Source organism: Streptomyces sp. NPDC002793, from assembly GCF_040295485.1.
GTDB lineage: Bacteria > Actinomycetota > Actinomycetes > Streptomycetales > Streptomycetaceae > Streptomyces.
The window spans coordinates 1-57,671 of sequence record NZ_JBEOVL010000027.1; the positions used below are offsets into that span (position 1 = coordinate 1).

Here is a 57,671-nt window from a genome sequence, read left to right on the forward strand (position 1 = left end):
ACGTGCACACCGTCGGCAAACCCGGCCCCGCAAAGCGACGAACAAAGAAGTCAACGACCCCACGCCCACGCCGCACAGGTTAAAGATCAAGCTAGGGCGTGTTTCGGAAGTCCCGCCTGCCTGGCGGCGTCTGGCACGCACGCTCGCCGCGTTGTCGGGATCACTCCGATACATCCAGTATCGGGGCGACCCTCCGCCTTGCGATCGCACGCACCAGACGCCGCCAGGCCCGCCCTTCGGGCGGACGGCGCTACTTTCGCAACACCCCCTGGCGCACCGCTGTTCCACCGCACCGCGCGACGGTGGGCCGACGACGGGGTGGGCCGGGCGGTCGCCCGGCCCACCCGTCTCCTGGTGTGCGTGTCACCCCTCGCTCTGCGGCTCCCGCGCCGGAAGCTCGGGCCCGAGGTCCTCGGTCATCGCCTGAGCCATCCGCAGGTGCGTGGCCGCCTCCGTGTGCCGGCCCTGGCGTTCGAGGGTGCGTCCGAGCATCAGCCGCGCGTAGTCCTCGACCGGGTCGCGCTCCAGGACCTCGCGCAGCTCCGTCTCGGCCTTGGCCAGCCGGGCCGAGTGGTAGTAGGCGCGCGCCAGCAGCAGTCGCGGTGCCACCTGCTCCGGCACCTCCTGCACCAGCCCGCCGAGGATCCGCGCCGCGGTCAGGTACTCCTTCGCCTCGAAGAAGAGCTGTGCCCGGTCCCAGCGGTCCGCGGGTGTACCGAACTCGTAGTAGGTGTCGTTCACTTCTCCTCCTCGGCCGGAATGCTTCAGGCGCGTCAACACGCCCATGTTGTTGAATATTCCACTAAATCTTCGGCGTGGGGACCGGCGCCCATGACAGGGAGAGGAATAGGTTGTGCGCCATGAGCAATCTCGATCGCCAGGCCGCTCTCTCCGTCTGCGGAGGACGCGGTTTCGTTGTCGCCGAACCCGTACGTGAGCTCCTCACTCCGCGCCGGGTTCAGCTCGGCGAATCCACCGAGGTGCGCAGACTGCTGCCCAACCTGGGGCGTCGTATGGTCGGCGCCTGGGCGTTCGTGGACCACTACGGGCCCGACGACATCGCCGACGAACCGGGGATGCAGGTGCCTCCTCACCCTCATATGGGCCTGCAGACGGTCAGTTGGCTGCACGACGGTGAGGTCCTGCACCGCGACAGCCTGGGCAGCCTCCAGCAGATCAAGCCCCGCGAGCTCGGCCTGATGACATCCGGCAGAGCCATCAGTCACTCCGAGGAGAGCCCGCGGCCACACGCCCGGCTCCTGCACGGCGCCCAGCTCTGGGTGGCCCTGCCCGATGCCGACCGGCATGTCGAGCCGCACTTCCAGCACCATACCGACCTGCCCACCGTCACGGCCCCGGGCCTGACCTGCACCGTGATTCTGGGGGAGCTCGACGGGGTCACGTCGCCCGGAAAGGCCTACACGCCGATCGTCGGAGCTGACCTCACCCTGACCGCCGGCGCCGAGGCCCGCCTGCCGCTGGAGGCCGACTTCGAGTACGCGGTGCTCGCGATGTCCGGCGAGGCCGAGGTCGACGGGGTCCCCGTCATGCCCGGGTCGATGCTCTACCTGGGCTGCGGCCGCACCGAACTGCCGCTGCGCGCGGCCTCCGACGCCGGACTGATGCTCCTGGGCGGCGAGCCGTTCGCGGAGGAGATCGTGATGTGGTGGAACTTCGTGGCCAGAACCCAGGACGAGATCACGCAGGCCCGCGAGGACTGGATGAAGGGCGATCGGTTCGGCGCCGTACGTGGCTACGACGGTGCGCCGCTCCCTGCTCCCGCGTTGCCCCCAGTACCTCTGAAGGCTCGGGGGAGACAGCGCTGACCTGGACGTTTGCCGGCACGGGACGGCGCCGGGGCGGGTGCCCCGGCGCCGATCCGGCACCGTGCCGCCAGGGTGCCCTCCGTCACTCCTGGTCGCGCAGCCGGGCGGCCAGGGAGGTCAGCGGCTCGGCCAGCTCCGTGTGCCCGAGTGCGCCCAGCCGGGCGACCGCCGCGTCGAGGCGGACCAGGGCGGGGGCGGTGCGCTTCAGATAGACGCCTTCCACCGCGCCGGCGAAACGGACGCACTCGGCCCACTCTCCGGCCTGGTCCACGTCCGGTCCCGGCTCGCCGACCAGGGCGAGAGCCTTCTCCAGGGCGGCGAGAGCGTCCTCGTGGGCGCCGGCGTAGGCGTTGACCCGCCCGTGTTCGTAGGCCAGCGCGCCGTCCAGGGAGCGGCCGTGCGCCTCGTGGCCGGCGGCACGCGCCTCGTCGGCGATCCCGCTCGCCTCGGCGAGGCGGGCGAGGGCACCGGTCAGGCCGTCGGGGCCCTGCTGCTGGGCCTGGAGGCGGGCGAGCTCCCGAAGGCAGCGGCTGAGCTGCTCGTAGCGCGGGGCACGGGCGTGGGCTGCGAGCGCTCGGCCCATGGCCTCACCCGCCCGCTCGAACTCTCCCGATTCGCCGAGGAGTACGGCCGTCTCCGCGGCGATCATGGCGTGGCTTCCGGGGTCGTCGTCCCAGCCGGCCGATTCGGCGGCGAGTGCGACGAACTCCGCCACGGCCGCCTTGAGGTCCTCCCCGGCGTGCAGGGCGCGGGCGCGGGTCAGGCGCAACTGCGCCAGGAGCCGGTCGTCCAGTTCGCCGGACGTGGCGTCCGGTTCGGCCAGGAGGGAGTCCAGCAGGGCGATGCAGTCCTCGACGCGGCCCAGGTCGAGGCTGAGCTGGGCCGCGTTGCTGTAGGTGCAGAACGCGTCGATGCGGCTGCCGTGGCGCAGGTCGAGCTCAGCGGAGCGTGTCAGGTGCCGCAGTGCCTCGTCGGGGCGGCCCAGGTACATGGTCGCCTGGGCCAGGTCGGAGTGGAGGCGGGCGGCGTCGACCGCGTCGGCCGGCCACGCGGCGGCGAGCCGCAGCCCTTCGGTGAGGTCCGCGTGCGCCGCCTGGGCGTCCTGCAGGCCGAGCTGCAGCCGGCCCCGCAGGCCGAGGGCGCGGGGCAGGTGCCACTCGGGGCCGTGTGCCTCCAGCCGCTCGCGGAGCGCGTCGATCTCGGTGATCGCGGCCGGCAGGTCCCCGGAGACGGCGTGGGCGCTGGCCCGCAGCAGGTGGGCGCCGGAGATCTGGCTCAGGACGTCGTGGCGGGTGGCGAAGGCGTGCAGCAGCTCCACCTCGGCGAAGGCCGGTGCGATGTGCTCCTCGCTGCCGGTCGTCTGCAGGCGCAGGCCGAGTGCGGACGCCCGGAGCCGCAGCAGGCGGCCCTCCTGGTAGGGGGCGAGGCCGGACGCCTTCTCGTGCAGCTGCACCACGGACGTGTGCGCCGCGGTCAGCGCGGCGGCCTTGGCCTCGGCCGTGTCCTCGCCTTCGGTGGGTATCCGGGCGGCGGCGAGCAGGGCGCAGGCATGGGCGACCACCGCGTGGCCGGGCGTCTCGGCGTCCTCGTAGAGGCCGGCGGCCTCCTCGTAGAGTGCGGCCGCGTCGGCGTACTCCTCCTTCTCGCCGGACCGGCCCGCCTCCTCGGCCAGCAGGTCCGCGCGTAGCCGGACCGGCGGACCGGCGGTGGGATCGTCGGGGTGGGAGTAGTCGCGGGCGGTGACCAGGGTGCGCAGCCGCGCCCAGCAGGCCCCCGCGTCCGGGTGCCCCTGTTCGTCCAGTGCCCTGGCCCGGGAGATGAGTTCGGACAACGACTCAGGGACGACGCCGGCCTCACGGCCGGCGGCCGGGGCCGCCGGGGCCATGTCGTCGAGGCTGCGGGGGCGCAGGGTCAGCTCCAGCGCCTCCAGGAGCGGGGCCCGCTCGAGTCGGGTCCTGCGGCGGCCGGCGTGGGCCGTGGTGCCGTTGCGGGTGTCGAAGCGGGCGGCGAGGTCGTCGGCGCGGCCCCGCACCTCGGCACGCAGGCCGGCCACCGTCCAGGCGCGGCCCGCGTACCCGGCGGCGGGCAGCTCGCCGTGGCCGAGGGACTCGACGCGGGCGAGGAGGACCTCGACCCCGGTGAGGAAGTCGAGCAGGTCCAGCGGCGAGTCCACCTCGTCGAGCAGGTTCCGGTTCTCGGCGAGCAGTTCCAGACCGCGGGCCTCGTTGCCGGTCAGCGCGCAGAACTCCAGGTGGCGGCCGACCTCCCCGGACATCGAGGGGTTGCGGCGGCAGCTCCGGTAGCCGGAGAGGTGCAGTACGCGTGCCCGGTCGGCGTGCCCGGTGCGCAGCAAGGGCAGCAGGGCGTAGGAGAGGGAGCGGTCCGGTTCCTCCTGGCAGGACTCCTTGCCGTCGAGTACGGGTTCCCAGGCTCGCAGCGCCCGTTCGTCGTCGCCCGCCCTGAGGTGGTGGAGGGCGCGCTCGCAGATCTCGCAGGCCTCGCAGTCGCTGAGCCGGGTCCGGGTGCGGGCCGCCCACAGCTCGTAGGCGAGGCCGGTGCCCTCTCCGATGTGGGCGGCGAGCTGGTACGCCTGCCCGTAGTAGGGCTGGAGGCCGAGCCCGGCCGTGGTGTATCGCTCGCGCATCTCCGTGAGCCACTGGTGCAGGGCGGTCAGAGGCATCTCGGGCAGTGCGCGCAAGGCGTTGGCCACCCACTTGAACCGCCAGAACAGCAGGTGGCGCAGGCGCTCGTCGAAGACGTCGGGCTGCTCGTCGAAGAGGGTGAGCAGGCGGGCGAAGACGACGGGCGACTTGCGGGGTTCGGAGCCGTAGGTGTACGACTCCTGGAGTTCGAAGAGCGCGTGGACGAGTGGGACGGGCTCCTCGAACTGTTCGGCCGCGGCGACGAGTTCCTCGGCGGTGACGGTGCGGGTGCGGCCGTAGGGGCGCCGGTCGTTCTCCTGCAGCGCCCGGTACAGCTCGTCGGTGCTCTGGGGGTGGGGTGCGGTGGTCATCGTCAGCTGTCCTTGCGGAGGGCGTGGGCGAGAAGGTCGAGGAACGAGCGGTTGATGAGGCTCGATTCGGCGGGCCTGAGCGGGCGCCGGGACAGCAGGGCGGCCTGCCCGTAGAGGGCTTCGGCACTGGTGCGTGCCAGTTCGGGCTCGTCGATGGCGACGGCGGTCCGGACCAGCGGGTTGAGCTGGTTGAGGATCAGCTGGGCGCGGGGGGCCTCCTGGCGCAGGGCACCGAGGATGTCACCCCACAGGCCGCCTTCCTGCTCCCGGGCGAGCTGTGAGCGGGTGCGCTCGTGCCGGGCCTCACGGCTGTCCACGAGGAGCGCGGGCGCGGAGGCCGGCTGGAAGGCGCGCAGCGCGACGTCGCAGTCGAAGACGGCGAGGGCGTCGCGGGCCCGGGCGAGGTAGGCGCCGGCGGCCAGTTCGACCTCGCGGTCGACGGGGTCGAGGTGGGCGGTGAGAGTCGCCGGGTCGAGGTCGTCGACCACGGCCTCGGGCCGGATCTCGGGCAGTCGGTGGACCAGTTCGCGGTCGTAGGTGTAGCCGCCGTTGACGACGCCGAGGCCGGCGGCCGAGGCGATCGCCGCGACCTGCCGGAACTCCTCCACGCTCGACGTGACGAGCACCGTGCGGTGGCTGCGGGCGAATGAGTCGAGGGTGGTGTGCCCGTCGGTGGTCTCGAACGGCAGCCAGGGCAGCAGCATCCGAAGGATCTCGTCGTCGTGCACCGCGAGCGACTTCACGGCCAGGTGGTGGGCCTGGAGGAAGCGGCTGAGCAGGTCCGGGTCGCTGGCGGCGGCTCGGGCGATCCACGCGCGGAGCCGGTCGGCGAGGGCGTCGCGGACGGCGGCGAGGGTGTCGTCCTCGTACAAGGACTCGCGGGACGCCGTCGGGCGCAGGCTCTCGGCGTCCACGACGCAACGGACGAAGAACGCCCACTCGGGCAGGATCTCTTCGGCCTGCTCCGAGAGCAGCATGCCCTTGATGTGTACGCGGTGTCCGTGTCGGCGTCCGGCGGGCACCGTCTCGGGCAGCACGCACGCGATGCCCTTCAGGCCGACCGCCGGGAGGTCGAGGTCGATGGTGTCCAGCGGCTCGAACCCGAAGACCTCCTGGCCGTACGCGGCCAGTGCGCGGGAGCGGGTGCCCGGCGTGGGGTACGAACGAACCCAGGGCGCCGGCTCGGGGTTGACGGACACACCCGCGCCGAAGGCTCCGTCGGTGAAGGTCACGGGGTGGCGCAGCAGGGATCCGTAGTGCTGGGCGAGCGCGTGGACCCGCGCCGGCTCGGTCCACTCGCCCGCGTCGGCACGCGGTGTCAGCGTGACGGTGGTGCCGGGGCCGGGGTGCGCGGAGGCGGGCAGGGTGCGGACGGTGTAGCTGCCGTCGCCCCGGCCCCGCCACTCCACGGCGGGCGCGCCCGGGGTGCGGGCGGAGCGGCTCACGACGTGGATCTCGTCCGCGACCAGGAAGCAGGAGAGCAGGCCGATCCCGAACTGGCCGATGAAGTCGCCGCGCTGGTCGGTGACGCTTCCCCAGCCCGGGACGGGTTCGGCCGACGGGGCTGCCGTGGCCCGCTTGCTGCTGCGGCCGATCGTGGCGAGGAAGGTGTGCACGTCGGCTTCGGTGAGGCCGACGCCGTCGTCCTCGACGCGTACGAGGGAGCCGTCGGCGTACAGGCGGATGCCGAAGGCGTCGGCGGGGGAGTCCGGTTCGAGGCCGTGTCGGGCGGTCAGCGCGTCCACGGCGTTCTGCAGGAGTTCACGGAGGTAGACGCGGGGGCTGGAGTAGAGGTGGTGGGAGAGGAGATCGACGAGACCGCGCAGGTCCACCTGGAAGGTGCGGTCGGCGCCGGCCGGGTTCGAGGCGGTGTCGGGCAGAGTCATGGGGCAGTCCGGGGTGGGAGGGGCGACGGGTGGGCAGAGCCGGGACCGGCGCGCGCTCAGGCGCGACGGTGGTGACGGGCGAACTGCTCCTCGGGTTCCGCGAAGTAGGTCCAGGGCCAGGTGGTGTAGGCGCCGTCGAGCACCTGGAAGACACGGCGGACCGTGTGCCGCTCACCGGCCAGGGACAGGGCCATGGCGAAGGTGTTGAAGTCGCTCTGCCAGCCCAGGCGCCGGACGTAGGCGGGATGCAGAACGCTGTGGTCGGCCGCGTCACGCAACTCTTCCCGGATCTCGGGAGTTTCGAGGCAGCTCTGGTCGTCGGACTCGACCCATTCCTCGATGTGAGCCATGGCGATCACGCAACCGAGCCCGTGTCCCTGCGGGGCTCGGGCGAACGCGTCACGGGCGAACGCCAGGGCCTGGCCGGGCTCGCCGCCCCAGCGGGGCTGTGACTGCGAGATCCAGGCGGTGTGGGTCTCCAGGTCCAGCGGGTCACGGCGCAGCGCGGCGTCGAGTCGGGTCTCGTTGATGCTGCGGTCCAGTGACATCCCCATGCCCGAGGTGAGGAGTTGGCGCCACGGTGTGACCCATTCGGGGCGCAACTCGGCGGCTTCGAGCAACTGGTCCTCGGCGATGTGGAGCCGCTCGTGGAACACGCGCCACTGCTCCTGGGTGACGTTCACGGCCCGCGCGGCGGTTCGGGCCTCCCAGCCCCAGCGGATGTGGCGCGCGCCGGAGATGAGCAGGGCCGTCGCCCGGTGCTCCTCGTCCTCCTCGACGGCCCGGCCGATCCAGTCCTGCACACCGTCCAGATCGGCGAGTTCACCGAGGACGCGGTGCTCGCGACCGAGATCGAAGGGGGCCAGCGCCGCCTTCACGTCTTCCCACTCGCCCGCGTCGGCCGCCTCCACGAGCGTGAGCACCCGCCTGTCGCCGAGGGCGCGCAGGTTGTACATCCCGTTCCTCTGCCTGCGCGGGACGGGAAGGGCGTGCGGATCCTCCGCCGGTCTGTCCTCGCCCCTGCCGAACAGCTTGCCGAACATGTCGCGCCCTCCCCTGGTCCCGCGTGATCTTCGCGTGCAGCATAAGCGGACCCACCGACATGAATTCCACAGGGTATTCACTGAAACTCCATGACTTCGGTTCGGTGGCGCCGCCGATGCCGCTGGGGTCGGCCAGGAAGGTGCAGCAGTTCGCGGTGTCGAGCCGGACACCGCCGCCGGCGACGAGAGCATCGAGGATCGCGACGGCCTGGTCGGTGTCGACGCGGGTGCCGAAGTCCGTGGTGCCCAGGACGACTTGGGGGTCGGTGTTCGTCATGCCCTCCATACCCGGACCTGGAGCGCGCGCCAGGTCAGGTGCGGACGGCGAGCAGTTCGCGACCCGGATCCCGGGTCATGGCCGCCCGTGTTCCGGCGGCCCGGCGCCCCGCATGCTTCGGGTACGGGACGGGCGGCGGGTGCGCGCTCCGGTGACCCGCACCGTCAGGACCGGGCGGTGGACCCGTCCGGGTCCAGGCGGGCGCCCAGGGTGGCGGCGAACTCCTCGGCTCGGGCCAGCTGGACCCGTAGCTTCTCCACCTGCTCGACCGCAGCCCGCTCGTAGAGGCGCACCCGCGCCACCAGCGCCTCTCGCTCGCCGGTATCGGGCACGCCGCCGGCGTCGAGACGGTCGGTGGCGTCCAGCAGGTCGCCCATCTGTTCCAGGGTGAAGCCGAGGGGCTTCATGCGGCGGATGACCATGAGCCGGGAGACGTCGGTCTCGGTGTAGAGGCGGAATCCGCCCTGGGAGCGGGCCGATGGGATGACCAGGCCCGATTCCTCGTAGTGACGGATGGTGCGCAAGGACAGTTCGGTCCGTGCTGCGACTTCGCCGATCTGCATGTGTTTGTGGTCCACGCCCTTGGCCCCGGTCCTTCTCGTCGTGTCGGTCCGCGTTCCGTGCGACGCACCGAAGTCAACTCTAACGTTAGGGTAGAGTTGTCGTGGCGAGGGTGGCCCGGCTGTCCCGTCACCTGCCTTCCGGGGCCGATGGTGTTCCCGGGCAAGATCCGAGCCCTGCGGGAGAGAGCGGTGCGTGTGCCCGTGACGTCGACCGCCACCGTCTGCCCGCCGTGACCCTCCGCGACCGGACCTGAGCCGCCGGGCCATGAGCCCGCGCCTGGCCCCCGCACTGATCTTCCTTCCCGACTTCCCGGCCCGCCCCGCAGGCCGTCCGCGGGGTGCCGGCCCGGTCCCTGCGCGCTTCCGCACGCCCTTGCCTGTCGGCGGGCCGTGCCCGAGTACGACAGGTTCCCGCTTCCTTGTCTTCTTCCGTTGTGACCCCCGCTGCGCGGCTGCGTGGACTGCGTCCGGACTGGCTGGGCGACCCCAAGATCTGGCGCACCGAGATCCTGGCAGGCCTGGTCGTCGGTCTCGCCCTGATCCCCGAGGCGATCTCGTTCTCGATCATCGCCGGGGTGGACCCGGCCATCGGACTGTTCGCGTCGTTCACCATGGCCGTCGTCATCTCGGTCGTCGGCGGACGGCGGGCGATGATCTCCGCCGCCACCGGCGCCGTCGCCCTCGTCATCGCCCCCCTGAACCGCGAGCACGGCCTGGGATACATGATCTCCGCCGTCATCCTGGCCGGGATCATCCAGATCGCCCTCGGCGCGCTCGGGGTGGCGAAGCTGATGCGGTTCATCCCGCGCTCGGTGATGGTCGGCTTCGTCAACGCACTGGCGATCCTGGTCTTCATGGCCCAGGTGCCCGAGGTGCGCGACGTGCCGTGGGCGGTGTACCCGCTGCTCATCGGCGGGCTCGCGCTGATGGTGTTCTTCCCGAAGGTCACCCGGGCGATCCCGGCGCCGCTGGTCTCCATCGTCATCCTCACCGTCATCACGGTCGCGGCCGGTATCGCCGTGCCGACGGTGGGTGACAAGGGCGAGCTGCCCTCCTCCCTTCCGGTGCCCGGTCTGCCGGACGTGCCGTTCACCATGGACACCTTGACGACGATCGCCCCGTACGCCTTCGCGATGGCACTGGTCGGTCTCATGGAGTCGCTGATGACCGCGAAGCTGGTCGACGACATCACCGACACCCACTCCTCCAAGACCCGCGAATCCGTCGGCCAGGGCATCGCCAACATCGTCACCGGCTTCTTCGGCGGCATGGGCGGCTGCGCCATGATCGGCCAGACGATGATCAACGTGAAGGTGTCCGGTGCCCGCACCCGGCTCTCCACGTTCCTCGCCGGTGCCTTCCTGATGGTGCTGTGCATCGTCTTCGGACCCGTCGTCTCCGACATCCCGATGGCCGCCCTGGTGGCCGTGATGGTGATGGTCTCGTTCGCGACGTTCGACTGGCACTCCATCGCACCGAAGACCCTCGGGCGGATGCCCGCCGGTGAGATCGCGGTCATGCTCATCACCGTGGTCGTGGTGGTGGCCACCGAGAACCTCGCCGTCGGCGTCGTCGTCGGATCCGTCACCGCGATGGTCGTCTTCGCCAGGCGCGTCGCCCACCTCGCCCGTGTCACGTCCGTCACCGACCCCGACGGAACGGTCGTGGTGTACTCCGTGACCGGCGAGCTGTTCTTCGCCTCCTCCAACGACCTCGTGGGCCGGTTCGACTACGCCGACGACCCGGACAAGGTCGTCATCGACCTCTCAGCCGCCCACATCTGGGACGCCTCCTCGGTGGCCGCACTCGACGCCATCGAGACCAAGTACGCCCAGCGCGGCAAGTCCGTCGAGATCACCGGGCTGAACGAGCCGAGCGCCGGCCTCCACGCCAAGCTCACCGGCGAACTCACCGGTCACTGAACCGCCGGACCGCCGTGCGTCCCGGATCCGCGACCGCGACGCCCTCGTCCCCGCGCGTGACGGGCACCGAGACCGGGCCGTCGGCCGTGATGCCCGCAGTGGGCACAACCGTCGCCCCGGATCGCCTCCGCGCCACGCGGAGAGGACGGACCCGGATCAGCTCCCCGGCGTGAGGGCCGTGGGCCGGTTCCGGGTCCGTCGCCCCATAGGGTGACTCCATGTCTGTCACGCTGAGTTCCACCAAGACCCGCGCCGCCCTGCGCGCATCGGCGCGCGTATCGGGCGAGTTGATCCTGGTCCTTGTCATGACCGCGTTGGCAATGTGGGTGCTGGGGCGCATGTGGTCGGTCGTCTGGCCGCTCATAGTGGGCTTGTTGCTCACCACTCTGACGTGGCCCGTGACGCGGTTCCTGCGCCGCCGCGGATTGCCTCCGGCACTCGCGGCCTCGCTGGTGACCGTGCTGTTCCTCCTGGTCGCGGGTGGAGTCGTGGCACTGATCGCGGTTCCGGTGGCCTCCCAGTCCGGGGAGTTGGCCGACGGCGTGGTCGAAGGGATCCAGCGGGTGCGTGAGTGGGCCTCCGGACCCCCGCTCAACATCGGTGACGATCAGATCAGCAGTGCGTTCGACACCGCGACCGCCCGCATCCAGGACAGTCTCGGCAGCATGGTGACGACGGTCGTCACCGGGGTGGGCACGGTGGTCAACGGCGTGGTCACCGCCGTCCTGGCGGTCTTCCTGATGTTCTTCATGCTCAAGGACGGCCCCAAGTTCCTGCCGTGGCTCGCACGTCAGCTGCCCGGCCGGTTCGCCAACGACGTTCCTGCCGTGGCGTCGCGCGCTTGGGACACCCTGGGCGGGTTCGTGCGCTCCCAGGCCTACGTCGGCCTCCTCGACGCCGTCCTCATCGGCATCGGCCTGTGGATCGTGGGCGTACCCCTGGTGCTCCCGCTGGCGGTGCTGACCTTCGTGGCGGCGTTCGTGCCGATCGTCGGAGCGCTGTTCGCCGGCTTCGTCGCCGTGCTCATCGCCCTCGTGTCGAACGGGCCGACCGACGCGCTGATCGTGCTGGCGATCATCATCGGGGTGCAGCAGCTCGAGGGCAACGTGTTCCAGCCCATGATCCAGAGCCGCGGACTCGGACTGCACGCCGCGGTGATCCTGCTGGCGGTGACGTTGGGCGGCAGCCTGGCGGGCATCGTGGGCAGCCTCCTCGCCGTGCCCGTCGCCGCGCTGATCGCGGTGGTCTGGAACTACCTGCGGGAACAGCTCAGCGAGGTGCGGCAGGAGCCGGAGACGGACGGCTCGGCTCGATAACGCAGCCCCGAGCCGTTCCGGTGACCGGAAAGGGCCGGCGCCGGCCGACGGTCCCGGGAAGTCCGGGAGCCTCGGAGCCGGGCGCCGGCCCAGGTGATCAGAAGCGGCCGCCGGGGAGCACCGTGAACGTGGCGGGACCGGCCGGCAGGTCCACCGTGTACTGGCGCAGGTAGGTGTCCAGGTACGGGGAGCGGGCGCCTCCGGTCGCGATGTCGTCGGCAGGGTCGTCGAGGTCCAGCCGGAGCCGAGCCTTCTCGACCTCGACGGTCTCGCCGGAAGGCGTGTCCCGCCACGATCCGGTCCGGATGGTCCCGATCTCCACCGCCAGGACGTGCCCGGCCGCCAGGGTCCAGTCCGTGGCCTTGAGGTCGACCGTCAGTCCGCCCGTGCTGAGCAGCGACACCTGCTCGTCGAACATGACGGCGGTGCCGTCCGGGGCGACGTCGTACAGCTTGAGCATGACGTTGCCCCTGCCCTCGGCGGTCAGGGAGATCCGGGGAGTCCCCGTGATCCGCACGGTCTTCCTGAGCGGTTCGGACCACACGAAGAAGCTCGACGTGACCGCGCCGGACTCCTGCAGCAGGGCCTGCCCTTCGGCCAGTCCCTCCGGTGCCGCCCGGTCGGTCGCCGGGGCGTTCTCCATGTCCCACTCGCCCGAGGGCTCCTCGCGGTCGCGCGGGTCCGGCAGGCCGGACGTGGGCAGGGCGGCAAGGGTGGAGAGGCCGCCGTCGTCCACGTACGATCCGCTGCCGAGAGGGAGCGTGACGGAACGTTCCACCACCGGCCACGTCTTCTGGGCCCGCCAGGCGCCGGTGGAGTCCTCGACGGAGTAGGCCGGGTAGCGGACCGCGGGCCGGACGCCCTTGAGGTACTGGTCGTAGAAGGAGAGGGTCTCGTCGTACCAGCCCTCACGCCCCATGGACAGGCGTCCGTCGCTGGTGCGGTCCCCGCCCCGGACGTGTTCCCACTGACCGACCCAGCCACGCTCGGGGCCCCTGTGGTTGTCCAGGTACTCCTGCATCTCCTCGGGCTTCGTGTTGTTCTCGATGAAGCCCTGCGTCACGAAGAGCGGGGTGTCGGTGCCCCTGGCGGCCTTCGCCATGTCGCGGGAGGTCCAGAACTCGTCGTCCTGGTCCGCGATCCGGTAACCGGCCGCATTCCGCGTCAGGCACTCCGGATGGGTCTCCTCGTAACGGGAGTTGGCCAGATAGCGCGGGTCGTCGTCCGGCAACTGGTCGAGTGTGGCGATGGAGTTGTAGGCCTGGGCGGTGCCGGTGACGTTCGGACGCGGTACCCCGTTGGAGTAGATGTACTGGTACATGTCCCAGACGGGCTCCTGGGCGACGACGGCCTTGAGCGCGCGTTGGTCCAGGTTGTTGCCGATGAGACCCGTCAGCGCGTCGTAGGACTTGCCGTACAGGCCCACCGAGCCCGTGGACCAGGGCTGCTCCGAGGCCCAGTCGATCGCGGCCTCCACATCCGCCTGCTCGCCGGGGCCGCCCCAGTCGAGGCAGCCGGTGGAGCCGCCGAAGCCGCGCAGATCCACCATGACGAAGGCGTAGCCCTCGTCGAACAGGTCGGTGCCCTCGACGAAGTCCTGGAAACGGTCGGACGGACCGGTATGCGTCCAGCCCTCCGCGCCCGACTGGCCGGAGTGCCCGAAGTACGGGCCGACCGACAGGATGACGGGCACCTTCGCCCTCTTCGGCAGCCCCTCGGGCAGCAGCACGTCCGCGTGCAGTTCGGTGCCGGACCGGTCCGACGACGGGAAGTAGTGCTGTGTCCAGAGGGAACCCTCCGGGACGCGGTCGTTCTGCTCGTGGGTGACGGGGGTGGTCGCGGTGGCGACCGCTCCGGTGCGGCCCTGCGTGGCAGCGGGCCCGGAGGCGGCAGCGGGCCCGGCGGACATGCCGGTCGCGGCGAGGGCGGTGACGAGGGCCGAGGCGGCCCATCTGGCTGTGCGACGTGCTCTCACATGCTTCTCCCGGCTGGGTGGATACGGGGTTTCGCAGTGGTGCAGGCCGAGCAGCGGCCCTCGGTCCGCCCCGAGGGGCGTGAGAGTGGTCGCGCACATCCGCGGAGCTGGATCACTGTCGCGGACGCGCACCGGAGCCGACGGCGGAGGAGTCTATGATCACTCCGCGCAGGCTTCAACACGCAGGTGTGTCCCGCGTGTTACCGATACGAGCGACGGGGACGACGCACGCGCGGGCTCCGGCCGTCCGACCGGAGCCCGCCCGCCGCGTCTCAGCGCCGGGTGCGGACCAGCAGGTACACGAAGTACGGCGCACCGATGACGGCCGTCATCAGACCGGCGCCGAGCTGGGCCGGGGCGATCACCGTGCGTCCCACCAGGTCCGCGAGGCAGACCAGGACGGCCCCGAGCAGCAGCGCGACCGGGACCACCCGTGCATGACGTCTGCCGACCAGTGCGCGGGCCGCGTGCGGGGCGACCAGTCCGACGAACGCGATCGTGCCCGCGGCGGCGACCGCCGTGGCACTGAGCAGGACGGCCACCACGAGGAAGCCGAGGCGTGCCCGGGGGAGCCCGAGGCCGAGGAGGCGCGGGGTGTCCTCGTCGAGCGCGACGAGGTCCAGTTCCCGTCGGCTGACCACCGCCACGACGATGCCGACGCCGAGCGCCAGGGCCACCGGCAGCGAATCGGGCACGGTGCGCCCGTACGTCGACCCTGACAGCCAGGTGAGGGCCTTCGTCGAGTCGAAGGGATCGCTGAGCACGATGACCAGGCTGATCAGCGCCGCGGCGGCGGAGGACACGCCCATTCCGAGCAGGACCAGCCGGTTCTGCCGGAAACCGCCCCGGGCCGCCAGCCCGAAGACGATCGCCGCGGCGACGGCCGCCCCGCCGAACGCCGCGCCCGCCACCTCCCACGAGCCGGCGGACTGCGCGGTGGTGACCAGCAGGACGGCGCCGAGCCCGGCGCCTCCGGAGACTCCCAGCACGCCCGGTTCCGCGAGCGGGTTACGGGTCACGGCCTGCACCAGGGTGCCGGACAGGGCGAGCGCGGCACCCGCGAGGAGTGCTGCGGAAACCCGGGGCACCCGGGTGTCGAGGACGAACGTGACGACCCGCCCGGCCCTGCCCTGCGCCCAGTTCATGACGTCGCCGAGCAACAGCTTCGCGTCGCCGATGAGCACCGCGGTGAACAGCAGGCCCACGAGGACGAGTACGAGCGCCACCACGGTGACGAGGAACGCCGTCCGCCCGGGTATCCGCAGCCGGTCCGGGGCCTCCGCCGAGGCCGTGTCACGGGTACGGAGCGCCATGACGACGAGGAACACCCCGCCGACGACGGTGGTGACGACGCCGGTCGGCACCTCCACGGCGGTGTCGGCGGGCACGACCGCCCGCAGGAGCACGTCCGAGGCGAGCACGAGAGCCGCTCCCACGAGTCCTGCCACGGGCATGCTCACCCGTGAGCGGACGAGCCCACGGAACCGGCGTGCCAGCGGCCGGACGAGCGCGGGCGCGCAGAGGCCGACGAAACCGATCGGGCCGGCGACCGTGACGGCCGCCGCCGAGAGCAGGGTGGCGAGTACGACCGCGGTGACCCGGGTCCCACGGACCGGCACACCCAGTCCCCGGGCTGCGTCGTCACCCAGGGCCAGGGCGTCGACCCGCCGGGCGACGAGCAGCAGCCCGATGATGCCCAGGGCGATGACCGGCGCCATCTGTCGGACTCCGTCGAAGCCGTTCTGCCCGACGCTTCCCTGGTTCCACTGGTAGAGACCCTCGGTCTCCTGGGGGAACAGCAGGAGCAGCGCCTCGGTCACCGCGTTGAGGCCCAGCATGAGGGCGGTGCCGGCGAGCACCAGACGGACACTGCCCTTGCCGAGCCCGGACACCCTGAGCACGAGCGCCGCGGCGGCGAGTCCGCCGATGAAGGCGGCGCCGGACGAGGCCAGGAGCGGGAGGGTGGTGCCGGTGACGGCGAGCACGCCGAGAGCGAGGTAGGAGCCGGCGTTGACGGCCAGGGTGTCCGGTGAGGCGAGGACGTTCCGGCTGATCGCCTGGAGGGCGGAGCCGGCCATGCCGAGGGCCAGCCCGACGAGCACGGCGGCGGCCATCCTCGGCAACCGGGAGGCGATGACGACGGAGGCGTCCCCCGCCCCGGCGTTCCCGGTGAGCGCGTCCCAGACCTCCGACGCGCCGACGTCGGCCGTGCCCTGCGTGATGTCGACGGCGGCGAGGACCGCGACCAGCAGCACGAGCGCGGCCGTCACGGCGACCGCGCCCGTCGTGGCCGCGGCGGTGCGGTCACGGCCGACCGCGGTCTTGTCGATGACGGCCACGGTGCGCTACTTCGTCAGGGCGTCGACGAGGGAGTCGGCGTACGCCTCCATGGATCGCGGACCACCGAACATCCAGACGCCGTCGGGCAGCCGGTGCACGTTGCCGTCCTTCACGAAGGGCAGCGACTTCCACACGGCGTTCTTCGCGAGGTTCCCGGTGAACGGGTCGCCGTCGATGTCGTTCACGATGTACGGGAACTGGACGTCGCCGAGACCGGTGAGTCCTTCGACGTCGGTGGTGGCGAGGCCGTAGCTCTTGTCACCCTCCACGGTCCAGGCGTTCTTCAGGCCGAGCTGCTCGTTGACGGCGCCGAGGAGGGAACCGCCGGTGAAGGCGCGGACCGAGACCTGGTTCGACGCGACGTACCCGTCGGCGGTGGCGATCTCGGCGCCGCCGAGTCCGGCGTCCGCGAGGGCCTTCTTGCCGTCGGCGAGGGTCTTCTCGAACTCCTTCTTGACGGTGTCGGCCTTGTCCTCCTTGCCGGTGGCCTTCGCGATGAGGTCGAGGCCGTCCGTCATGGTGCCGATCTGGTCGGCCGCGTCGGCGGAGCTGATCTCCAGCACGGGGGCAACCTTGCGGAGCTGCTTCACCACCGCCGGGGCGAGGTCGCTCGTGGCGACGACGAGGTCGGGCGCCAGAGCCGCGACGGTGTCGATGCTCGGTTCGCCGCGGGTGCCGATGTCCTTGGGGCTGCCGGTGAGCGGAGCCGCGGTGTTCCACGTGGTGTAGCCCTTGATGTCCGCGACGCCCACGGGGTCCACGCCGAGTGCGACGAGGTCCTCGACCACGTTCCACTCGGTGGCGACGACCTTCGTGGCGGGGCCGTCGAGGGTCACCTTCGTGCCCTTGGCATCGGTGAGGGTGATCTTCCCGGCGGGCTTGCCGGCGGCCGCGGTGTCGTCGGTGGACGGCTCGGTGGTCCCACAGGCGGCCAGGGACAGGGCGGCGACGGCGACGGTGGCCGAAGCGAGGAAGTGGCGTCTCATGAGGAGGTGCTGAGCCTTTCGGATCTGGAGTGGTGGCGGCCCATCGCGCGGGTGCGCAGCCGGCCGGTCGAAGGGTCGGAGTCCACGTCGATACGGATCCCGTAGACGTCCGACAGAAGTTCCGGGGTGAAGACGGCCTCGGGTGTGCCGTCGGCGACGATGCGGCCCGCGTGCAACAGCGCGACGCGGTCGGCGACGGCCGCGGCCTGGTCGAGATCGTGGAGGACGACGCCCACGGCGATGCCCTGGTCGTCGGCGAGGTCGCGCATCAGGTCGAGGAGTTCGACCTGGTAGCGGAGGTCGAGATAGGTGGTGGGCTCGTCCAGGAGCAGGACGCCTGTCTCCTGTGCGAGACAGCTCGCGAGCCACACGCGCTGGAGCTGTCCGCCGGAGAGCTGTTCCACGCCCCGCCCGGCGAGTTCCGCCACGCCGGTGAGTCCGAGCGCCCGGTCCACCGCCGCGGTGCCGCGGGGATCCGGACGGCCCCAGCGGCCCCGGTGGGGGTAGCGGCCGAAGTCGACCACGTCCCGGACGGTGAGCCCGCCCGGCGTCGAACGGGACTGTGTCAGGAGGGCGACATGACGCGCGAAGTCGCGGGCGTTGAGCGCGAAGCCGTCCGTGGCGCCGTCCGCGCCCGTGTCGACCGTGAGCGAGCCGGTGCGCGCGGGCTGCAGCCGGGCGAGCGTGCGCAACAGGGTCGACTTCCCACTGCCGTTGGGACCGATGAGGGCGGTCACCTCGGCGGGCCGCAGGCTGATGGCCGCGTCGTGCACGACATCGACCCGGCCGTACGCCACGGTCACCCCGGTGGCGGACAGACCGTGGCCGGGCGGACCCGGCACGGTGGTGGACACAGGGGTGTCCACAGCAGGGGAAGTGCTCTCACCAGCTCTCATGGCTATTAGGTTAGCCTGCCCTTATGCCGTTTGTGGACGGGGGTGCTCCGTTATGGGAGCGCACTCCGGGGGGAGTGAGCGGCCCTCCGTGTCAGTTCGTCCGCCGGAGTCCCGCGATCAGGAGCCCGACCATTTCGCGCGCGTCGTAGCGGGGGTTGTTGCCGGCGCCGGCGCAGAGGCCGCCGACGCCCCGCATGAGTGCGTAGGCGTCCATACCCGGACGGATCTCATGCGAAGCGGCGGCGGCGTCGAGCAGTTGGGTGCACACGGGCACGAGCCGCTCGACGAAGTAGGAGTGCAGGGGGTCGAAACAGGGGTCGTCCGACTGCAGTACGGAGGCGAGTCCCTGCTTCGTGACCACGAAATCCACGAAGTGGCCGATCCACCGCCCCAGGGCGTCGTACGGACTCACGTCGGTGGCCAGGAGGGCCGGGCCGCTCCCGGCGAGTTCCTCGACCTGGTGCCGGTAGACGGCGACGATCAGATCGGCCCGTGTCGGGAAATGACGGTAGATCGTCGCCGTCCCCACTCCTGCCGCGGCCGCGATGTCGCGCATCGGTGCCTCGACGCCCGAGGTGACGAAGACCGAGGCGGCCGCGTCGAGCAGGACCCCCGCGTTGCGTCGCGCGTCCGCCCGTTTCGGCCTGGGTGCGCTGCTCGCGCCTCGCTCGCTGCCGCTCACTGTTCTGTCTCCTCCGCTGCGCGCCGGCTAAACGGGGCGCTGTCCCGTATGTTCGATCCGGGACGCTGTCCCGCTTGTCATCATGGCAGACCGGGGCGGCAGTCGGCCGCATCCGGTCCGCGCGCCGTACGGGGTCGGACCTCGCGCCCGGTGCGGCAGGCGCGAAGAACTCGAAGGAAGACCTTTCATGAGCGCATCAGACATGGCCTCCCCGGCCGCAGCCGTCGGGGCGTCCACCCCCGTCGTATCGGTGAAGCCGGTGGTGCTGGAAGCACCGGGCCGCGGCGAGGATCTGCACGTGCGCGTCTCGGCGCCGGCGACCGGCGGCGATCTGCCGATCATCCTCTTCGCGCACGGCTACGGGTCGTCCTACGACGGCTACGGACCCCTGGCCGACTTCTGGGCCTCGCACGGCTTCGTCGTGATCCAGCCGACCCATCTCGACTCCAGGACGGTGGGCCTCGCCCCGGATGATCCCCGTACCCCTCGGACCTGGCGATTCCGCGTCGAGGACATGAAGCTCGTCCTCGACCGACTGGATGTTCTGGAGGCCTCCGTTCCCGGTCTCGGCGGCCGGCTCGACCGCAGTCGCATCGCCGCCGCGGGCCACTCCTTCGGCGGCCAGACGGCGGGCAACCTGCTGGGCCTGCGCGTGCGCGATCCGCTGAGCGGAAAGGAGGAGGACCTGTCCGATCCGCGGATCAGGGCGGGCGTGCTGCTCGCCACCGCGGGGAAGGGCGGTGCTGATCTGACCCCGTTCGCGGCCGAGCACTTCCCCTTCATGAATCCGGACTTCGCGCACATGAGCACCCCGGCCCTCGTCGTCGTGGGGGACCAGGACGACTCGCCACTGTCCGTCAGGAGGCCGGAATGGCTTGCCGACCCGTACTTCCTGAGCCCTGGTGACAAGAGTCTGCTCACCGTGTTCGGGGCGGAACACTCGCTCGGCGGGATCCCCGGCTACGAGGTGAAGGAGACGACGGACGAGAATCCCGGACGCGTCTCCCTGATCCAGCGGGCCACGTGGGCCTACCTCCGCCATGCGCTCGACATCGAGCACACGAGCTGGGCCGCCGTCCGCGAGGCGCTTTCGGAGAGCGCCGCCCCCGCGGGCCGGATCGAGTCCAAGTCCTCCTGAGGGGAGGCGGATCCGCCGTACCGCGTGGCGGGGCGTCACGGCGGCACGCCGGAAGGCGCTGACGTCGTGACGCTGCCTATCGACACCTCGGGGAGGGGAGCTTAGGCTGACCTAAGCAACATCGGGTCACTCCATCGGCGTGCCCGCGTTCCGAGTCAGGGGCGCAGGGGCCAACTACCCATGATCCGACCGCAGATCAAAGGGATATCGTACGTCGACATGAGCGCGACTGCAGTGGAGCGTCCCGTGTCCAGGGGTGCGACCGAAGGCCGCCGCGGACGCGGTGCGGGCTTGTGCGTGCTGGTGGCGGTGCTCGTGATCGGGGCGGCCGTTTCCCTGGCCGTCGGCGCGCGTGCGTTGAGCCCCGCGGAGGTGTGGCACGGACTGTTCGCTGCGCCGGACGGCGACCAGCGCCTCACCGAGATCCGGCTCATCGTGCGGACGGTACGGGTGCCCCGGACCGTGCTCGCGGTGATCGCGGGCGTCGCCCTGGGGATCGGTGGGGCGTTGATCCAGGGCTACACACGGAACCCGGTCGCGGACACCGGGCTGCTGGGTGTGAACTCCGGTGCCTCGTTCGCCGTGGTGACCGTCATCGCACTGTTCGGCTTCGAGGACCCGCTCCAGTACGTCTGGTTCGCCTTCCTGGGGGCGGCGGTCTCCGGTGTCGTCGTGTTCGGGCTGTCGAGCATCGGAAGGGGGGCCGGCAATCCGCTGACCCTCGCCCTGGCGGGCCAGGGCGTCACGGTCTTCCTCGCGGCCATGACCACGGCGGTGGCGCTGTCCGACCTGAAGTCACTGAACGCGCTGCGGTTCTGGAACGCGGGGTCGGTCGCCGGGGTCGGCTTCGACGTCATCTGGCCGGTGAGCGCGTTCATCGCCGTCGGCGCGGTGCTGGCACTGACCACGCTGCCCTCCCTCAACCTGCTCAACCTGGGGGACGACGTGGCACGGGGGTTGGGTGTCAACATCGCGCTGAGCCGGACGGTCGGCATCGTCGCCATCACCCTGCTCGCGGGGGCGGCGACCGCGGCATGCGGCCCCATCGCGTTCCTCGGGCTGATGGTCGCCCACGTGGCCCGGTACCTGACCGGCCCGGACTACCGCTGGCTCGTGCCGTACGCGGGCCTCCTCGGCGCCGCCGTCCTTCTGCTCTGCGACATCGTGGGGCGTCTGGTGGTGCGGCCGGGAGAGTTGGACGCCGGTGTCGTCGTCGCTCTTCTCGGCGCCCCGTTCTTCGCGGTTCTCGTGTGGAGAGGAAAGTTCAGGAGCGCATGAACGGGACCACAGTGGTGAAGAGGCCGGTGGTGCCCGGTGTGCGCGTCGGCCGGGTGTCGTTCGTCTGGCGGCCCTGGATCGTCTCCGTGACGTCGCTCCTGGCGGCAGCCGTCTTCCTGGTGTTCTGTCTGTCCATCGGGGTCGGGGACTTCCCCATCGGTCTGTCCCGGGTGATCGCCACGCTGCTGGGCCGGGGCGAGCAGGTCGAGGAGTTCGTGATCATGGATCTGCGGATGCCGCGTGCGCTTGCCGGACTTCTGGTGGGGATCGCGCTGGGGGTGTCCGGGGCGATCACCCAGTCCATCGCCCGTAATCCGCTGGCCAGCCCGGACATCCTGGGGATCACCGGTGGCGCCAGTGCCGTCGCGGTGTTCCTGGTGACGGCGTCGGGCGGGACGGCCGCCGCGGTCGTCGGCACCGTGGGTCTCTCCGCCGCCGCGCTCGCGGGCGGCCTCGGGACCGGGCTGCTGGTGTACTTCCTCGCGTGGCGGCGCGGGATCGACGGCTTCCGGCTCATCCTCATCGGCATCTCGGTGACCGCCGTGACGGAAGCGGTCACCACCTTGCTCCTGACCTCGGCCGACATCAGGGACGTGGCCCGCTCACAGGCGTGGCTGGTCGGCTCGCTGGACAACAGGTCGTGGGACGAGGTCGGCGTGGTGTTCTGGTGCACGCTCGTCCTCATGGTGGTCGTGGCGGGCGCCGCGTTCCAGTTCAAGCCGCTGCATCTCGGCGACGAGGTGGCGGCGGGGCTCGGGGTCCGCTTCTCGAGGGTGCGGGCGGTCCTGCTGTTGTGTGCGGTCCTGCTGGCAGCGGCGGCGGTGAGCGCGGCGGGCCCGGTCCCGTTCGTGGCGCTGGTGGCCCCCCAGGTGGCGATGCGCCTGGCCCGGTGCCCGACGCCGCCCCTGGTGGCTTCCGGCCTGGTGGGCGCTCTGCTGCTGATCGGCGCGGACCTGACCGCCCGGTCGGCCCTCCCGATCACGCTTCCGGTCGGCGTGGTCACCGCCGCGATCGGCGGCCCGTTCCTGGTGTACCTGCTGGTGCGGGCGAACATCAGGAACAGTTGACGAACAAGACCGTACGGAACGGGACGACGGGGGAACCTGTGGGCGCTCAGCACATCGTGAAGACCGATGCCGCGGTCGAGGACGTCGCGCGGCTTGCGGCCAGGGGCATCACCGTGGGCTACGGCGGCCGGACCGTCATCGAGGGCCTCGACGTGTCGGTGCCATCGGGCCTGATCACCACGATCATCGGCCCCAACGGCTGTGGGAAGTCGACCCTGTTGCGCACGCTGTCGCGGTTGCTGAAACCGGCAGCGGGGGCGGTCGTGCTGGACGGGGAGGACATCGCCGGGCTCAGGACCAGGGACGTGGCGAAGAAGCTCGGTCTCCTGCCGCAGGCCCCGGTCGCTCCGGAAGGGCTGACGGTGGCCGACCTGGTGGCGAGGGGGCGGCATCCGCACCAGAGCTGGCTGCGGCAGTGGTCGTCGGACGACGCCACCGTCGTCGAGCGCGCGCTGACCATGACCGGGGTCTCCGAGCTGGCCGACCGCCCGGTCGACTCGCTCTCCGGCGGGCAGCGCCAACGGGTCTGGATATCGATGACGCTCGCTCAGGGGACCGACCTGCTGCTGCTGGACGAGCCCACCACGTACCTGGACCTGGCGCACGCGATCGACGTACTCGATCTGGTGGACGACCTGCACGAGTCGGGCCGCACCGTGGTCATGGTGCTGCACGACCTCAATCTGGCCACCCGTTACAGCGACCATCTCGTCGTCATGCGCGCCGGGTCGATCCTGGCGCAAGGGCATCCGCGCGACGTGATCACGGCGGAGCTGCTGCACGAGGCGTTCGGGCTGCGCGCCGAGGTGATCGACGACCCGGTGGGTGACCGGCCACTGATCGTGCCCATCGGGCGTACGCACGTGCGTCCCAACTGATGTTCAAATAAGGGAAACGGGGAGAGTTAGGCTAGGCTAACCTCACTGTGTACGGATAAGGTTTGGCTGCCCTGGGACAGGGCGTAACGGACAGCGCGAAAGCAGGGGATCCCGGATGCTCTTCCATAGATCGACGTCTCCGAAGCCATGGCGGCGGCTGGCGGCGACACTCTCCGCCGTCACCCTCGGCGTCGGCCTCCTCGCGGGCTGCGGCTCCGACACGGCGGACGACGCGGGCGACAAGGCTCCCGCCGCCGCCGGCGGCGCGTTCCCGGTGACGGTGGAGCACGCGTTCGGCTCGACGAAGGTGACCAAGGCTCCCGAACGGGTCGTCTCCGTCGGTTACACCGACGACCAGGCCATCCTCGCGCTCGGTGTCAAGCCGGTCGGCATGGTCGACCAGTACCCCAACCCGGCCGGTACGTCCCCCGACATCAACACCCAGTGGCCCTGGGTGAAGGACAAGTGGGGCGACGCCCGTCCCGAGGTCGTGATGAGCAACGGCGACTCGGGCCCCAACTACGAGAAGATCGCCTCCCTGCGGCCCGACCTGATCATCGCGGTCTACTCCGAGATCGACCAGGCCGCCTACGACAAACTCTCGAAGATCGCCCCCACCGTGGGCCGCACCAAGGGCGAGAAGGAACTCTTCAGCGCCCCCTGGCAGGACAACGCGGTCCACATCGCCAAGGCGCTCGGCAAGGAGGACGAGGGCTCCGCGCTGGTGAAGGGCATCGACGACAAGCTCGCCGCCGCCGCCGAGGCACACCCCGAGTTCGCGGACCAGACAGCCGTCGCGCTGTCCTGGTACGAGAACTCGGTCGCGCCGTTCACCACCACCGACGTACGCGGACGGCTGATCACGGGCATCGGTTTCAAGGGCGCGACGAAGATCGACGAAATCGCTGACGGGAAGTTCTACACCAAGCTCTCCCCCGAGCGCGTCGACCTGGTCGACGTCGACCGCGTCTTCGTCATCAACGACAAGGCCGACCAGGAAGCGCTGAAGAAGTTCGAGCTCTTCGCCAATCTGTCCGCGGCCAAGGAGGGCAAGGTCTCCTACCTGCTGGACAGCGAGGGCCCGGCGGTCGGCGCGGCCATGTCGCAGGGCACCCTGCTCTCCCTGCCGTACGCGATCGACCAGCTCGTGAAGTCGGTCGACCAGTGAGGCGTACCGCCGCGGTGCGCCACCGGCCCGACCTGGTGCCTGAGTGAGCGGTACCGGCACACGCGTCGCCCCGGCCGTCCTGCGCACGGCGGCCGGAGGCGAGTCCACCCGGTGGGTCGCCGCGCGCTGTCGAGAGGTGCCGTGGCTCACCGCCGCCACCGCTCTCACCACGGTGGCCGGGGCGGCGCTCCAGGTGCTCCCGGTGCTCCTGCTCGGCAGAGTGGTCGACGGCGTCGTCGAGGGTGACGGGCGCTCCGTCCTGGTCACGATCGGGGTCCTGATGGGGGCCGCCGCGCTGCTCGGCGCGGGGGTCACCGCGGTGTCGACCTATCTGATCGGGCGGCTGGGCGCGGACCTCCTCGCGCGGCTGCGGGAAGCCGCGGTCCGGGCGGTGCTCGGCATGCCGAGCGCACGGATCGAGCAGGTCGGCCGGGGAGACGTGCTGTCCCGGGTCGGCGACGACGTGGCCGTGCTGTCCAGGGGCATCCGCACGGCCGTCCCCACGGTGTTCTCGGCGGGCGTGCTCGTCGCCATCGCCACGGTCGGCATGTTCGGCCTGGACTGGCGGCTCGGCCTGGCGGGAGCGGGCGCACTCCCCGCCTACGGCCTCGCCCTCCGCTGGTACCTGCCCCGCTCCGCGCCGCTCTACCAGCGGCAACGGGCGGCGCAGGCCGATCGTGCGCAGGCCCTGATCAGCGGTCTGAACGGGATAGACACCGTCCGGGCCTACCGTCTGGAGGGCGCCTTCCGGGAGAAGGTCACCGTCAGGTCGTGGCGCGTCCGCGAACTCGGCATCGACGTCTTCCGGATCTTCGGCCGGTTCGTCGGCAGGGAGAACCGCGCCGAGTTCATCGGGCTGGTCCTGATCCTCGTGGTGGGGTACGTCCTGCTGGAGGCCGATGCCGCGAGCCTCGGCGAGGTGGCGGCGGCACCGCTCATGTTCCACCGGCTCTTCACCCCGCTGGGCGCCATCATGTTCACCTTCGACGAGGCGCAGAAATCGGGTGCGAGCCTCACCCGGCTCGTCGGGGTACTGGGGGAGACGGCGGAGGACCGGCTGGTGGGAGACCCCGCCGTGGCCCCCGCGGCCGACGTGCCGTACCCGGTGACGGTTGAGGGCCTGACCTTCAGCTATCCCGGGGCCGGGGAGCCGGTCCTGCGAGAAGTCAGCCTGACGATCCCGGCCGGAGGCTCGCTCGCACTCGTGGGCGCCACGGGCGCGGGCAAGTCGACCCTGGCGGCGCTGATCGCGGGCATCGGAATCCCGCAGGCCGGGGTCGTGCGTATCGGCCCGAACGACCTCGCCGCCCTGGACGAGGCGGGCGCGCGCGCTCTGGTGAGCATCCTGACCCAGGAGACGCACGTGTTCTCCGGGCGGCTCGCCGACGACCTGCGGTTGGCCGCGCCACAGGCGACCGACCCCGAGCTGATGGGCGCGCTGCGCACGGTCGGCGCCGACCACTGGGTCGACGCACTCCCCGAGGGGCTGAACACCGCGGTCGGCGAGGGCGGCGAGCGGCTGGACGGCACGAAGGTCGCCCAGCTCGCGCTGGCGCGGCTGGTGCTGAACCGGGCGCCGGTGGTGGTGCTGGACGAGTCGACCGCCGAGGCCGGCAGCGAGGGCGCCGCCGAACTGGAGCGGTCCGTACGGGCCGCCTGTGCGGGCCGGACCACGCTGTTCGTGGCACACCGGCTGACCCAGGCCATGGCGGCGGACCGGATCGCCGTCCTGGACGCGGGGCGCGTGGTGGAGCAGGGCACGCACGAGGAGCTGGTGGCTCTCGGCGGCGGGTACGCACGACTGTGGCGGGCCTGGCGCGAGGGCAGTGAGACATCCCTGAGTTGAGATCGGTCCAACTCTCGTACGGTGGAAGGACGATGAGTCTTCGATGGCGTTCCCGACTGCTGGTTCCGTGCTGCTCTCTCCCACGAGCCTGAGCGACCTGCGCAGGCGAACCGGAGAATACGGCGACCGGACCCTCGCCGAGGCGTGTGCGATCGGGCTGTCGTACTGGGCGACCGGTACCGGCCCCGACGGCATCGACCTCACCTCCGGCACCCTGTTCGCCGATGTCCTCCGGTGGGTCGACAACGGAGGCTCCGCGCCCGCCGGCTGGGCGGTCGGCGCCGACAACCGGAGCATCAGCACCCCCGAAGGCGTCCCGCAGGCCGACGCGCAGCTCGCGCTGGACGATCTGGCCGACTTCCCCGACCAGACCATCGGCACCATCGGCCCGGTCGGCGCGGCGGCGAGGCTCGAAACCCTGGCCGAGTGGAACGACACCGGGGCCGGACGAGTCCGCCCCACCGTCGTGGAGATGTTCCTCGAGCAGGCACGGAACAGGCCGGACGCCGTGGCGATCGTCGACGACGACCGGTCACTGACGTACCGTGAGGCCGCCGCGCACGCCGCCCAACTGGCTCACCACCTGATCGGACGAGGCCTCACCGCCGAGCAGGTCGTCGGGATCTCGCTGCGCCGCTCGGCCGACATGGTGATCGGGCTGCTCGGCGTGCTGCAGGCAGGGTGCGCCTTCGTGCCGCTCGATCCGCAGTGGCCCGCCGAGCGCCGAGCCGTCGTCGTCGAGGACGCGGGCATCGTGCTCCAGCTCAACGACTCGGGTGAGCACCCGGAGGGCGAACCGCCGGCCGTGGCCGTCGATCTCGGCGCCTGGCTGTACGGCACCTGCCCCACCGACGGGACCGGGGTCACCGTGCCCGGCACCGCCCTGGCGTACGTGATCTTCACGTCCGGGTCGACCGGCCGGCCCAAGGGCGCCATGATCCGGCACGAGGCGATCAGCGAGCGCCTGCTGTGGCAGTCCGAGGAGATCCTGGGCTTCGGCCACGACGACGTGTCGCTCTTCAAGGCGCCGTTGTCCTTCGACATCTCCATCAACGAGATCTTCCTGCCGCTGGTGCGCGGCGGCAGACTGGTGGTCCTGCGACCCGGCGGCGAACGCGACCCCCACCACCTGCTGAGCGTGCTGTCCGACCGGCGCGTCACCTTCACGTACCTCGTGTCGTCCATGCTGGACGTCCTGCTGGAGATGGCGGGCGACTCCGGGCGGCTCGACAGCCTCCGGCACGTGTGGTGCGGCGGGGAGGTCCTGACCCCCGAACTGTACGAGCGCTTCCGCACCCGGCTCGACATTCCCATGTACCACGGATACGGCCCGGCCGAGACGACGATCGGAGTCTCGCACGTCATCTACCGCGGTGCGGCGGAACGCCTGTCGACCTCCATAGGCAAGGCCAACCCCAACACCCAGCTGTACGTGCTCGACGACGAGCTGCGCCCGGTCCCGGTCGGCGTCGGCGGCGAACTGTATGTCGGCGGCTTCCTCCTGGGCCGTGGATACGTCAACGCGCCCGGCCTGACCGCGTCCCGGTTCGTCGCGAACCCCTTCGCCGCGGACGGGTCCCGGCTGTACCGGACCGGTGACCTCGCCCGGTTCGCCCCCGACGGGTCACTGGACTTCCTCGGCCGTGCCGACAACCAAATCAAGATCCGCGGCATGCGGCTGGAGATCGAGGACGTCGAACTCGGCCTGGCGGAACACCCCTCCGTACGGCACACCTGCGTCGTCGCTAAGAAGAACACGGCGGGCGGCACCTACCTCGTCGGGTACGTCGTCCCGGCCACGGGCAGCGAGGAACTCCGGGGCGACGAGGTCAGGGCGTGGGCCGCGGAGCACATGGTGGAGTACATGGTGCCCACCCACATCGTCGTGCTGCGGGAGTTCCCGCTCACCGCGAACGGCAAGATCGACCGTGGTGCGCTCCCCGAACCCCGCGTCGGCAGCGGCACGTCCGTCCCGCCCACGACCGAGAACGAGCGCGCGGTGTGCGCGGCGGTCGCGACCGTGCTGCGACTGGACGAGGTCGGTGTCGACCAGGACTTCTTCCGGCTCGGCGGCGACAGCATCCTGGCGATCTCCCTGCTGAGCGCGCTGCGCGGCGTGGGTCTCCACGTCACGGCACGGCAGATCTTCACCCACAGCGTCGTGGGGGCGCTGGCGGCAGTCGTGAGCCGGGAGGACGTCTCCGCCTCGGAACACGGCGACGCGGAGGCCGGGCCAGTCGTCGGACCGCCCATCGTGCAGTGGCTCGGCGAGACGACGGACGCGATCGACGGCTTCGTGCAGTCGGTCGTGCTGAACACCCCGGCGGACCTGACCGCCGACGCCCTCGACGCGGTCCTCACCGCCGTCGTCGGGCGGCACGCCATGCTGCGGGCCCGCCTCGTGCGCGGAGACCGCTGGAGCTTCGACATCCCGGAGGCGGACCACGCCGTCCCCGACCGGCGGACGAGCGACCTGCCGCTCGACGTCTGCGTCGCACGGGCCACCGAAGCGCTCGACCCGGACCGCGGCGTCATGCTGAGCGCCGTCTGGCGCCGCGAGGCACGCCAGCTCGTCCTGGTCGTCCACCACGTGGTCGTCGACGGCGTGTCCTGGCGGATCCTGATGGAGGACCTGGCCACCGCTTGGCGGCAGTACACGTCGGGCGCACCGGTCGATCTGCCCCCGGTGGGCACCTCGTTCCGGCGCTGGACACAGGTGCTGCAGGGCACGGCCTTCGCGTCGGACCGCGCGGCCTTCGAGCGTCCCCTGCCGGCGCCGGACGCACCGGTGGGCAGGCGGGCGCTGTCCGCGGCCGACACCGTCGCCCGTGAACGGACCCGGACCGTCGTGCTGGGGCCCGGGGACACCGCCGCGCTGCTGGGGGAGATACCCGCGGCGTTCCACGCGGGCGTCAACGACGTCCTGCTGACCGCGCTCGCCGTGGCCCTTTCCCGGTGGCGCCGTGATCTCGGGCAGGACCAGACGTTCGCGCACATCGAGCTCGAAGGGCACGGCCGCGAAGAGCGGTTCGTCGCGGAGACCGCCGGTTTCGAGCCGGACCTCTCGCGGACCGTGGGCTGGTTCACCACACTGTTCCCGGTCGTCGTGGACCCGGGCGCGACGACCGACCCCACCGCACCCGCCTACCTCACCGCCGCGCTCAAGGCCGTCAAGGACGACCTCGCCCGGGTGCCGGGCAACGGCCTCCCCTACGGGGTGCTGCGCCACCTCACCGACACCGGCCTGGACACGCCCGCCCCGCAGGTGCTGTTCAACTACCTGGGCCGCTTCGACTCCGACACCTCCGGGGACTGGCAGTTCGCGGGCGCCACGGGGCAGCTGGGTGAGAAGCGCGATCCGAGGATGCGTCTGCCACGCGCCCTGGAGTTCAACGCGATCGCCGAACCCGCCGCGAACGGTGCGTACGAGCTGGTCACCACCATCTCCTGGCCCGACGGGATGTTCACCGACGAGGACACCGCGGCCATCGGCACGTATCTGACGGAAGCCCTGACCGGGCTGGCGGCGCTCGACCACGGCGGCCATTCCACGAGCGACTTCCAGGTGCCGCTCACACAGGCGGACGTCGACGCCCTGGACGGACCGGCTCTGCGCGACATCCTGCCCCTGACCCCGTTGCAGGAAGGCCTCTACTTCCACTCGGTCTTCGACGACGACGCGACGGGCAGCTACGTCGAACAGCAGCTGCTGACGCTGGAGGGCGAGGTGGACGCCGCCCGGCTGGCAGCGGCGGCGACCCGGCTGCTCACGCTCCACCCGAACCTGGCCGCCCGGTTCGTCGCGCTCGCCGACGGCCGGGTCGTCTCCGTGCTGGAGAGCGGGGTGGAGGCGCCCTTCACCACACTGGACCGCCCCGGCATCACCGACGCCGAGATCCGGGAGCACGCCGAGCGGGACCGCCGCGCCGGGTTCGCCCTGGCCACGGGCCCGCTGATGCGTTACACGCTCATCCGCGCGGGCTCCGGCAGGAACGTCCTGGTGCAGACGGTGCACCACATCATCGCCGACGGCTGGTCGGTACCGCCGATGCTCCGTGCCCTGCTGGCCGAGTACCACACCCCGGGAGCCCTGTACCCCCTCGGCGGCGGCTTCCCCGACTACGTACGCCGGCTCGCCGCACTCGACGACGACGAGAGCGACCGGGTCTGGAGCGATCAGCTCGCCGGACTCCCCGGCCCCTCCCTGGTCGCCGACGGACACACCCCCTCCGACAGCTTCGCCGACACCGCCGAGGAGCCGGAGGGCGACCTCGACACGGCGGTCCGCTCCGCCGGGGTCCCGCTGAGCGTGGCGGTGCACAGTGCCTGGGCCGTCACCCTGGGCGGCATCCTGCGGAGCAGGGACGTGGTGTTCGGCTGCACGGTGTCCGGCCGGGACGCCGACGTTCCGGGTGTCGAGGACATGGTGGGTCTCTTCATCAACACGATCCCGCTCCGCGCCCGTTGGACCCGTGACACCACGGCGGGTGACCTCCTGGCCTCCGTACGGGAACACCAGAGCGCGGTCCTGGCCCACCAGCACGTCTCGCTGGCGAGGATCGCTCGCCGGGCCGGGAACGGCACACTGTTCGACACCCTGGTCGTCTTCGACGTGGCGACCGACGTGGGCGCCCTGCGGCGGCCCGGAGACGAACTCGCCGTGACCGGCATCGTGAACGAGGGAGCCCCCCACTACCCGCTGACCCTCGTCGTGGAGCGCACACCCACCGGCCGTCCGCGCTTCAACCTGATCTACGACGCCGAGCTGGTCAAGGAGCCGACAGCCCGGGCGATCCTCGGCACGTTCACCCGGACCCTCGCCGGACTGCTCGACCACCCGGACTCCCGCGTCGAGGGGGTGGCGCCCGACGACGCCCGGGCCCCCGCACGCGTCGCCCCGACGAGCCTGGGCGAACTGTTCGACGCCGCCGCGCGGCGCGACCCGGAGGCCACCGCCGTCACCCACTGCGCCCTCGACGGGACGACGCGGTCGTTGACCTACGGCGAACTCGCGGACGCGAAGAACGAACTGGCCGCCACCCTGCGCGGGGCCGGTGTCGGGCCCGGCCGCCGCGTCGCCGTCGCCGTACCGCGCTCCCCGGAACAGATCGTGGCCCTGCTGGCCGTCGTCAGCGCGGGTGGCGCCTACGTACCGCTGGACCTCGCCTACCCGGACGAACGCCTGGAGTACATCCTCGCCGACGCCGCCCCCCAGGTCGTCCTCGTGGGCCCCGGGCAGCGGAACCGCTTCGCGCAGGTGCCGGCCCGCGTGCTCGTGATGGGCGAGGAACCGGAACCCCGGGGCGCACTGCCCCCGGCGGCGACGGAGTCCTCACCGGGGTGGCACGATCCCGCTTACGTGATCTACACCTCGGGTTCGACCGGCAGGCCCAAGGGCGTCGTCGTCCCGCACTCCGCCGTGGTGACCCTGCTCGCCAACACGCAGGCGGACATGGGGTTCGGCCCGCACGACGTGTGGGTGCAGTTCCACTCCTACTCCTTCGACTTCGCGGTCTGGGAGCTGTGGGGCGCGCTGGCCCACGGCGGGGAACTGCTGGTCCCGGACTACGGGCTGACCCGCTCCCCGGTGGACTTCCACCGTCTGGTCCGCGAGCGCGGGGTGACCGTGCTCAACCAGACCCCGTCGGCCTTCTACCGGTTCATCGAGGCCGACCGGCATTCCGGCCACCCCGTCACGGCCCTGCGCCGGGTCGTCTTCGGGGGCGAAACGCTGGATCCCGCGCGACTGCGCGGCTGGGCGGAGCGGCACAGCACCCGTTCGCCGGAGCTGGTCAACATGTACGGCATCACCGAGACCACCGTCCACGTCACCCACCGCGTGCTCACCGACGAGGACCTCGGCGGTGACGTCAGCCCGATCGGCGGGCCGATCCCCGGTCTGACCACCCATCTGCTCGACGACCGCCTCCGGCCTGTCCCTCCCGGCCGGGAGGGTGCCATTTACGTCGCCGGTGACCAGGTGTCGCTCGGCTACCTCGGCAGGCCGGGCCTCACCGCAGGCCGGTTCGTGGCGAACCCGTTCGCGGCCGACGGCTCCCGCATGTACCACACGGGCGACCTCGCCCGCCGTACGCTCGACGGCGAGCTGGAGTTCACCGGCCGCGCCGACGACCAGGTACAGCTCAAGGGCTTCCGCATCGAGCTGGGCGAGGTCGAGTCCGCGATCCGGGGGCTCGACGGCGTGGCCGACGTGGCCGTCACGGTCGCGGCCGACGGCGATCACCTCGTCGCGCACCTCGTCGGCCGGGAGCCGGGCGACCTGACGGCCCTCCTGACCGCGAAGCTGCCCGCGCACATGGTCCCCGGCCGCGTCCTCACGGTCGACGCCCTGCCGCTGACGGTCAACGGCAAACTGGACCGGAAGGCACTGACCGAGCGTGCCGCAGAGGACGACACGCAGGGCGCCGCGGCGAGTGATGCCGTACTCGACGCACTGGTCGGCGTCTTCGCCGAGGCGCTGCCGGGCCACGCCGGCGTGGACGGCGACACCGACTTCTTCAGGGCCGGCGGCGACAGCATCGTCGCCATCACGGTGATCAACCGGGCCAGAGCTCTCGGACTGCCGATCGCGCCACGGGACGTCTTCCTCCTGAAGACACCCCGCGCACTGGCCGGACATCTGCGCACCCGCGCCCCACAGGCCGCGGTGGCCGAACCGGCCCCCCGTGAGGACGGCCCGCTGACGCCCACACCGATCATCCTGCGCCAGCGGGAACTGGGCGGCTCGCTCGCCCGGTTCGCCCAGGCCAGAACGCTGGTGGCGGAGGAGGACACGGGGTTCGCCGATGCAGGGCGCGCCGCGAACGCCGTCGTGGCCGCACACCCGGCGCTGCGGATGCGGCTGCACGTCGAGCACGGGGTGTGGGCCCTGCGTACCGAGCCCACCCGCGAGGTCACCGTCGTCCGGACGGACACGACCGACGCGACGACCGCCGCGAACGAGGCCGCCGGGCGGCTCGATCCGGAGGCCGGGAAGATCATCGCCTTCTCGTGGCTGGAGCCGAGCCGGACCCTGGTCGTCGCGGTGCACCACCTCGCCGTCGACGCGGTCTCCTGGCTGATCCTGCTGGACGACCTGGCCTCCGCGATGCGCGGGGCGACGCTGCCCGCGCCGACCACGCCCTACGCCGCGTACGCGGAGGCGCTGAGTTCGGGATCCGCCCACGCCACCGGCGACCTCGGGCACTGGATCACCACGCTCCAGGCGCCCCCGCTCCTGGCCGTGCCCGGGACGCTGCGCGAGACGTCGGCCGTGCTCGCACCCGAGGTGAGCGACCGGCTGACCCGCACCGCGCCCGCCGCGCTCGGCATCGGACTGACCGAGCTCCTCTGCGGCGCGCTGCGCACGGCGCTCACCCGGATCCAGGACTCGCCGGCCGATCTCGCGATCGATCTGGAGCGGCACGGCCGGGTACCGGTCCTGGAACACCACGACTACACCCGCACCATCGGCTGGTTCACCTCCATCGCCCCCGTGCGCCTGACCGCCCACACGGACCCCGTCGCGGCGGCACGCGAGGTCGCCGAGCGCCAGCCCGACGAGCGCGGGCACCTCGCGTACGGGCAGCTCCGCTACCTCGACCCGCAGACGGCGCCCCTGCTGAGGACCCGCCCGCAGGTACTGTTCAACTACCTGGGCCGGGGGAGCGAGTCCGAGGTCCCGCACCTCACCGGCGGCGACCAGGACAGTCCGTACGCCGTCGAGGTCAACGCCTGGACCGATGGGGCCACCGGAAGCCTCCACGCGGACTTCGTCCTCGCCGACGGCGTCCCCGACGAACTGACCGCGCACTGGCAGCGCGCACTGGAACACCTCGCGCACGCCGCCACGACGGCCGAGCGCACCGCACCGGTCACCCCGCTCCAAAGAGGCCTGTTCTTCCAGGCCGAGATGGCCGGTTCGGCCGGACACTACGTCGCACAGAGCTACTTCGCCTTCGACCGCCGCCTGGACACCGACGCGCTGTCCGAGGCGATGGCGTACGTCATCGCGCGGCACCCGGTGGTGGGCGCGGGCTTCACCACCGACGACGACGGAAACCCCGTCCAGGTGCTCAGGGCCGGGGTGCGGGTCGGCGTCCGAACGGTCCGGGCGGAGACGGACGCGGACGTCGACACCCTGCGTGCCACGGACCGTGACACGGGCTTCGACCCGGGCGAGCCGCCGCTGATCCGGCTGACCGTGGTACGGCTGCCCGGTGGGCGCGACGGCCTGCTGCTGAGCTACCACCTGCTGCTCTGGGACGGGTGGTCCCGGGAGATCCTTCTGCGGGACCTGTTCGATGCCTACCAGGCCGTCCTCGCGGGCGAGAAGCCGGTCGCGGTCCCGGCGGTGCCGGGCTTCGAGGAGTACGCCCGGGCGCTCGACGCCAGGGACACCGCCGTGTCGGAGCGCTTCTGGGCGGAGCACCTGGCCGGTCTCAGCGGCCCGACACTGCTGGCCGGACCGCGGCCCTCCTTCTCCGACGACCTTCCCCGCGCGCTCGTGCACACGCTGTCCGCCGCCCGGTCGGACCTACTGCGGGACGCGGCCAGGACGCACGGCGTCACACTCAACTCGGTGCTGACCGGCGCGTTCGGCCTGCTGCTGGGCGCGCACACGGGCCGCGGCGACGCCGTCTTCGGTGTGACCGTCTCAGGCCGGGAGGGCGAGGGCCTGTCGGACATCGTCGGCGTGCTGCTCAACACCGTGCCCCTGTGGACGCGCGCACGGCCCGGCGACACGGTCCGGGAGTACCTGCGGGCCGTCCAGTCGACGAGGGTCGAGGCGATGGAGCACGAGCACCTGGGACTCGGCGAGATCCAGCGCGCCTGCGGACACGACACCCTCTTCGACAACCTGTTCGTCCTCCAAAACTTCCTGGACATGGACGCCTTCGCGGAGATGAACTTCAGGCACGGCATCACCGAGGTGAAGGCCGACGACTCCACCCACTACCCGTTCACCTGGGTCGTCACCCCCGGAGACCGGCTCACGGTCAAGCTGGAGTACCGGGACGGAGACGCCGGAAAGGCCCGTCGGCTCGTCGACGACTACCTGCGGGTGCTGGAGGACCTGGCCCGCTCGACCGGGCCGGTCGGCACACTGCGCGGCCTCGGACCGGAACCCGGGCCCGCCGCACGCACGGACATCGGCACGGACACGGTCGTCGACCGCTTCGACCGGGCGGCGGAGCGCGACCCGGAGAGGGTCGCCCTGGTCGCACACGGCTCCGCGCTGACCTTCGCCCAGCTCCGCGACCGCAGCCGCTCGGTGGCCGGTGTGCTTGCCCGGCGCGGGATCGGCCCGGAGAGGACCGTGGGCCTAGCCGTCCCGCGCTCCCTCGACTCGATCGTGGCCCTGTTCGCGGTGCTGCGGACCGGCGCCGCGTACGTTCCGCTCGAACTCGACCATCCGGACGAGCGGATCGCCGCGATCGTCGACGCGGCACGACCGGACGTGATCCTCACGGTACGCGCGGTCGCGCCCCGGCTGACCGGCGACCTGATCGAACTCGACGGACCCCTGCCCGGGGGCGAGCCGTACGTGACCTTCGAGCCGGACGCCCCGGACCGCCTCCGGCACCCCGCGTACACCATCTACACCTCCGGATCGACCGGGAAGCCCAAGGGTGTGGTGACCGAGTACGCCGGTCTCACGAACATGCTGATCAACCATCAGCGCCGCATCTTCGAGCCGGTGCTGGCGGAACACGGACACCGGGTCTTCAGGATCGCGCACACCGTGTCGTTCGCGTTCGACATGTCGTGGGAGGAGCTGCTGTGGCTCGCCGACGGCCATGAGGTGCACATCTGCGACGAGGAACTGCGCCGCGACGCGCCCCGGCTGGTCGAGTACTGCGCGGAGCACGGGATCGACGTCATCAACGTGACCCCCACCTACGCCCAGCAGTTGGTGGCCGAAGGCCTCCTCGACGACCCCGCACGCCGTCCTGCCCTGGTGCTGCTGGGCGGCGAGGCCGTCACCCCGGGACTGTGGAACCGGCTCGCGGAAACCGAGGGGACGGCCGGCTACAACCTGTACGGGCCCACCGAGTACACCATCAACACCCTCGGTGTCGGCACCTTCGAATGCCAGGACCCGGTGGTGGGCGTGGCGATCGACAACACCGAGGTGTACGTGCTCGATCCATGGCTCCGGCCCCTGCCGGACGGCGTCCCCGGAGAGCTGTACGTCGCGGGCATCGGCATCGCGCGCGGCTATCTCGGACAGCCCGCTCAGACGGCGCACCGCTTCGTCGCCTGCCCGTTCGGGGAACCCGGCGAGCGCATGTACCGCACCGGAGACCTCGTCGTACGCCGGCCGGACGGGAACCTGATGTACCTCGGCCGCACCGACCAGCAGGTCAAGATCCGCGGTCACCGGGTCGAACCGGGCGAGGTCGAGGCCGCGTTCACGGCTCATCCGGCGGTACGTTTCGCCGCCGCGGTCGCCCAGCCCGACCCGCAGGTCGACGGGGCGTACCGACTGGCCGCCTACCTCGTGCTGAGCGGCGGCGACCTGGCGGCGGTGGCGGCCGAGGTGGGCGCCGGTCTGCCGGACTTCCTGCGCCCGACCCACTACGCCCAGGTCGACGGCATCCCGCTGACCGTCAACGGGAAGGCCGACACCGAGGCACTGCCGGAGGCCAAGCCGCTCGGCGTGCTGACCACCGGCGGCGAACGCGCCCCGGAGACCGGGACGGAGACCACCGTCTGCGAGTTCTTCGCCGAGGCCCTTGACCTGGACGACGACGAGGTGAGCGCGGTCAGTGACTTCGTCTCCCTCGGCGGGCATTCCATGCTGGCGGTGCGGCTCATCGGGCTGCTCCGCCGGGAGTACGGTCCTGTGATCACGATCCGTGATCTGCTCACCCTTCGAACCCCGGAAGCGATTGCCCGCCATCTTGATGACAACTCCTGACACGAAGCGGCCCCGGCCGGGGGCCGGCATCCTCAAGACCGCGCTGCGCCGCAACGCGGGCGCGGTGGCCGGGGGCACCGTCCTCATGGGCCTGTACCAGGCGGGTGAGACCGCCTTCCCCATCGCGCTCGGCCTGATCGTCGAACACGCGTTGCGGCATCGCAGTCTCGGTGCACTCGGCCTGTCCGTCGCGGCGCTCGCCGTGATCATCACGACCGTGTCGCTGTCGTGGCGGTTCGGGATGCGCGTCCTGCAGAAGGCCAACACGACCGAGGCACACCGCTGGCGGGTACGGGTCGCCGCCTGCGGGCTCCAGCCGGTGGCCAGGGACGTCGACCTGAAGTCCGGCGAGGTACTGACCATCGCCACCGAGGACGCCGACCAGACCGCGGACATCGTCGAGGTGGTGCCCCTGCTCGTCAGCTCACTGGTGGCGGTGGTGGTCGCGTCGGTGGCGCTCGGCCTGGCCGACCTCCGGCTCGGCCTGCTCGTGATCGTGGGAACGGTCGCGATCCTGTCGATCCTGAGCGTGATGTCCCGGCGGATCGGCTCCAGCACCCAGGAGCAGCAGGCCCGGGTGGCACGGGCGGGCGCCAAGGTCGCCGACCTGATCACCGGCCTGCGTCCGCTGCACGGCTTCGGCGGCAACCACGCGGCCTTCCACTCCTACCGGAAGGTCAGCACGGAGGCGAAGCACCAGGCGGTCACCGTCGCCCGGGTGAACGGCGTCTACGCGGGCGTCGCCCTGGGGCTCAACGCAGTACTCGCCGCCGCCGTGACGCTGACGGCCGGCTGGCTGGCGTACGAGGGACGGATCACGATCGGGGAGCTCGTGATGGCCGTGGGCCTGGCGCAGTTCATCATGGAACCGCTCAAACTGTTCTCGGAGATGCCCAAGTACGTGATGATGGCCCGCGCCTCGGCCGAGCGGATGGCACTCGTCCTGTCCGCGCCACCGCTGACGGCCCCCGGCGAGGAACGCCCGGCGCCGGGCGGGGACCTCGAGATCGACGGTGTCTCGTACGGCTCCCTGGACGGTCTCACCTTCCGGGTGCGCGCCGGCGAGTTCCTGGCGATCGCCCCCTACCAGCCACGAGCCGCGGCCGACCTCGCGTCGGTCCTTGCGGCGAACGTCCCGCCCGAGGCGTACGGGGGCGTGGTACGGGTGAGCGGGCGCGCGCTCACGGAACTGTCGGTCGAGGCCCTCCGCGAGCACATGCTGGTGAACCCGTACGACGGGGAGATCTTCGCCGGCAGCCTCCGCACGAACATCGATCCGGCGGGCACCAGCCGGATGGTCCCCGAGGCCGTGGAGGCGTCCCTCCTGACCGATGTCGTCGCCCTCCACCCCGAGGGACTCGACCACGGCGTCCGTGACCGAGGGGCGAACCTCTCCGGGGGGCAGCGCCAACGGCTGTCCCTGGCCCGCGCCCTCGCCACCGACTCCGACGTCCTGGTCCTGCACGACCCGACGACGGCGGTCGACGCGGTCACCGAACAGCTCATCGCGCGTAACATCGCCAAGCTGCGGGTGGGCCGCACGACCGTCGTGATCACGAGCAGCCCCGCGCTGCTGGACGCCGCCGACCGCGTCCTGGTCCTGGACGACGGTGCCGTCACGGCCGACGACACGCACCGCCACCTCCTGGCCACCGACGAGGAGTACTGCAGGGCCGTGGCTCGGTGACCCCTACCGGGCGAGGGCCCAGGCGACATCCCTGAGCAGCGCGTGCCGCCAGCCCGCCCGGTCATGGGCCGAGGCCGACCGTGAGACCCGCACGGTCGCACCGGCCTGCTCGGTCAGCGCCTCGACCGGCTCGCAGTGGGGGAGCATCCGCTGCTCGTGTTCCCCCACGTCGAACGCGATCCGCAGCGCGGACAGGTCCGGACGCTCCCGCAGCCGAGCGGCGACGGCTCCGCCGGCCGGGCCGTCCAGGAGGTCCGCCCGGTCCTGGGCCCCGGGCGCCCACCAGAACGACGGTGACTGGCAGGCGACCCGGGACACCAGGTCGGGGAACGCCAGCGCGGCGTACATCGCGCTCAGCCCACCGAGGCTCTGCCCCGCGACCACCAGCCGGTCGCAGTCGGCAGGCACACCGGACTCCGCGACCAGCGGCAGCAGTTCGTCCCGCACCGCCTCCCACAGCTCGGGTCGGCACCCGAACTCCGCCTCCCTGTCCTTGGAGGGAAGGAAGACGAGGGTGACGGGGGGCATGTCACCGGCGGCCACGGCCGAGTCGAACGCGGTCGTCGCCGGATGGAGGTACAGCCAGTCGTCCCCGTCGAGCAGCAGCACCACCGGACCGCCGCCGCCTGCCGGGTGGACCCGCACGGTGCGCCGTCCGCCGAGCCGCTCACTCGCCCAGCGGATCCGGGTACGCGGCAGGGGCAGGACGTCGTCGGTGCGGACGGCCGGCCAGTGCGGCTGGGGCGGGGCGTCGGGCGTCGCGACGACCGACCGGTCGCCACCGGCACCCACCGGGTTGAACGGGTCGGCGTACGCCCCGTCGGCCGCGAGGAACTGATAGGTGACCCGCAGGCGTGGGGGCATGCGGACCTCGGCGTACCAGCAGTCGGTGTCCTTCCACCGGACCAGGGGCACGGGCTTCGACCAGCTCTCGAAGCCTATGCTCGCCGGCGACCCCCGCCGGAGGAACAACGTCACCCAGCCTCCGCCATCGGCAGGTACGGACGACGGCGCCCGCGCCGCCGTCCAGAACTCCTCGGTGCCGGGCCCGCCCTCCAGCCCGAACCGGGCGAACGCGTTCTCCGTACCGGCATCGAGGCCGACTTGATCCGTCACCGGGCGCACGAGTGTCTCCTTGGATGGCACAGGATGAAGAGCTGATGGCACATCAGTGGGATGCGCCGGATCCGGCGGTGGCGCCCACGTCCGTGACGACGAGGCGGGTGGTCCGGTCCCCGTCGCTGTCGGGAACCACAGTGGTGCCGAAACCCGTCCCGTCCAGGACGCCGCGCAGGACTGCGTGAGGCACTCGGCCGTCGAGCACGTGCGCGCTGCGCACGCCGCCGCGTACGGCCTGCAGGCACCCTTCCATCTTGGGCAGCATGCCGCTCGCCAGCTCCGGCAGCAGCGTGTCCAGGGCGCCGGCGGTCAGCCGCTCGATCACCTCGGTGCTGTGCGGCCAGTCCGCGTACAGCCCTTCCACGTCGGTGAGTACCACCAGGCGCTCGGCGTCCAGGGCCACGGCCAGCGCCGACGCGGCGAGATCCGCGTTGATGTTGTAGACCTGCCCGTCCTCGCCGCGTGCCACGGGGGAGACCACCGGGATGTGCCCCTGCTCCAGAAGCGCGCGCAGCATGCCCGGCCGCACGTCCACGACCTCGCCCACGAGACCGATGTCCACGGGGCGTCCGTCGACCCGGGCCGCCCGTCGTACCGCCGTCATCGTGTGCGCGTCCTCGCCCGACAGCCCGACCGCGAAGGGCCCGTGGACGTTGATGAGGCCGACCAGGTCCCGTTGGACGCGCCCGGTCAGCACCATGCGCACCACCTCCAGAGTCTCCGGTGTCGTCACCCGCAGGCCCGCCTCGAAGCGGGTCTCCAGGCCGAGGCGATCGAGCATGGCGCTGATCTGCGGGCCGCCCCCGTGTACGACGACGGGGCGCAGACCTGAGCGCCGCAGCTCCACGACGTCCTGTGCGAACGTCCGCTGCAGGTCGGCGTCGACCATGGCGCTGCCGCCGAATTTGACGACGACCACGTCACCCCGCTGTTCCTCCGGCCCACCGAGCGACCCGGTGGACGGAGCCACTTCCACGCGCTGTGTGTCGGCCGGTCTCATCTGTCCCTACCCCGTTCCCTGGCTGCGCGCGAGCGATCCGCATGTCAACTAAGGCTAACCTAAACAGCTTGGCTTCCGGTGTGAACCGGCGTTCCCGTGAGGATCCGAGGCCGCTCGGCACCGGGCCGGTCACCGACGGCAGTTGCCGTGCCGTCAAGCCGGTCCGGAATCATGGTGCGGGGCGCCGTGTCAGGAGGCGACTCCCGTCACACGACCGAAAGGACCCCGTGCCAGACCCCAGGAGCTACATCATCGAGTCACTGGACACCGGGCTGCGTCTGATGCGTCTCTTCCTCACCCATGACACCCTGTCGGTCACCGAGGCCGCCAGGGAGCTGGACGTGGCCCGCTCCACCGCGCATCGCGTGCTCAGCACGCTGGAGTCGCGCGGCTTCGCCACCCGCGACACCTCGGGCCGGGGCTACTCCGCCGGACCCGAACTGGTCGCCCTGGGCCGTCCGGCAGGCTACGCCCCCGGCATCCGGGCCCGCCTTCAGGTGGTACTGGACGCCGGAGCCACCGCCACCGGAGAGACGGTCGGTACCGCCGCCCTGATCGGAGACCAGGTGATCATCACGGACGGCCGGGAGTCCCCGCACCCCGTGCGCGCCGTCCTGGAGACCGGCCGCGCCCATCCCGCGCACGCCACCGCGGCGGGGAAGGTGCTGCTCGCCCGGCTGACCGACGAACAGGTCCGTGCCCTCTACCCGCGGGAGCGGCTGCCCGGCGTCACCAGCCGCACCCTGACCTCGCGTACCGCCCTGCTCGCCGAGCTGGCCGGCATCCGTGAGATCGGCCGCGCCGACAGCATCGGTGAGTCCGTCCGGGGAATGAACGCCGTCGCCGTGCCGCTGGCCGGCCGCAGCTGGCGGGACCGGCTCGCCCTGGTGGCGACCATGCCGGCGGACCGGGGCGGCGATGTCGAGCTGGCCGGGCACGCCGAGGTGTTGCGGCGGGCCGCGGCGCTCCTGCCGTCACCGTCCTGACCGATTCCCGTTCGGTCAGGGGGAGTTGTCCCCGTTGTCCCGACGTCTGGTTTGCGCAAGGATATGTAAGATCTTGCGGAGGCTGCCTGCCGGCTCCGTGTGCCACCGCCTGAGGGCGGCCGGACGCACCGGTCCGTCCGGCCGGGAACGACGACACGCGACCCGTCCCCGAACCGAGAGGCACGACCCCACACATGCGCGAGCAGACCGACGTCCTCGTCCTGGGCGGCGCGGGCGTGGACACCGTCGTCCATGTCCCCGAGCTGCCGCTCCCCTTCGCCGACAGCTACATGATCCGGCCGGGCATCGAGAGCCGCGCGGGACAGAGCGGGGACTTCGTCGCGCTCGGGCTGCACGCCCTCGGCCTGCGTACCCACCACCTCGACATGATCGGCGACGACCACGAAGGGGACCTGGTCCGCGCCCTCCACCGGGAGCGGGGCATTCCGTTCACCGAGGCGCTCTCCCCGAACGGAACGAAGCGCGCGGTGAACCTCGTCGGACCGGACGGGCGGCGGCTGTCGCTGTACGACACGACGCGCTCGCGCGACGCGGACCGCTTCGACGAGCGGACGGTCCGCGAGCTCGCCGGCGCCACCCGTCACGCCCACGTCGTCATCACGCATCCGTGTGCCTCCGCCATGCCTCTCCTCCACGATTCGGGTGTGACCGTCTCCACCGATCTGCACGACTGGGACGGCGCCGACAGCTATCACGAAGCGTTCGCGCTCCAGGCGGACGTGGTGTTCCTGTCGACCACCGCGCTGGCCGACCCGGAGCGCACCATGCGGGACATCGCCGCCCGGGGACGGGCCCGTGCTGTCGTCGCGACCGCGGGTGCCGACGGGTCGTACCTGCTGCACGACGGCGAGCTGACCCACACACCCGCGGTCACCCCGCCCGCTCCGGTGGTCGACTCCAACGGCGCCGGAGACGCCTTCGCGGCGGGCTTCCTGCTGGGCCGGCTGAACGGCGAGCACCCTCGGCGCTGCGCCCTGTACGGGACGGTGGCCGGCGCCCACGCCTGCACCGTGCCGTCGACGCGCACCGACGCCATCGGCCGGGAGGAACTCCTCGCCCGGGTCGCCGAGGTGGAGAGGGGATGAAGCGGCGATCACGCAGACGCCCCCGGGCGGTGCGCCTGGCGAGGAGGCAGACCGTGCATGCCCCGGCGGTCCGTCCCCGTAGGCGGTCACGGAGGATGGGCAGGTCCTCTTCCGGATCCCTGACACCTGGAGTACGTGTGGCCCCCCGCATCCTTCCCTCGTCCTTCCGCCGCAGGCGTGCGGTGGCCCGTGTGGCGACGGGCCTGGCCGCAGTCCTCGGAGCGGTCGCGCTGGTGAGCTGCGGCGCGGGGGGCGGGACGACCCCGGAGGCCGGCCCGGCGCGGCCTGCCGAGGCCGCCGATGTGCTCCTGCCGACGGCCGGCATGGGCTTCGACTACCAGATCGGCGGCGGCTACACGCCGCCCGCCGGGGTGCGGGCGGTGTCCCGGGACCGCGAGGACGAGCCGGCCCCCGGTCTGTACAACGTCTGTTACGTCAACGCCTTCCAGACGCAGCCCGGCGCGCTGCAGTGGTGGCAGGACACCCATCCCGAGCTCCTCCTGCGTGACGGCGACGGAAAGCTGGTCATCGACGAGGGTTGGGACGAGGTCCTTCTGGACACCTCGACGGCCGCCCGGCGCGCCCAGCTCGCGGAGATCGTCGGGGACTGGATCGACGGCTGCGCGGAGAGCGGCTTCCAGGCCGTGGAGCCGGACAACCTCGACTCCTTCGAACGCTCGAACGGCAAGCTGACGAAGGAGCACAATGCCGCCTTCGCCGAGGCACTGGCGGCGCGGGCGCACAGCGAGGGCCTTGCGATCGGGCAGAAGAACACCACCGACCTGCTCGGCCGGCACGACGCCATCGGCTTCGACTTCGCGGTGACGGAGGAGTGCGCCCAGTTCGACGAGTGCGACGCGTACGCCGACGCGTACGACGACCGTGTCCTCGCGATCGAGTACGAGGGTGAAGGCGATGTGGGCTTCGACGAGAGCTGTTCGGCCTGGGGTGACAGGATCTCCCTCGTCCTGCGCGACCTCGACGTCCTCCCCGCGGGCGAGAGCGGGCACGTGTTCCGGACCTGCTGACGCACGCGGGTCGCACAGTGCGGCGAGGCGTCAGCCGATTCCGGCGGACGCGCGGCGCCAGGCCGATTCGCGCAGCAGCCGGAGGCCGTTGAGGCCCACGATGACGGTGGAGCCTTCGTGCCCCAGAACGCCCAGTGGGAGCGGCAGATGGCCGACGAGGTCCCAGATGACCAGGGCGGAGATGAACACGCCGGCGATCGTCAGGTTCTGCACGACCAGTCGGCGGGTCGCCCGCGACAGGGCCACCACCGCGGGCACGGTGGCCAGTTCGTCGCGGATGATGACGGCGTCAGCCGTCTCCAGCGCCAGGTCGGATCCGGCGCGTCCCATCGCGATGCCGACGTGCGCGGCGGCGAGCGCGGGCGCGTCGTTCACGCCGTCACCCACCACCAGCACCTTGCGTCCTGCCCGCTCCTGTTCGCGGACGGCGGCCGCCTTGTCCTGGGGGAGGAGCCCCGCCCGGACGTCGGTGATGCCCGCCTCGGTGGCCAGGAGCGCGGCGGCGCGAGGGTTGTCGCCCGTCAGGAGCATGGGGGAGCCGCCGGTCAGCCGTGTCAGTGAGGCGACGGTCGCCGCGGCGTCGCGCCGGATGCGGTCGGCGACCCCCAGGACGCCGACGGGCTGTCCGTCGCGCAGGACGAGCACCGCGGTGCGTCCGGTCTCCTCCAGCTCGGCGGACACGGAGGCGGCCTTCGCCGCGGCCGGTGACGCGGTGTCGTGCGGCAGCCGGGCGGGGGAGCCGGCGGAGATCCGGTGGCCGTCGACGAGGGCGGTGACGCCCGTGCCGGGCGCCGAGGTGAACTCCGAGGCCGGGGACAGCACCAGCCCTCGTTCCCGCGCGGCGTTCACGACGGAGCGGGCCAGTGGGTGTTCGCTGGGGTGCTCGGCGGCGGCGGCCAGGGCCAGCAGCGTGTCCTCGGTCAGTTCCGACCCGGGCAGGGGGTAAATCCCGGTGACCCGGGGCGTGCCCTCGGTGAGGGTGCCGGTCTTGTCCAGCGCCACCGCGTCGGTCCGGCCGAGGCGCTCCATGACGACGGCGGACTTGACGAGTACGCCGTGGCGTCCCGCGTTGGCCATGGCGGAGAGCAGGGGCGGCATGGTCGCCAGAACGACGGCGCACGGCGAGGCCACGATCATGAACGTCATGGCGCGCAGCAGGCTGCCGGTCACGTCCTCGCCGAAGGCGAGGGGGACGAGGAAGACGGCCAGGGTGGCGACCACCATGCCGAGCGAGTAGCGCTGCTCGACCTTCTCGATGAACAGCTGGGTGGGGGCCTTGGTCCGCGAGGCCTCCTCGGTCATCGCCACGATCCGGGCGATCACGGATGCGGAGGCATCCCGCTCGACGGCGACCTTCAGCGTGCCCGTGCCGTTCAGCGTCCCGGCGAACACCTCGTCCCCGGGCTCCTTCGTCATGGGCAGGGGCTCGCCGGTGATGGTGGCCTGGTCGACCTCGCTCGCGCCGTCGAGGACCCGGCCGTCGGCGCCGACGCGCTCACCGGGGCGGATCCGGATGACATCCCCGACCACGAGGTCCCCGGTGGTGACGGTCTCCTCGCCGCCGTCTGCGGTGAGGCGCGAGGCCGTGGTCGGTGCCAGGTCGAGGAGACCGCGGACCGCGTCCTGGGTGCGCGCGGTCGCCAGCGCCTCCAGCGCGCCGGAGGTCGCGAAGATGACGATCAGCAACGCTCCGTCCATCACCTGCCCGATCGAGGCTGCGCCGAGCGCCGCCACGATCATGAGCAGGTCCACGTCCAGGACCTTGTCCCGGAGCTCCCGCAGTCCCGACAGCGCCGGCTCCCAGCCTCCGGCGGCGTACACGAGGGCGTACAGCGGGCCCCATGTCCAGCCGGGGGCACCGGTGAGCTCCAGCGGGAGCGCGAGCAGGAACAGCACCAGAGCCGCGCCCGCCCAGCGGGCCTCGGTCAGTGCGAGGACGCGCGTACGACGCCGGGGGATGCCTCCCGCTCCGGCGGGAGCCGTGTGCGAAGGGCGCGGCAGGACATCAGCGGGCATGGCGGAACGACCCCTCATGGGCGGCGGGAACGGCGACGGACCCACCGTACAGGAATATATGAACAGGTCTTCATGTGTCATCCGTAGAATGGGACCATGGGCCACGGACGCGACGAGCAGAACACCGCCACCACGCGCGAGCGGCTGGACGCCGTCGGGGCGGAGGGCGTCGCCTCGACGCTCCAGGCGCTGGCCACCCCCTCCCGGCTGCGGATCCTGGCGCGCCTCCAGGAGGGCCCCTGTGCGGTCGGTGATCTGGCCGAGGCGGTGGAGATGGAACCGTCCGCCTGTTCCCACCAGCTACGTCTGCTGCGGAACCTCGGGCTGGTCGCGGGCGAGCGCCGGGGGCGATCCATCGTGTACGCCCTGTACGACCATCACGTCGCCGAACTCCTCGATCAGGCGCTCTACCACGTCGAGCACCTGCGCCTCGGGCTGCGTGACGCCCCCGCCGAGATCACCGCGACGGCGGTGCGGCGCGGACCGCACGAAGGCGCGGGGAATCCCGGAGCGCCCGCGGCGTTGAACCAGGCGTGAGCTCTACGATCGCATCGACACGCCTCTCCTTCCTCGACCGTTCCCGCACCCGTGAGGGGTACGACCAACCGCAGGCGCTGCGGGACACCGTCACGCTGGCAGGCACGGTGGAGGAGCTCGGTTACCACCGCTTCTGGGTGTCCGAACACCACAGCGTCCCCGGCGTGGCCGGATCGGCGCCGACGGTGCTGGCCGCCGCCGTGGCGGCCGCGACCTCCACGATCAGGGTGGGGACCGGCGGCGTGATGCTGCCGAACCATCAGCCCTTCGTCGTGGCCGAACAGTTCGGGGTGCTCGCCTCGCTCTTCCCCGGCCGGATCGACATGGGGCTGGGACGCTCGGTCGGCTTCACCGACGGGATCCGCAGGGCCCTGGGCCGGGGCAAGGAGGACGCCGAAGGCTTCGCCGGGCAGCTCGCCGAGCTCCTCGGATGGCTGGACGGCACCCAGCGGGTCCACCCCCAGGTCCATGCCCGTCCCGCGGAGGGCCTTCGCATTCCCCCGTACGTCCTGGCGACCGGCCACGGCGCGGCCATCGCCGCGGCCGCCGGGCTGCCGCTCGTCGTGGGCGATCTCCGCGGCCGCGAGAAGCTGGTGCGGGCGGTCGAGGGGTACCGCAATGGTTTCCGCCCCTCCGTGTGGGCCCGGGAGCCCTATGTCATCGTGGCCGGCACCGTCGCTGTCAGCGGCACGGCGGAGGAGGCGCGACGACTGCTGGTCCCGGAAGCGTGGTCCTCGGCGTACTCGCGGACCCACGGCTCCTTCCCGCCGCTGGCGCCGGCCGAACGGATCGAGTCGCTGCCGATGACCGAGAAGGAGCGGGGTCTGTTCGAGAGCGGGCTGCGTGGACATCTGGCGGGGACCGAGGACGTGGTGGCGGCCGGACTGGAGTCGGTGATCGAGGAGACCGGTGCGGACGAGGTGCTGGTCACCACGAGCACGTACGACCGTGAGGCGCTGGTGGACTCGATGCGGCGTCTCGCGCGGCTGGCGGGTCTGGGCTGAGCGTCAGCCGCCGACGGGATGCCCGAACAGCAGGTCGTACCCCGGAGGCAGTTGCAGCAGCAGGCGCTGGAGCAGTTCCTCGCCCGAGGCGTCGGCCACCACACTGAGCACGGCACCGGTGTCCCAGGCCGCGGTCTGCTCGTTCGCGCCCTCGATCCAGGCGGACACCGCGCGCACGAACCGTTCGGAGCTGAGTGGTTCGGCGGCCTGCAGAGGATTCAGGAGAACGAGCGCGAACGTCTCGGGCAGCCGGGCGGCCAGCTCGTTGCGCTCCTCACCGACCAGGTGCGCCCCCAGCAGCGCCAGCACCACGCGTGAAGCCCGCTCCGCCTCCAGGGCCGACGGATACTCCCCGCGCTCCTGGACGGCTTCGAGGAACGCCTGCCATCTCATGTACGTCACCGGGATCCCCTTTGCGGAGAGCGGGACGGGAATGGAGGAGCCTCTGCCCCGTCCTCCGCACCGTCACCGCACGTCACCTCAGTTCCGGATTAACACGCCGTCCCGGTGAGGGCAAGTGCCGCCCCGGCCCGCAGCCCCGGAGCCGCGGCGACGGCCGGCTACTCCATGGGGTAGATGTCCCCGCTCGCCATCCCGCTGACCTGCACGCTCTGCGATTCGAGCCGTTGGGCCTCGTCCTGGAGACGACGGCGTTCCGCAGGGTCGGTGGCCTTCTCGGCGGCCTTCTCCAGATCCTCGGCCCGGCCGCGCATCCGCCGGAGGCTGTCCCGTACGTCCTCTGACTCGCTCATGATCACTCCCTGGCACCGGTCGGAGCGGACCCCTCCACCGAACCAGGCACCGGGGGGTGCGCGCATCTCGGCGGGGTGGCCGGAAGTGTGGAGTGACCGTGCGGGCCGTGTGCTACTCGAACCTGGTCACGTCGCCGGCTCCGCGCCGTACGATCTCCAGCTCGCCGCCGGAGAAGTCGATGACGGTGGTCGGTTCGGTGCCGCAGTCACCGGAGTCGAGCACCACGTCCACGACGTGGTCGAGGCGCTCCTTGATCTCCCAGCCCTGCGTCAGCGGCTCCTCCTCGTCCGGCAGGAGCAGAGTGCTGGACAGGAGCGGCTCACCGAGCTCGGCCAGAAGCGCCTGCGTGACGGTGTGGTCCGGGATGCGGACGCCGACCGTCTTCTTCTTGGGGTGCAGCAACTGCCTGGGTACCTCTTTGGTGGCGGGGAGGATGAAGGTGTAACTCCCGGGCGTCGCCGCCTTGATCGCGCGGAACACGTCGTTGTCGACCTGGACGAACTGGCCGAGCTGCGCGAAGTTCTGGCACACTAGGGTGAAGTGGTGCCGGTCGTCGAGGTTCCGGATCGACCGGATGCGGTCGATCCCGTCACGGCTGCCCAACTGGCATCCGAGGGCGTAACAGGAATCGGTCGGATACGCGACGAGGGCCCCGGAACGGATGCTCTCGGCCACGCCGGTGATGGTGCGTCGCTGGGGGTTCTCGGGGTGCACATCGAAGTACTTGGCCATTCGGCGAGTCTACGGCCTCGGGACGTCCCCGTTCCGTTTGTGCCGAGCCCGCCGGATCCGGCCAGGACGCCTCCGGCGGCACCGCGCCCCTGGATCCTCCGTCGACGGAGACTCCAGGGGCGCGGGTGTCACTCCCTGCGGCTGTCAGGCGCCGGACGCGTCCAGCATGGCCGTGCGCTCCACGACCTTGACACGCTCACGGCCCTGCTCGGCACCGAGCGCCTGCTCGTGGGCGTCCAGCCGGTGCCAGCCTTCCTTGGTGGTGTACCGGATACCGCGCTGCTCCAGGAAGTCCACGACCGCGTCGGGGCCCGGCTGGGCGGGGTCGGGCAGCCGGCCGGCCGCGTGGTCCTCCAGCAGGCAGGCCACGGTTTCGTTGGCGTCGCCCTTGGTGTGTCCGATCAGGCCGATCGGACCGCGCTTGATCCACCCGGTGACGTACACCGAGGGCATCGGCTCGTCGCCTGCCAGTACGCGGCCGGCCGCGTGCGGCACGGTGCCGGAGACCACGTCGAAGGGCAGCTTCGGGAGCTCCTCCGAGTAGTAGCCGACCGCGCGGTAGACGCTCTGCACGTCCCAGTCCGTGTGGCTGCCCGTGCCCTTGACGTTGCCCGTGCCGTCCAGCTCCATGCGCTCCGTGCGCAGGGCCACGACACGGCCGTCCTCGCCGACGACCTCGACCGGGGACTCGAAGAAGTGCAGGAACAGCTTGTGCGGGCGGTCGCCCACGTCACGGATCGCCCAGTTCTCCAGCGTGGAGGCGACCATGTTGGCCTGCTTGTTCTCCCGCCGGGTGGCGATCGATCCCTCGTCGTAGTCGATGTCCTCGGGGTTGACGATGACCTCGATGTTCGGCGAGTGGTCCAGCTCGCGCAGCTCCATGGGGCTGAACTTGGCCTGGGCCGGCCCGCGCCGCCCGAACACGTGCACCTCGAGTGCCTTGTTCGCCTTGAGCCCGTCGTAGACGTTCGGGGGGATCTCGGTCGGGAGCAGCTCGTCCGCCGTCTTGGCCAGGATGCGCGCCACGTCCAGGGCCACGTTGCCGACGCCGAGCACGGCGACCTTCTCCGCCTCCAGGGGCCAGGTGCGCGGCACCTCGGGGTGACCGTCGTACCAGGCGACGAATTCGGCCGCGCCGTAGGAGCCGTCGAGCTCGATGCCGGGTATGTCGAGGGCGCGGTCGGCGTCGGCGCCGGTGGAGAAGATCACCGCGTCGTAGAAGGACCGCAGGTCGTCCAGGCCGATGTCGTTGGGGTAGTCGACGTTGCCGAACAGCCGCAGCTGCGGCTTGTCCAGGACCTGGTGCAGCGCCTTGACGATGCCCTTGATCCGCGGGTGGTCCGGAGCCACCCCGTACCGGATCAGGCCGAAGGGGGCGGGCATGCGCTCGAACAGGTCGATCGATACGCCCGGCTCCTGGGCGGCCTCGGACTTGAGAAGCGCGTCCGCTGCGTAGATTCCGGCGGGACCGGCTCCGACGATGGCGACGCGGACGGGGCGTGTCATGGAGTGATGTTCCTTAGGGCGGACGAGCGCGGGCAGAGTGCAGCGGGTAAGGCTTGGCTTACTCCGCTGCCCCCACGGTACGGCCTGTGCGCGTGAGCCCTGGGAGCGGGGCGAGGGGATATTCCGGAAATAAAGGGACGCATGATGCTGAAGGGGTTCGGTTTCTGTGAGCGGATTCCTGTTCGAGCCGTCTCATCGAAGTCCAGTGAGTGAGACGCCGTGCGGCGGGCAGGCTGTACGGCGGTGTCCCTGCGTGCTCGCTCATCCCGAGCGGGCCATGATGGGGCACACGACCGCAGCACTCCGACGAGAGGACATGTGTCATGCCGATCGAGGGCGAGTACGAGCCGAGCCCGACGACGTGGGTCCGTGAGCAGGTCGAGCTCATCGAGAGCTCCGGCGGGACTCAGGGAACGACCATGCGTGGCATGCCCGTCATCCTCCTGACGACGCGAGGTGCCAAGAGCGGCAAGCTCCGCAAGACCCCGCTCATGCGGGTCGAGCACGACGGGGAGTACGCCGTGGTGGCCTCCCTCGGCGGCGCTCCGAAGCACCCCGTCTGGTACTACAACGTGCTGGCCGACCCCGCGGTGGAGCTGCGGGACGGGCCCGTGGTCCAGGACATGGTCGCCCGCGAGATCACGGGTGAGGAGAAGGCCCTGTGGTGGGGGCGAGCCGTCGAGGCCTTCCCCGACTACGCGGACTACCAGACCAAGACCGACCGGGAGATCCCGGTCTTCCTCCTCTCCCCGGCGGAGAAGAGCTGAGCGGTCCGGCAATGCCGGGGCGCTACTCCTGGAACACACCCCAGGAGAGCGCCCCGACCTCCGACGTGATCCGGTCGCGGTCCCAGGTCCCGTCGGCCACCAGCACCCGGTAGCGGCGGGCCAGGGTCGCTCCCGGATTCAGTACCAGCTCCTCGTGGAAGGCGAACGACGGAGCCACGGCCGCGAACGGTGAGCTGCGCACGAACCAGTGCGCCGGATGCGCACCGCCCGCGCCGGTGTGGTCGTTCTCGGGGGAGTGGACGAAGACGAGCGTCGCGTGACCGTCGGCCTCGTCGTGCTCACCGCTGTACGCGAGCCACGGAGACTGCCGGCCCATCATCTCCGGGCCCTCGGCGTCCGGGGCGGTGATCCGGCCGTCCCGGAAGCACCGAGGTCCCCGCCAGAACAGTCCTGTGTACCCCGCGTCCGGCCGGCCGTGCGTCGTCGGGCTGCCGAACCGCAACGGTTCCTCGCGCCGGTTGGTGACCGCGGACGACCAGGTCAGCGCCCAGCTGCCGCTCCTCGTGCCGATGTCGTGCACCTCGATACGGCGCGTCTCCTCGGCCCATGGCTCCCCGCCGCGCGGATGCCAGGTCAGGCGCTCCGTGAAGTGGGCCCCGCCGTCGTGCACGGCCACCTCGTCGAAACCGGCGTGCGCCATGGAGCCGACGCGCTCCGGCAGGGCGAGATACCCCTCGCCGTGCACGTAGCTGTTGCCGCCCCACAGATTCGCGCCCGACAGGTGCGAGGCGGTCATCTGCAGCCCCTTGTGCCAGCGGTGGTCGTTGGGCCGGTACCCGGTCACGACCTGTCCGGACAGGGTGCGCAGGGGGTGGATGTACGGCTTCGGGGCCTCCCACGCGTCCTCGGCCCGGTAGACGTACCGCAGCAACTCCACCCCGCTGCCCGTCGCTACGACGGAGAGATGGTCGCCGTGCCGGTGGACGAGTTCCACCGCCCGGGTCATGCAGGCACCTCCGCGGGCCGTGCCGGGTGCTCCGGTGCCCAGCCGGGAGCGTTGCCGTGCAGCGCGCCGTAGTACGGATCGCCCGGCCCGATCTCGCCCGCCCGCACGGTGCCCCCGGTGAAGGCCGCCTTGTAGAGCGCGGCGACGAGTTCGAGGCTCTTGCGGCCGTCCGCGCCACTGCTCCGCGGCCTGCGCCCGTCCCTCAGGTCCTCCAGCAGACCCTTGAGCTGCGCCTCGTGCGAGCTGGGCGCATCGGGCCCGAAGTCGCGCCAGGCATCCGTCTCCTCGGATGTGGCTCCGGGGGCCGGAGTGATCCGCCAGTCCGCGTTGCGATGACCGTACAGATGGGTGAGCTCGACCGTCGCCCGCTCGCAGTCGATCCGGATCCGGCTGACCTCGTCCGGGCTGAGCACACTGTTCACGACGGTGGCCATCGCACCGTTCTCGAAACGGATCAGTGCGGTGGAGACGTCCTCGGTCTCCACGTCGTGCACCAGCCGCCCCGCCATCGCGCGGATCTCCGCCCACGGTCCCAGCAGATCGAGCAGCAGGTCCATCTGGTGGATGCCGTGCCCCATCGAGGGCCCGCCGCCCTCGCTGCTCCAACTTCCGCGCCAGGGTGCGGAATAGTAAGCCTCGTCCCGGTACCAGGTGGTCTGGCAGTGAGCCACCAGAGGCCGGCCCATGGTTCCTCCGGCGAGCAGCTCCCGGACGTGCCGGGAGCCCGAACCGAAGCGGTGCTGGAACACGATCGCCGCGTACGGGCCTCCGTCCACGCCCTCGGCCGCCTCGATCGCGTCGAAGTCCCGCAGCGACGGACAGGGCGGCTTCTCGCACCACACCCAGGCCCCGGCGCGCAGCGCGGCCACGGTCTGGTCGCGGTGGAACCGGGGCGGGGTGGCGAGGGTGACCAGGTCCGGGCGCTGCTCGGAGAGCATCCGGTCGAGATCGGTGTACGGGTGCGCGATGCCGGCATCGGTGCAGAACGCCTCGGCCGAGGCCGTGTCGACGTCGACGGCGGCGACTATCTCCAGCGGCTGCCCGGCGGCGAGTGCGGTCAGCGCGGGCAGATGGCTGCCACGCGCGATCGCACCCGTGCCGACGATCGCGACCCGCACCGGCTTCCGGTGCGAGGGATTGCTGGTCGTGACGAACACCCCTTCGGACGGGATGGGGGCGCCTACTGGACAGCAAGCGCTTTCTCACCGGGAAACCTAGGCTCCGCCCTCGAGGCGGGTCAAGGGGGTCCGCGCCGCGGACGTCCCTCAGCCCTTCAGCAGCCGCGGCAGCCAGGTGAGCTGCTTCGCATGCTGGAACGGGCCGCCGCCCTCGTGGTCGTTGAAGTCGTAGACCTCGATCTCCTTGTCGGCGTGGGCGTAGGCGTTGTACGCGGCGAACACCGTGGACGGCGGGCAGGTCAGGTCCTCCATGGCGACGGAGAACAGGGCGGGTGCCCGTCCCCGCGCGGCGAAGTGGACGCCGTCGAAGTAGGTGAGCGTCCTGTCGATCTGGGCGGCCCTGCCCCGGTGCGTCTTGAGGTAGTCGCCGATCTCGCGGTACGGCTTGCGGTCGGTCATGCGGGTGGCCCGGGGGAAGTCGCAGAGGAACGGCACGTCCGGCAGGACGGCCGCCAGGTCGGGCACCAGCCCGGCGGCCGCGAGGGCGAGGCCGCCGCCTTGGCTCGCGCCGACCACGGCGGTGCGCGAGGCGTCGGCCAGGGGGTGCGAGCGGGCCGCCTCCACCGCGCGCACGGCGTCCGTGATCACCCGGCGGTAGTAGTAGGTGGCCGGGTCCTCGATGCCCTGGGTCATGAATCCGGCGAGCGAGGGACCGGAGCCCACGGGGTCGGGTGTGGCGCCCGGGGCCCAGCCGCTGCCCTGGCCCCGGGTGTCCATCACGAAGTGGGCCAGGCCTGCCGAGGCCCAGAGCAGGTGGGTGTGGGGCAGGTTCCGACCACCGCCGTACCCGATGAACTCCACAGCGACGGGGAGGGGTTCGGTGGTTCCCGCCGGTATGACGAACCAGCCCTTGACGGGATGGCCGCCGAAGCCCGCGAACGTCACGTCGTACACGTCGACCGTGACGAGGCCGAGGCCGGTGCGCAGCTCGAATCGGGCGTCCAGGTCGTGGGTCCGGGCTTCGTCGAGCGTGCCCGACCAGAACGCGTCGAAGTCCTCGGGTTCCACCGACCGGCTGCGGTAGGCGTGCAGTTCATCGAGGGGAAGATCGAACAGGGCCATGCGGGACCGCCTTGTGTCGCCGGGGTGAATGAATGGTCACACCGTACGACGGTCGGCCCGAAGGTCAACATGTGCGCGTATCGCGGGAAAAGGCGTTGCCGCTCCGGTCCGCACCTGCGAGCCTTCCGGGATGTCTGATACGCAACCCCGCGGCGCGCACCAGGTGGCCGCACTCTTCTCGGGCGGGCGCCTGACGGCGATCCCCCGGAAACCGGCGCGTCGCGAGCAGTTGCTCGCGCACCTCGCGGACACGCTTTTCGAGCGCGACCGTGCCTACACGGAGCGCGAGGTCAACGACGCGCTGCGCACCGTGCACGAGGACTGCTCGGCCCTGCGCCGCTATCTCGTGGTCGCCGGCCTGCTCGAGCGGCCCCGTGACGGAAGCAGTTACCGGCGCGTGCGGTAGCGGGAGGAGCGGTGTCACCGAGTCCGGCGTCCGACCGGGCAGGCGCGTCGCGCCTGCCCTGATGGGCTCGGCCGTGGTCGGCGAACGGCCTTGCGGTACGGGTCAGTTGAGGGTGTCGGGGTCAGGGCCCGTGCGCATGCCGCGGTCCAGGCCCGCGATCGCGTCCATGTCGGCTGCCGAGAGCTCGAAGTCGAACACGTCGATGTTCTGCCGGATGCGAGCGGGCGTGACCGACTTCGGGATCACGACGTTGCCGAGCTGGAGGTGCCAGCGCAGGACCACCTGGGCCGGAGTCTTGCCGTGGCGTCCGGCCAGCGACACGAGCACCTCGTCGTCCAGCAGGGCGCCCTGTGCCAGCGGGCTCCAGGCCTCGGTGGCGATGCCGAACTCCGCGTGCACGGCGCGCAGCTCGCTCTGCTGGAGCCCGGGGTGCAGTTCGATCTGGTTGACGGCAGGGACGAGGGAACTCTCCTCCCGCAGGCGGCGGAGGTGTGCCGGCTGGAAGTTGGAGACGCCCGCGGCCCGGATCCGGCCGTCGGCGAGCAGCTTCTCCAGGGCGCGCCAGGTGTCGGCGTAGAGGTCGCGGGCGGGGGTGGGCCAGTGGATGAGGTAGAGGTCCACATGGTCGAGGCCGAGCTTGGCCAGGCTCGCGTCGAAGGCGGCGAGAGTGGCGTCGTACCCCTGGTCCGCGTTCCAGAGCTTCGTCGTGACGAACAGCTCTTCGCGGGCGATTCCCGATTCGGCCAGCGCGCGGCCCACGCCCGCCTCGTTGCCGTAGACGGCGGCGGTGTCGATGGAGCGGTAGCCCGCCTCCAGTGCGCCGTTGACCGCTGCGGTGGTCTCGTCGTCGGGTACCTGGAAGACGCCGAATCCGAGCTGCGGAATCGTGACGCCGTTGTTGAGCTCGACGGTGGGGACGGTGGACATGGTGATGCCTCTCGTGACGTCGGACCGAGCGGTGTCAGGCCGAGCGGTGTCGGGCGCGAACGCTGTACATCGGCCCGCGTGCAATGGTTACTGGCGTAGGCAATAATTGCATACGCGGGTTAATGGTGCGTGCTGGTGAAGCGGCGCGCCGCGTCCCTGGCCGCCACGAGTGCACGGTAGGAGCCGCCGGAGCGGGGCGCACACGGGCCGGGGCCGACCGGGTCACAGCGATGTGCTGAACTGTCCGGGAAACACCGGATACAGGAGTTCCCTTGAACAGTTACCGTCAGCCCGGCGTCATCTTCACCGACCGGCGGTTCACCGTCCCGCTCGACCACGACGATCCCGGCGGGGAGACGATCGAGATCTTCGGCCGCGAGGCCGTGGCGAGCGGAAGGGTCGCGGAGGACCTGCCGTGGCTGGTCTACCTCGAAGGCGGCCCCGGCTTCGGTGCCCGACGCTTCCTCGGCGCGGAGGCCTGGCTGGGGCGGGCGGTGCGGGAGTTCCGCGTGCTGCTCCTGGACCAGCGCGGCACGGGCGCGTCGACTCCGGCCAACCGGCAGACCCTGCCGATGCGCGGTGGCGCTCGCGAGCAGGCCGACTACCTCGCGCACTTCCGTTCCGACAGCATCGTCCGTGACTGCGAACTGATCCGTCCCCGGCTCACCGGCGGCGCGCCCTGGACCGTCCTGGGGCAGTCCTTCGGCGGGTTCTGCGCCGTCCGCTATCTGTCGGCCGCCCCCGAGGGTCTCGCGGCCGTCCTGATCACCGGGGGCCTGCCCTCGCTGGACGCGCACGCCGACGACGTCTACCGGGCCGCCTATCCGCGTATCGAGCGAAAGGTGGCGGCGCACTACGCGCGTTACCCGCAGGATGTCGCACGGGCCCGCGCGATCGCCGCGTACCTCGCCGAGCACCGCCCGGACAGTGCCGGGCACACCCTGACGCCCGAGGGATTCCAGTCCCTCGGCATCATGCTGGGCGGCGGCAACGGCAGCCACCAGCTGCACTACCTCCTGGAGAACGCGTTCGTCGAAGGCCCGCACGGCCCTGAGCTGTCCGACGCCTTCCAGGAGGCCGTGCGCACCTCGACCTCATTCGCGGGCCACCCGCTGTACGCCCTCCTCCACGAGGCGATCTACGGCCAGGACGCCCGCCCCACCGACTGGGCGGCCGAACGGGTCCGGGCGGCGTTCCCGCAGTTCGACGCCTCCGCCGCACTGGCGGGCGACGGCCCCGTGCTCTTCACCGGCGAGAGCATCCATCCCTGGCACTTCGACGTCGACCCCGCGCTGCGCCCCCTGCGCGAGACGGCGGAACTGCTCGCGACCCGTACCGACTGGCCCGTCCTGTACGATGCCGAGCGGCTCGCGGTCAACGAGGTGCCGGTGGCCGCGGCCGTATACCACGACGACATGTACGTGGACACCGGCCACGCGCTGCGCACCGCGTCCGTGATCCGGGGCCTGCGCACGTGGGTGACCAGCGAGTACGAGCACGACGGTCTGCGTGCGGGCGGCTCCCACGTGCTGGACCGGCTGCTCGCCCTCGTACGGGGCGAGAGCGACCGCTGAGGGCTTGACCGGATCGGGCCCGGCCCCCTGATCCGGCGCGATCCGGTCACCTCGCGGCACGCGTTCACCCCTGGAGGGCGTCCAGTGTGGCGTCCAGGCCGGCCGCCGACCGCGGCGCGCGGTTGTACGGGAGCTTCGCGAGTGCGGCCGCCATGCCGCAGGTGTTGCTCACCGCGGAGTAGACGAGGCCGGCGCCTATGCCGGCCGACAGCCATCGCGCCGCCGGGAAGCGGCGGCCCGCCACCAGGCCGGCCACGACCAGCGAACCGGCGGCGAGGCGTACCTGGCGTTC

Annotated in this window: 41 protein-coding genes and 1 pseudogene (1 of these 42 running past the window's edge); 19 read left to right on the forward strand and 23 right to left on the reverse strand. The window is 71.6% G+C overall.

Annotated features, from left to right (window positions below; translation table 11 throughout):
- Window positions 1-363: 363 nt before the first annotated feature.
- Complete coding sequence (locus tag ABT001_RS24070) at window positions 364-741, reverse strand: tetratricopeptide repeat protein (RefSeq protein ID WP_351281054.1); 378 nt, start codon at window positions 739-741, stop codon at window positions 364-366.
- Between the two features lie 119 nt (window positions 742-860).
- On the opposite strand from ABT001_RS24070, the gene ABT001_RS24075 reads away from it, so the two are divergent.
- Window positions 861-1,826, forward strand: a complete 966-nt coding sequence (locus tag ABT001_RS24075; protein ID WP_351281057.1) for a pirin family protein — start codon at window positions 861-863, stop codon at window positions 1,824-1,826.
- An 82-nt stretch (window positions 1,827-1,908) separates the two neighbouring features.
- Here the strand turns inward: ABT001_RS24075 and ABT001_RS24080 are convergent, their stop codons facing one another.
- The 5 genes and pseudogenes from ABT001_RS24080 to ABT001_RS24100 form a co-directional block, all read right to left on the reverse strand.
- Window positions 1,909-4,839, reverse strand: a complete 2,931-nt coding sequence (locus ABT001_RS24080; RefSeq protein ID WP_351281059.1) for a hypothetical protein — start codon at window positions 4,837-4,839, stop codon at window positions 1,909-1,911.
- 2 nt (window positions 4,840-4,841) lie between these two features.
- On the reverse strand, window positions 4,842-6,725 hold the full coding sequence (locus ABT001_RS24085) for an HSP90 family protein (RefSeq protein WP_351281062.1): 1,884 nt from the start codon (window positions 6,723-6,725) through the stop codon (window positions 4,842-4,844).
- 56 nt (window positions 6,726-6,781) lie between these two features.
- Window positions 6,782-7,768: a hypothetical protein gene (locus ABT001_RS24090; RefSeq protein ID WP_351281065.1), complete on the reverse strand. Its 987-nt coding sequence runs from the start codon at window positions 7,766-7,768 to the stop codon at window positions 6,782-6,784.
- 100 nt (window positions 7,769-7,868) lie between these two features.
- Window positions 7,869-8,045: pseudogene (locus tag ABT001_RS24095) on the reverse strand (aldo/keto reductase); the annotation flags it as partial.
- Between the two features lie 164 nt (window positions 8,046-8,209).
- A complete protein-coding gene (locus ABT001_RS24100; protein WP_351281068.1) occupies window positions 8,210-8,623 on the reverse strand; it encodes a MerR family transcriptional regulator in 414 nt (137 codons plus the stop codon).
- A gap of 419 nt (window positions 8,624-9,042) precedes the next feature.
- Here ABT001_RS24100 and ABT001_RS24105 point away from each other — a divergent pair, with 419 nt between their 5' ends.
- Window positions 9,043-10,530 (forward strand): SulP family inorganic anion transporter, encoded by a 1,488-nt coding sequence (locus ABT001_RS24105; RefSeq protein WP_502967515.1) that lies wholly within the window; start codon window positions 9,043-9,045, stop codon window positions 10,528-10,530.
- A gap of 218 nt (window positions 10,531-10,748) precedes the next feature.
- The gene (locus tag ABT001_RS24110; protein ID WP_351281073.1) at window positions 10,749-11,846 is read left to right on the forward strand and encodes an AI-2E family transporter; all 1,098 of its coding nucleotides are present in this window, start codon (window positions 10,749-10,751) and stop codon (window positions 11,844-11,846) included.
- 97 nt (window positions 11,847-11,943) lie between these two features.
- Here the strand turns inward: ABT001_RS24110 and ABT001_RS24115 are convergent, their stop codons facing one another.
- From ABT001_RS24115 to ABT001_RS24135, 5 genes are all read right to left on the reverse strand, one after another.
- A complete protein-coding gene (locus tag ABT001_RS24115) occupies window positions 11,944-13,821 on the reverse strand; it encodes a CocE/NonD family hydrolase (RefSeq protein WP_351281076.1) in 1,878 nt (625 codons plus the stop codon).
- Between the two features lie 272 nt (window positions 13,822-14,093).
- Window positions 14,094-16,160: an iron ABC transporter permease gene (locus ABT001_RS24120; RefSeq protein WP_351281079.1), complete on the reverse strand. Its 2,067-nt coding sequence runs from the start codon at window positions 16,158-16,160 to the stop codon at window positions 14,094-14,096.
- A 6-nt stretch (window positions 16,161-16,166) separates the two neighbouring features.
- On the reverse strand, window positions 16,167-17,147 hold the full coding sequence (locus tag ABT001_RS24125) for an ABC transporter substrate-binding protein (protein ID WP_351281082.1): 981 nt from the start codon (window positions 17,145-17,147) through the stop codon (window positions 16,167-16,169).
- The gene (locus tag ABT001_RS24130; RefSeq protein ID WP_351281084.1) at window positions 17,144-18,043 is read right to left on the reverse strand and encodes an ABC transporter ATP-binding protein; all 900 of its coding nucleotides are present in this window, start codon (window positions 18,041-18,043) and stop codon (window positions 17,144-17,146) included. The genes ABT001_RS24125 and ABT001_RS24130 overlap by 4 nt, the downstream gene beginning before the upstream one ends.
- A 91-nt stretch (window positions 18,044-18,134) precedes the next feature.
- Window positions 18,135-18,725, reverse strand: a complete 591-nt coding sequence (locus ABT001_RS24135; protein WP_351281087.1) for a TetR/AcrR family transcriptional regulator — start codon at window positions 18,723-18,725, stop codon at window positions 18,135-18,137.
- Between the two features lie 187 nt (window positions 18,726-18,912).
- Here ABT001_RS24135 and ABT001_RS24140 point away from each other — a divergent pair, with 187 nt between their 5' ends.
- From ABT001_RS24140 to ABT001_RS24175, 8 genes are all read left to right on the forward strand, one after another.
- On the forward strand, window positions 18,913-19,863 hold the full coding sequence (locus ABT001_RS24140; RefSeq protein WP_351281090.1) for an alpha/beta hydrolase family protein: 951 nt from the start codon (window positions 18,913-18,915) through the stop codon (window positions 19,861-19,863).
- A 219-nt stretch (window positions 19,864-20,082) separates the two neighbouring features.
- A complete protein-coding gene (locus ABT001_RS24145; RefSeq protein WP_351281093.1) occupies window positions 20,083-21,141 on the forward strand; it encodes a FecCD family ABC transporter permease in 1,059 nt (352 codons plus the stop codon).
- Window positions 21,138-22,208 carry a FecCD family ABC transporter permease gene (locus ABT001_RS24150; protein ID WP_351281096.1) on the forward strand — a complete coding sequence of 357 codons (1,071 nt, stop codon included), beginning with the start codon at window positions 21,138-21,140 and terminating at the stop codon, window positions 22,206-22,208. The genes ABT001_RS24145 and ABT001_RS24150 overlap by 4 nt, the downstream gene beginning before the upstream one ends.
- 38 nt (window positions 22,209-22,246) lie before the next feature.
- Complete coding sequence (locus ABT001_RS24155; protein ID WP_351281256.1) at window positions 22,247-23,086, forward strand: ABC transporter ATP-binding protein; 840 nt, start codon at window positions 22,247-22,249, stop codon at window positions 23,084-23,086.
- A gap of 115 nt (window positions 23,087-23,201) precedes the next feature.
- Window positions 23,202-24,254 carry an iron-siderophore ABC transporter substrate-binding protein gene (locus ABT001_RS24160; RefSeq protein WP_351281098.1) on the forward strand — a complete coding sequence of 351 codons (1,053 nt, stop codon included), beginning with the start codon at window positions 23,202-23,204 and terminating at the stop codon, window positions 24,252-24,254.
- Between the two features lie 43 nt (window positions 24,255-24,297).
- Window positions 24,298-26,100, forward strand: coding sequence for an ABC transporter ATP-binding protein (locus ABT001_RS24165; RefSeq protein ID WP_351281101.1), 1,803 nt, complete (start codon window positions 24,298-24,300; stop codon window positions 26,098-26,100).
- 43 nt (window positions 26,101-26,143) lie between these two features.
- Window positions 26,144-37,024 carry a non-ribosomal peptide synthetase gene (locus ABT001_RS24170; protein WP_351281104.1) on the forward strand — a complete coding sequence of 3,627 codons (10,881 nt, stop codon included), beginning with the start codon at window positions 26,144-26,146 and terminating at the stop codon, window positions 37,022-37,024.
- On the forward strand, window positions 37,011-38,711 hold the full coding sequence (locus ABT001_RS24175) for an ABC transporter ATP-binding protein (RefSeq protein ID WP_351281107.1): 1,701 nt from the start codon (window positions 37,011-37,013) through the stop codon (window positions 38,709-38,711). The genes ABT001_RS24170 and ABT001_RS24175 overlap by 14 nt, the downstream gene beginning before the upstream one ends.
- A gap of 3 nt (window positions 38,712-38,714) precedes the next feature.
- On the opposite strand, the gene ABT001_RS24180 is transcribed toward ABT001_RS24175, so the two are convergent.
- Together ABT001_RS24180 and argB are read right to left on the reverse strand one after the other, a co-directional pair.
- A complete protein-coding gene (locus ABT001_RS24180) occupies window positions 38,715-39,836 on the reverse strand; it encodes an alpha/beta hydrolase-fold protein (RefSeq protein WP_351281109.1) in 1,122 nt (373 codons plus the stop codon).
- 43 nt (window positions 39,837-39,879) lie between these two features.
- Complete coding sequence (argB, locus tag ABT001_RS24185) at window positions 39,880-40,719, reverse strand: acetylglutamate kinase (protein ID WP_351281258.1); 840 nt, start codon at window positions 40,717-40,719, stop codon at window positions 39,880-39,882.
- Between the two features lie 338 nt (window positions 40,720-41,057).
- Here argB and ABT001_RS24190 point away from each other — a divergent pair, with 338 nt between their 5' ends.
- From ABT001_RS24190 to ABT001_RS24200, 3 genes are all read left to right on the forward strand, one after another.
- Window positions 41,058-41,816, forward strand: a complete 759-nt coding sequence (locus tag ABT001_RS24190; RefSeq protein WP_351281112.1) for an IclR family transcriptional regulator — start codon at window positions 41,058-41,060, stop codon at window positions 41,814-41,816.
- Between the two features lie 194 nt (window positions 41,817-42,010).
- Window positions 42,011-42,922, forward strand: coding sequence for an adenosine kinase (locus ABT001_RS24195; protein WP_351281115.1), 912 nt, complete (start codon window positions 42,011-42,013; stop codon window positions 42,920-42,922).
- Window positions 42,923-43,017: 95 nt separating this feature from the next.
- Entirely contained in the window at window positions 43,018-43,950 is a 933-nt protein-coding gene (locus ABT001_RS24200; protein ID WP_502967516.1) for an endo alpha-1,4 polygalactosaminidase, read from the forward strand.
- A gap of 30 nt (window positions 43,951-43,980) precedes the next feature.
- On the opposite strand, the gene ABT001_RS24205 is transcribed toward ABT001_RS24200, so the two are convergent.
- On the reverse strand, window positions 43,981-45,966 hold the full coding sequence (locus ABT001_RS24205) for a heavy metal translocating P-type ATPase (RefSeq protein WP_351281120.1): 1,986 nt from the start codon (window positions 45,964-45,966) through the stop codon (window positions 43,981-43,983).
- A 96-nt stretch (window positions 45,967-46,062) separates the two neighbouring features.
- On the opposite strand from ABT001_RS24205, the gene ABT001_RS24210 reads away from it, so the two are divergent.
- Window positions 46,063-46,503: an ArsR/SmtB family transcription factor gene (locus tag ABT001_RS24210; RefSeq protein ID WP_351281123.1), complete on the forward strand. Its 441-nt coding sequence runs from the start codon at window positions 46,063-46,065 to the stop codon at window positions 46,501-46,503.
- A complete protein-coding gene (locus tag ABT001_RS24215; protein ID WP_351281125.1) occupies window positions 46,500-47,507 on the forward strand; it encodes an MsnO8 family LLM class oxidoreductase in 1,008 nt (335 codons plus the stop codon). Before ABT001_RS24210 ends, ABT001_RS24215 begins: the two co-directional genes overlap by 4 nt.
- A gap of 3 nt (window positions 47,508-47,510) precedes the next feature.
- On the opposite strand, the gene ABT001_RS24220 is transcribed toward ABT001_RS24215, so the two are convergent.
- From ABT001_RS24220 to ABT001_RS24235, 4 genes are all read right to left on the reverse strand, one after another.
- Window positions 47,511-47,900, reverse strand: coding sequence for a DUF2267 domain-containing protein (locus ABT001_RS24220; RefSeq protein ID WP_351281261.1), 390 nt, complete (start codon window positions 47,898-47,900; stop codon window positions 47,511-47,513).
- A 167-nt stretch (window positions 47,901-48,067) separates the two neighbouring features.
- Window positions 48,068-48,259 carry a DUF6381 family protein gene (locus ABT001_RS24225; RefSeq protein ID WP_351281127.1) on the reverse strand — a complete coding sequence of 64 codons (192 nt, stop codon included), beginning with the start codon at window positions 48,257-48,259 and terminating at the stop codon, window positions 48,068-48,070.
- A gap of 112 nt (window positions 48,260-48,371) precedes the next feature.
- Window positions 48,372-48,992, reverse strand: a complete 621-nt coding sequence (locus ABT001_RS24230; protein WP_351281129.1) for an L-threonylcarbamoyladenylate synthase — start codon at window positions 48,990-48,992, stop codon at window positions 48,372-48,374.
- A gap of 144 nt (window positions 48,993-49,136) precedes the next feature.
- Complete coding sequence (locus ABT001_RS24235; RefSeq protein ID WP_351281132.1) at window positions 49,137-50,498, reverse strand: FAD-dependent oxidoreductase; 1,362 nt, start codon at window positions 50,496-50,498, stop codon at window positions 49,137-49,139.
- 323 nt (window positions 50,499-50,821) lie between these two features.
- On the opposite strand from ABT001_RS24235, the gene ABT001_RS24240 reads away from it, so the two are divergent.
- On the forward strand, window positions 50,822-51,265 hold the full coding sequence (locus ABT001_RS24240; protein WP_351281135.1) for a nitroreductase family deazaflavin-dependent oxidoreductase: 444 nt from the start codon (window positions 50,822-50,824) through the stop codon (window positions 51,263-51,265).
- A 22-nt stretch (window positions 51,266-51,287) separates the two neighbouring features.
- On the opposite strand, the gene ABT001_RS24245 is transcribed toward ABT001_RS24240, so the two are convergent.
- The 3 genes from ABT001_RS24245 to ABT001_RS24255 form a co-directional block, all read right to left on the reverse strand.
- The gene (locus ABT001_RS24245; RefSeq protein ID WP_351281137.1) at window positions 51,288-52,232 is read right to left on the reverse strand and encodes a DUF6807 domain-containing protein; all 945 of its coding nucleotides are present in this window, start codon (window positions 52,230-52,232) and stop codon (window positions 51,288-51,290) included.
- The gene (locus ABT001_RS24250; protein WP_351281140.1) at window positions 52,229-53,389 is read right to left on the reverse strand and encodes a Gfo/Idh/MocA family protein; all 1,161 of its coding nucleotides are present in this window, start codon (window positions 53,387-53,389) and stop codon (window positions 52,229-52,231) included. Before ABT001_RS24250 ends, ABT001_RS24245 begins: the two co-directional genes overlap by 4 nt.
- 108 nt (window positions 53,390-53,497) lie before the next feature.
- On the reverse strand, window positions 53,498-54,472 hold the full coding sequence (locus tag ABT001_RS24255) for an acetylxylan esterase (protein WP_351281142.1): 975 nt from the start codon (window positions 54,470-54,472) through the stop codon (window positions 53,498-53,500).
- A 130-nt stretch (window positions 54,473-54,602) separates the two neighbouring features.
- Between ABT001_RS24255 and ABT001_RS24260 the strand changes: the two genes are divergently transcribed.
- Window positions 54,603-54,878, forward strand: a complete 276-nt coding sequence (locus tag ABT001_RS24260) for a DUF2087 domain-containing protein (RefSeq protein ID WP_351281144.1) — start codon at window positions 54,603-54,605, stop codon at window positions 54,876-54,878.
- Window positions 54,879-54,980: 102 nt separating this feature from the next.
- Here the strand turns inward: ABT001_RS24260 and ABT001_RS24265 are convergent, their stop codons facing one another.
- A complete protein-coding gene (locus ABT001_RS24265; protein ID WP_351281146.1) occupies window positions 54,981-55,805 on the reverse strand; it encodes an aldo/keto reductase in 825 nt (274 codons plus the stop codon).
- A gap of 272 nt (window positions 55,806-56,077) precedes the next feature.
- Between ABT001_RS24265 and ABT001_RS24270 the strand changes: the two genes are divergently transcribed.
- Window positions 56,078-57,379: an alpha/beta fold hydrolase gene (locus ABT001_RS24270; protein WP_351281149.1), complete on the forward strand. Its 1,302-nt coding sequence runs from the start codon at window positions 56,078-56,080 to the stop codon at window positions 57,377-57,379.
- A 64-nt stretch (window positions 57,380-57,443) separates the two neighbouring features.
- Here ABT001_RS24270 and ABT001_RS24275 read toward each other — a convergent pair whose 3' ends face one another.
- Window positions 57,444-57,671: the end of a rhodanese-like domain-containing protein gene (locus ABT001_RS24275; RefSeq protein ID WP_351281152.1), read on the reverse strand. 345 nt of this gene lie beyond the right edge of the window; 228 of the gene's 573 nt are visible here — the last part of the coding sequence; its start codon lies off the right edge, out of view; it ends in the stop codon at window positions 57,444-57,446.

Bases quoted from the DNA above. Each gene is read 5' to 3' on its own strand.
- ABT001_RS24125 (WP_351281082.1), bottom strand. From the start codon at position 17,147: ATGAGACGCCACTTCCTCGCTTCGGCCACCGTCGCCGTCGCCGCCCTG.
- ABT001_RS24090 (WP_351281065.1), bottom strand. From the start codon at position 7,768: ATGTTCGGCAAGCTGTTCGGCAGGGGCGAGGACAGACCGGCGGAGGAT.
- ABT001_RS24160 (WP_351281098.1), top strand. From the start codon at position 23,202: ATGCTCTTCCATAGATCGACGTCTCCGAAGCCATGGCGGCGGCTGGCG.
- ABT001_RS24265 (WP_351281146.1), bottom strand. From the start codon at position 55,805: ATGTCCACCGTCCCCACCGTCGAGCTCAACAACGGCGTCACGATTCCG.
- ABT001_RS24210 (WP_351281123.1), top strand. From the start codon at position 46,063: ATGGGCCACGGACGCGACGAGCAGAACACCGCCACCACGCGCGAGCGG.
- ABT001_RS24235 (WP_351281132.1), bottom strand. From the start codon at position 50,498: ATGACACGCCCCGTCCGCGTCGCCATCGTCGGAGCCGGTCCCGCCGGA.
- ABT001_RS24140 (WP_351281090.1), top strand. From the start codon at position 18,913: ATGAGCGCATCAGACATGGCCTCCCCGGCCGCAGCCGTCGGGGCGTCC.
- ABT001_RS24110 (WP_351281073.1), top strand. From the start codon at position 10,749: ATGTCTGTCACGCTGAGTTCCACCAAGACCCGCGCCGCCCTGCGCGCA.
- ABT001_RS24240 (WP_351281135.1), top strand. From the start codon at position 50,822: ATGCCGATCGAGGGCGAGTACGAGCCGAGCCCGACGACGTGGGTCCGT.
- ABT001_RS24145 (WP_351281093.1), top strand. From the start codon at position 20,083: ATGAGCGCGACTGCAGTGGAGCGTCCCGTGTCCAGGGGTGCGACCGAA.
- ABT001_RS24245 (WP_351281137.1), bottom strand. From the start codon at position 52,232: ATGACCCGGGCGGTGGAACTCGTCCACCGGCACGGCGACCATCTCTCC.
- ABT001_RS24175 (WP_351281107.1), top strand. From the start codon at position 37,011: ATGACAACTCCTGACACGAAGCGGCCCCGGCCGGGGGCCGGCATCCTC.
- ABT001_RS24085 (WP_351281062.1), bottom strand. From the start codon at position 6,725: ATGACTCTGCCCGACACCGCCTCGAACCCGGCCGGCGCCGACCGCACC.
- ABT001_RS24225 (WP_351281127.1), bottom strand. From the start codon at position 48,259: ATGAGCGAGTCAGAGGACGTACGGGACAGCCTCCGGCGGATGCGCGGC.
- ABT001_RS24080 (WP_351281059.1), bottom strand. From the start codon at position 4,839: ATGACCACCGCACCCCACCCCCAGAGCACCGACGAGCTGTACCGGGCG.
- ABT001_RS24260 (WP_351281144.1), top strand. From the start codon at position 54,603: ATGTCTGATACGCAACCCCGCGGCGCGCACCAGGTGGCCGCACTCTTC.
- ABT001_RS24230 (WP_351281129.1), bottom strand. From the start codon at position 48,992: ATGGCCAAGTACTTCGATGTGCACCCCGAGAACCCCCAGCGACGCACC.
- ABT001_RS24170 (WP_351281104.1), top strand. From the start codon at position 26,144: ATGGCGTTCCCGACTGCTGGTTCCGTGCTGCTCTCTCCCACGAGCCTG.
- ABT001_RS24255 (WP_351281142.1), bottom strand. From the start codon at position 54,472: ATGGCCCTGTTCGATCTTCCCCTCGATGAACTGCACGCCTACCGCAGC.
- ABT001_RS24195 (WP_351281115.1), top strand. From the start codon at position 42,011: ATGCGCGAGCAGACCGACGTCCTCGTCCTGGGCGGCGCGGGCGTGGAC.
- ABT001_RS24150 (WP_351281096.1), top strand. From the start codon at position 21,138: ATGAACGGGACCACAGTGGTGAAGAGGCCGGTGGTGCCCGGTGTGCGC.
- ABT001_RS24205 (WP_351281120.1), bottom strand. From the start codon at position 45,966: ATGCCCGCTGATGTCCTGCCGCGCCCTTCGCACACGGCTCCCGCCGGA.
- ABT001_RS24075 (WP_351281057.1), top strand. From the start codon at position 861: ATGAGCAATCTCGATCGCCAGGCCGCTCTCTCCGTCTGCGGAGGACGC.
- ABT001_RS24200 (WP_502967516.1), top strand. From the start codon at position 43,018: ATGGGCAGGTCCTCTTCCGGATCCCTGACACCTGGAGTACGTGTGGCC.
- argB (WP_351281258.1), bottom strand. From the start codon at position 40,719: ATGGTCGACGCCGACCTGCAGCGGACGTTCGCACAGGACGTCGTGGAG.
- ABT001_RS24220 (WP_351281261.1), bottom strand. From the start codon at position 47,900: ATGAGATGGCAGGCGTTCCTCGAAGCCGTCCAGGAGCGCGGGGAGTAT.
- ABT001_RS24130 (WP_351281084.1), bottom strand. From the start codon at position 18,043: ATGAGAGCTGGTGAGAGCACTTCCCCTGCTGTGGACACCCCTGTGTCC.